At 30.2% G+C, this 57,671-nt stretch carries 57 protein-coding genes, 3 pseudogenes, 1 riboswitch and 1 other annotated feature (1 of these 62 running past the window's edge); of the genes and pseudogenes, 37 read left to right on the plus strand and 23 right to left on the minus strand.

Annotated features, from left to right (window positions below; translation table 11 throughout):
* Window positions 1-144 precede the first annotated feature (144 nt).
* From ACREVU_RS18065 to ACREVU_RS18085, 5 genes are all read left to right on the plus strand, one after another.
* Window positions 145-1,362 (plus strand): cofactor-independent phosphoglycerate mutase, encoded by a 1,218-nt coding sequence (locus ACREVU_RS18065; RefSeq protein WP_431552991.1) that lies wholly within the window; start codon window positions 145-147, stop codon window positions 1,360-1,362.
* Window positions 1,363-1,377: 15 nt separating this feature from the next.
* Window positions 1,378-2,868, plus strand: coding sequence for a threonine synthase (gene thrC, locus ACREVU_RS18070; RefSeq protein ID WP_431552992.1), 1,491 nt, complete (start codon window positions 1,378-1,380; stop codon window positions 2,866-2,868).
* Between the two features lie 35 nt (window positions 2,869-2,903).
* A complete protein-coding gene (locus ACREVU_RS18075; protein ID WP_431552993.1) occupies window positions 2,904-4,217 on the plus strand; it encodes an aspartate kinase in 1,314 nt (437 codons plus the stop codon).
* A gap of 45 nt (window positions 4,218-4,262) precedes the next feature.
* The gene (locus ACREVU_RS18080) at window positions 4,263-5,552 is read left to right on the plus strand and encodes a homoserine dehydrogenase (RefSeq protein ID WP_431552994.1); all 1,290 of its coding nucleotides are present in this window, start codon (window positions 4,263-4,265) and stop codon (window positions 5,550-5,552) included.
* A gap of 144 nt (window positions 5,553-5,696) precedes the next feature.
* The gene (locus tag ACREVU_RS18085) at window positions 5,697-6,521 is read left to right on the plus strand and encodes an undecaprenyl-diphosphate phosphatase (RefSeq protein WP_431552995.1); all 825 of its coding nucleotides are present in this window, start codon (window positions 5,697-5,699) and stop codon (window positions 6,519-6,521) included.
* 96 nt (window positions 6,522-6,617) lie between these two features.
* Here the strand turns inward: ACREVU_RS18085 and ACREVU_RS18090 are convergent.
* A pseudogene (locus tag ACREVU_RS18090) lies at window positions 6,618-7,040 on the minus strand (chorismate-binding protein); the annotation flags it as partial.
* A 610-nt stretch (window positions 7,041-7,650) separates the two neighbouring features.
* Between ACREVU_RS18090 and ACREVU_RS18095 the strand changes: the two are divergent.
* On the plus strand, window positions 7,651-7,935 hold the full coding sequence (locus ACREVU_RS18095) for a hypothetical protein (RefSeq protein ID WP_431552996.1): 285 nt from the start codon (window positions 7,651-7,653) through the stop codon (window positions 7,933-7,935).
* A 116-nt stretch (window positions 7,936-8,051) separates the two neighbouring features.
* Here the strand turns inward: ACREVU_RS18095 and ACREVU_RS18100 are convergent, their stop codons facing one another.
* The 6 genes from ACREVU_RS18100 to ACREVU_RS18125 form a co-directional block, all read right to left on the minus strand.
* Window positions 8,052-8,705 (minus strand): DUF5412 family protein, encoded by a 654-nt coding sequence (locus ACREVU_RS18100; protein ID WP_431552997.1) that lies wholly within the window; start codon window positions 8,703-8,705, stop codon window positions 8,052-8,054.
* Window positions 8,706-8,867: 162 nt separating this feature from the next.
* Window positions 8,868-9,896, minus strand: a complete 1,029-nt coding sequence (locus tag ACREVU_RS18105) for a glycosyltransferase family 2 protein (protein WP_431552998.1) — start codon at window positions 9,894-9,896, stop codon at window positions 8,868-8,870.
* Between the two features lie 114 nt (window positions 9,897-10,010).
* Entirely contained in the window at window positions 10,011-10,337 is a 327-nt protein-coding gene (locus tag ACREVU_RS18110) for a hypothetical protein (protein WP_431552999.1), read from the minus strand.
* A 190-nt stretch (window positions 10,338-10,527) separates the two neighbouring features.
* Complete coding sequence (locus tag ACREVU_RS18115) at window positions 10,528-11,589, minus strand: ABC transporter permease subunit (RefSeq protein WP_431553000.1); 1,062 nt, start codon at window positions 11,587-11,589, stop codon at window positions 10,528-10,530.
* A complete protein-coding gene (locus ACREVU_RS18120) occupies window positions 11,582-12,472 on the minus strand; it encodes an ABC transporter ATP-binding protein (protein WP_431553001.1) in 891 nt (296 codons plus the stop codon). The genes ACREVU_RS18115 and ACREVU_RS18120 overlap by 8 nt, the downstream gene beginning before the upstream one ends.
* Before the next feature lie 34 nt (window positions 12,473-12,506).
* Window positions 12,507-12,878 carry a GntR family transcriptional regulator gene (locus ACREVU_RS18125; RefSeq protein ID WP_431553002.1) on the minus strand — a complete coding sequence of 124 codons (372 nt, stop codon included), beginning with the start codon at window positions 12,876-12,878 and terminating at the stop codon, window positions 12,507-12,509.
* A gap of 268 nt (window positions 12,879-13,146) precedes the next feature.
* Between ACREVU_RS18125 and ACREVU_RS18130 the strand changes: the two genes are divergently transcribed.
* Window positions 13,147-13,602 (plus strand): DUF441 domain-containing protein, encoded by a 456-nt coding sequence (locus ACREVU_RS18130; RefSeq protein WP_431553003.1) that lies wholly within the window; start codon window positions 13,147-13,149, stop codon window positions 13,600-13,602.
* 275 nt (window positions 13,603-13,877) lie between these two features.
* Here the strand turns inward: ACREVU_RS18130 and ACREVU_RS18135 are convergent, their stop codons facing one another.
* The 3 genes from ACREVU_RS18135 to ACREVU_RS18145 form a co-directional block, all read right to left on the minus strand.
* Window positions 13,878-15,035, minus strand: coding sequence for a putative hexosyltransferase (locus tag ACREVU_RS18135; protein ID WP_431553004.1), 1,158 nt, complete (start codon window positions 15,033-15,035; stop codon window positions 13,878-13,880).
* Window positions 15,036-15,049: 14 nt separating this feature from the next.
* Window positions 15,050-15,280: a hypothetical protein gene (locus ACREVU_RS18140; protein WP_431553005.1), complete on the minus strand. Its 231-nt coding sequence runs from the start codon at window positions 15,278-15,280 to the stop codon at window positions 15,050-15,052.
* Between the two features lie 116 nt (window positions 15,281-15,396).
* Window positions 15,397-17,586 (minus strand): glycosyltransferase family 39 protein, encoded by a 2,190-nt coding sequence (locus ACREVU_RS18145; RefSeq protein ID WP_431553006.1) that lies wholly within the window; start codon window positions 17,584-17,586, stop codon window positions 15,397-15,399.
* 305 nt (window positions 17,587-17,891) lie between these two features.
* On the opposite strand from ACREVU_RS18145, the gene ACREVU_RS18150 reads away from it, so the two are divergent.
* Window positions 17,892-18,647, plus strand: coding sequence for a sulfite exporter TauE/SafE family protein (locus tag ACREVU_RS18150; RefSeq protein ID WP_431553007.1), 756 nt, complete (start codon window positions 17,892-17,894; stop codon window positions 18,645-18,647).
* A 50-nt stretch (window positions 18,648-18,697) separates the two neighbouring features.
* On the opposite strand, the gene ACREVU_RS18155 is transcribed toward ACREVU_RS18150, so the two are convergent.
* Together ACREVU_RS18155 and ACREVU_RS18160 are read right to left on the minus strand one after the other, a co-directional pair.
* Entirely contained in the window at window positions 18,698-20,116 is a 1,419-nt protein-coding gene (locus tag ACREVU_RS18155) for a sensor histidine kinase (RefSeq protein WP_431553008.1), read from the minus strand.
* On the minus strand, window positions 20,113-20,799 hold the full coding sequence (locus ACREVU_RS18160; protein WP_431553009.1) for a response regulator transcription factor: 687 nt from the start codon (window positions 20,797-20,799) through the stop codon (window positions 20,113-20,115). Before ACREVU_RS18160 ends, ACREVU_RS18155 begins: the two co-directional genes overlap by 4 nt.
* 255 nt (window positions 20,800-21,054) lie before the next feature.
* Here ACREVU_RS18160 and ACREVU_RS18165 point away from each other — a divergent pair, with 255 nt between their 5' ends.
* Entirely contained in the window at window positions 21,055-21,354 is a 300-nt protein-coding gene (locus ACREVU_RS18165) for a hypothetical protein (RefSeq protein WP_431553010.1), read from the plus strand.
* Window positions 21,355-21,411: 57 nt separating this feature from the next.
* Window positions 21,412-21,515, plus strand: a riboswitch (guanidine-I (ykkC/yxkD leader).
* 58 nt (window positions 21,516-21,573) lie between these two features.
* Complete coding sequence (gene sugE / locus ACREVU_RS18170) at window positions 21,574-21,894, plus strand: quaternary ammonium compound efflux SMR transporter SugE (protein WP_431553011.1); 321 nt, start codon at window positions 21,574-21,576, stop codon at window positions 21,892-21,894.
* A gap of 51 nt (window positions 21,895-21,945) precedes the next feature.
* Here sugE and ACREVU_RS18175 read toward each other — a convergent pair whose 3' ends face one another.
* Window positions 21,946-22,524, minus strand: a complete 579-nt coding sequence (locus tag ACREVU_RS18175; protein WP_431553012.1) for an HDIG domain-containing metalloprotein — start codon at window positions 22,522-22,524, stop codon at window positions 21,946-21,948.
* Window positions 22,525-22,736: 212 nt separating this feature from the next.
* On the opposite strand from ACREVU_RS18175, the gene ACREVU_RS18180 reads away from it, so the two are divergent.
* Both ACREVU_RS18180 and ACREVU_RS18185 read left to right on the plus strand, forming a co-directional pair.
* Window positions 22,737-23,633, plus strand: a complete 897-nt coding sequence (locus tag ACREVU_RS18180; RefSeq protein ID WP_431553013.1) for a DUF4392 domain-containing protein — start codon at window positions 22,737-22,739, stop codon at window positions 23,631-23,633.
* A gap of 40 nt (window positions 23,634-23,673) precedes the next feature.
* On the plus strand, window positions 23,674-23,997 hold the full coding sequence (locus ACREVU_RS18185) for a hypothetical protein (RefSeq protein WP_431553014.1): 324 nt from the start codon (window positions 23,674-23,676) through the stop codon (window positions 23,995-23,997).
* A gap of 229 nt (window positions 23,998-24,226) precedes the next feature.
* On the opposite strand, the gene ACREVU_RS18190 is transcribed toward ACREVU_RS18185, so the two are convergent.
* A complete protein-coding gene (locus ACREVU_RS18190; protein ID WP_431553015.1) occupies window positions 24,227-24,742 on the minus strand; it encodes a hypothetical protein in 516 nt (171 codons plus the stop codon).
* Window positions 24,743-25,035: 293 nt separating this feature from the next.
* Here ACREVU_RS18190 and ACREVU_RS18195 point away from each other — a divergent pair, with 293 nt between their 5' ends.
* Entirely contained in the window at window positions 25,036-25,527 is a 492-nt protein-coding gene (locus ACREVU_RS18195; RefSeq protein ID WP_431553016.1) for a prolyl-tRNA synthetase associated domain-containing protein, read from the plus strand.
* A gap of 68 nt (window positions 25,528-25,595) precedes the next feature.
* On the opposite strand, the gene ACREVU_RS18200 is transcribed toward ACREVU_RS18195, so the two are convergent.
* A complete protein-coding gene (locus ACREVU_RS18200) occupies window positions 25,596-25,808 on the minus strand; it encodes a hypothetical protein (RefSeq protein ID WP_431553017.1) in 213 nt (70 codons plus the stop codon).
* A gap of 791 nt (window positions 25,809-26,599) precedes the next feature.
* Between ACREVU_RS18200 and ACREVU_RS18205 the strand changes: the two genes are divergently transcribed.
* Window positions 26,600-28,318, plus strand: a complete 1,719-nt coding sequence (locus tag ACREVU_RS18205) for a methyl-accepting chemotaxis protein (RefSeq protein WP_431553018.1) — start codon at window positions 26,600-26,602, stop codon at window positions 28,316-28,318.
* Between the two features lie 169 nt (window positions 28,319-28,487).
* Here ACREVU_RS18205 and ACREVU_RS18210 read toward each other — a convergent pair whose 3' ends face one another.
* From ACREVU_RS18210 to ACREVU_RS18220, 3 genes and pseudogenes are all read right to left on the minus strand, one after another.
* Window positions 28,488-28,928, minus strand: a complete 441-nt coding sequence (locus tag ACREVU_RS18210; RefSeq protein WP_431553019.1) for a GNAT family N-acetyltransferase — start codon at window positions 28,926-28,928, stop codon at window positions 28,488-28,490.
* Between the two features lie 148 nt (window positions 28,929-29,076).
* A pseudogene (locus ACREVU_RS18215) lies at window positions 29,077-29,385 on the minus strand (sugar phosphate nucleotidyltransferase); the annotation flags it as partial.
* A gap of 59 nt (window positions 29,386-29,444) precedes the next feature.
* Window positions 29,445-29,906 carry a GtrA family protein gene (locus ACREVU_RS18220; protein ID WP_431553020.1) on the minus strand — a complete coding sequence of 154 codons (462 nt, stop codon included), beginning with the start codon at window positions 29,904-29,906 and terminating at the stop codon, window positions 29,445-29,447.
* Window positions 29,907-30,094: 188 nt separating this feature from the next.
* Here ACREVU_RS18220 and ACREVU_RS18225 point away from each other — a divergent pair, with 188 nt between their 5' ends.
* The 3 genes from ACREVU_RS18225 to ACREVU_RS18235 all read left to right on the plus strand — a co-directional run bounded on the left by ACREVU_RS18225 (window position 30,095) and on the right by ACREVU_RS18235 (window position 31,508).
* On the plus strand, window positions 30,095-30,556 hold the full coding sequence (locus ACREVU_RS18225) for a hypothetical protein (RefSeq protein WP_431553021.1): 462 nt from the start codon (window positions 30,095-30,097) through the stop codon (window positions 30,554-30,556).
* Window positions 30,557-30,602: 46 nt separating this feature from the next.
* Window positions 30,603-30,980 carry an HIT family protein gene (locus ACREVU_RS18230; RefSeq protein ID WP_431553022.1) on the plus strand — a complete coding sequence of 126 codons (378 nt, stop codon included), beginning with the start codon at window positions 30,603-30,605 and terminating at the stop codon, window positions 30,978-30,980.
* Window positions 30,981-31,187: 207 nt separating this feature from the next.
* On the plus strand, window positions 31,188-31,508 hold the full coding sequence (locus ACREVU_RS18235; RefSeq protein ID WP_431553023.1) for a hypothetical protein: 321 nt from the start codon (window positions 31,188-31,190) through the stop codon (window positions 31,506-31,508).
* 190 nt (window positions 31,509-31,698) lie between these two features.
* On the opposite strand, the gene ACREVU_RS18240 is transcribed toward ACREVU_RS18235, so the two are convergent.
* Window positions 31,699-32,136, minus strand: a complete 438-nt coding sequence (locus ACREVU_RS18240; protein ID WP_431553024.1) for a putative immunity protein — start codon at window positions 32,134-32,136, stop codon at window positions 31,699-31,701.
* 254 nt (window positions 32,137-32,390) lie between these two features.
* Here ACREVU_RS18240 and ACREVU_RS18245 point away from each other — a divergent pair, with 254 nt between their 5' ends.
* Window positions 32,391-33,836 carry a PH domain-containing protein gene (locus ACREVU_RS18245; protein ID WP_431553025.1) on the plus strand — a complete coding sequence of 482 codons (1,446 nt, stop codon included), beginning with the start codon at window positions 32,391-32,393 and terminating at the stop codon, window positions 33,834-33,836.
* A gap of 171 nt (window positions 33,837-34,007) precedes the next feature.
* Complete coding sequence (locus tag ACREVU_RS18250; RefSeq protein WP_431553026.1) at window positions 34,008-34,511, plus strand: CD3073 family putative ECF transporter S component; 504 nt, start codon at window positions 34,008-34,010, stop codon at window positions 34,509-34,511.
* A 199-nt stretch (window positions 34,512-34,710) separates the two neighbouring features.
* Here the strand turns inward: ACREVU_RS18250 and ACREVU_RS18255 are convergent, their stop codons facing one another.
* The gene (locus ACREVU_RS18255; protein ID WP_431553027.1) at window positions 34,711-35,289 is read right to left on the minus strand and encodes a C40 family peptidase; all 579 of its coding nucleotides are present in this window, start codon (window positions 35,287-35,289) and stop codon (window positions 34,711-34,713) included.
* 156 nt (window positions 35,290-35,445) lie between these two features.
* Window positions 35,446-36,030 carry a nitroreductase family protein gene (locus ACREVU_RS18260; protein WP_431553028.1) on the minus strand — a complete coding sequence of 195 codons (585 nt, stop codon included), beginning with the start codon at window positions 36,028-36,030 and terminating at the stop codon, window positions 35,446-35,448.
* Window positions 36,031-36,272: 242 nt separating this feature from the next.
* Between ACREVU_RS18260 and ACREVU_RS18265 the strand changes: the two genes are divergently transcribed.
* The 16 genes and pseudogenes from ACREVU_RS18265 (at window position 36,273) to ACREVU_RS18340 (ending at window position 55,312) form a co-directional block, all read left to right on the plus strand.
* Window positions 36,273-36,950, plus strand: coding sequence for a VTT domain-containing protein (locus tag ACREVU_RS18265; RefSeq protein WP_431553029.1), 678 nt, complete (start codon window positions 36,273-36,275; stop codon window positions 36,948-36,950).
* Entirely contained in the window at window positions 36,925-37,470 is a 546-nt protein-coding gene (locus ACREVU_RS18270) for a phosphatase PAP2 family protein (RefSeq protein ID WP_431553030.1), read from the plus strand. Before ACREVU_RS18265 ends, ACREVU_RS18270 begins: the two co-directional genes overlap by 26 nt.
* Before the next feature lie 156 nt (window positions 37,471-37,626).
* Window positions 37,627-38,646, plus strand: coding sequence for a phosphodiester glycosidase family protein (locus ACREVU_RS18275; protein ID WP_431553031.1), 1,020 nt, complete (start codon window positions 37,627-37,629; stop codon window positions 38,644-38,646).
* Window positions 38,647-38,689: 43 nt separating this feature from the next.
* Window positions 38,690-39,718, plus strand: a complete 1,029-nt coding sequence (locus ACREVU_RS18280) for a hypothetical protein (protein WP_431553032.1) — start codon at window positions 38,690-38,692, stop codon at window positions 39,716-39,718.
* Window positions 39,719-39,834: 116 nt separating this feature from the next.
* Window positions 39,835-40,842 (plus strand): helix-turn-helix transcriptional regulator, encoded by a 1,008-nt coding sequence (locus ACREVU_RS18285; RefSeq protein ID WP_431553033.1) that lies wholly within the window; start codon window positions 39,835-39,837, stop codon window positions 40,840-40,842.
* A gap of 267 nt (window positions 40,843-41,109) precedes the next feature.
* Window positions 41,110-41,685: a GGDEF domain-containing protein gene (locus tag ACREVU_RS18290; RefSeq protein ID WP_431553034.1), complete on the plus strand. Its 576-nt coding sequence runs from the start codon at window positions 41,110-41,112 to the stop codon at window positions 41,683-41,685.
* A gap of 380 nt (window positions 41,686-42,065) precedes the next feature.
* Entirely contained in the window at window positions 42,066-42,248 is a 183-nt protein-coding gene (locus ACREVU_RS18295; protein ID WP_216160605.1) for a hypothetical protein, read from the plus strand.
* Between the two features lie 157 nt (window positions 42,249-42,405).
* Window positions 42,406-42,552, plus strand: a complete 147-nt coding sequence (locus ACREVU_RS18300) for a hypothetical protein (protein WP_431553035.1) — start codon at window positions 42,406-42,408, stop codon at window positions 42,550-42,552.
* 215 nt (window positions 42,553-42,767) lie between these two features.
* Entirely contained in the window at window positions 42,768-45,848 is a 3,081-nt protein-coding gene (locus ACREVU_RS18305) for a PD-(D/E)XK nuclease family protein (protein WP_431553036.1), read from the plus strand.
* Entirely contained in the window at window positions 45,733-49,350 is a 3,618-nt protein-coding gene (locus ACREVU_RS18310; RefSeq protein WP_431553058.1) for a UvrD-helicase domain-containing protein, read from the plus strand. The genes ACREVU_RS18305 and ACREVU_RS18310 overlap by 116 nt, the downstream gene beginning before the upstream one ends.
* A 98-nt stretch (window positions 49,351-49,448) precedes the next feature.
* Window positions 49,449-49,652, plus strand: coding sequence for a hypothetical protein (locus ACREVU_RS18315; RefSeq protein ID WP_216160593.1), 204 nt, complete (start codon window positions 49,449-49,451; stop codon window positions 49,650-49,652).
* 131 nt (window positions 49,653-49,783) lie between these two features.
* Complete coding sequence (locus ACREVU_RS18320) at window positions 49,784-50,902, plus strand: HipA domain-containing protein (protein ID WP_431553037.1); 1,119 nt, start codon at window positions 49,784-49,786, stop codon at window positions 50,900-50,902.
* Between the two features lie 302 nt (window positions 50,903-51,204).
* Entirely contained in the window at window positions 51,205-52,650 is a 1,446-nt protein-coding gene (pknB, locus tag ACREVU_RS18325; protein ID WP_431553038.1) for a Stk1 family PASTA domain-containing Ser/Thr kinase, read from the plus strand.
* Window positions 52,651-53,065: 415 nt separating this feature from the next.
* Entirely contained in the window at window positions 53,066-53,263 is a 198-nt protein-coding gene (locus tag ACREVU_RS18330) for a hypothetical protein (protein ID WP_431553039.1), read from the plus strand.
* A gap of 127 nt (window positions 53,264-53,390) precedes the next feature.
* Window positions 53,391-53,651: a binding site (T-box leader), on the plus strand.
* A 51-nt stretch (window positions 53,652-53,702) separates the two neighbouring features.
* Window positions 53,703-54,560, plus strand: a pseudogene (gene tyrS / locus ACREVU_RS18335) (tyrosine--tRNA ligase); the annotation flags it as partial.
* 50 nt (window positions 54,561-54,610) lie between these two features.
* Window positions 54,611-55,312, plus strand: coding sequence for a B3/B4 domain-containing protein (locus ACREVU_RS18340; protein WP_431553040.1), 702 nt, complete (start codon window positions 54,611-54,613; stop codon window positions 55,310-55,312).
* A 132-nt stretch (window positions 55,313-55,444) separates the two neighbouring features.
* Here ACREVU_RS18340 and ACREVU_RS18345 read toward each other — a convergent pair whose 3' ends face one another.
* On the minus strand, window positions 55,445-55,639 hold the full coding sequence (locus tag ACREVU_RS18345) for a YgaP family membrane protein (protein WP_431553041.1): 195 nt from the start codon (window positions 55,637-55,639) through the stop codon (window positions 55,445-55,447).
* A gap of 471 nt (window positions 55,640-56,110) precedes the next feature.
* On the opposite strand from ACREVU_RS18345, the gene ACREVU_RS18350 reads away from it, so the two are divergent.
* Window positions 56,111-56,566 carry a hypothetical protein gene (locus ACREVU_RS18350; RefSeq protein WP_431553042.1) on the plus strand — a complete coding sequence of 152 codons (456 nt, stop codon included), beginning with the start codon at window positions 56,111-56,113 and terminating at the stop codon, window positions 56,564-56,566.
* A 202-nt stretch (window positions 56,567-56,768) separates the two neighbouring features.
* Window positions 56,769-57,278, plus strand: coding sequence for a hypothetical protein (locus ACREVU_RS18355; protein WP_431553043.1), 510 nt, complete (start codon window positions 56,769-56,771; stop codon window positions 57,276-57,278).
* Window positions 57,279-57,628: 350 nt separating this feature from the next.
* On the opposite strand, the gene ACREVU_RS18360 is transcribed toward ACREVU_RS18355, so the two are convergent.
* Window positions 57,629-57,671: the 3' portion of a BRcat domain-containing protein gene (locus ACREVU_RS18360; protein ID WP_431553044.1), read on the minus strand. Its footprint extends 368 nt past the window's final position; only the last 43 of its 411 coding nucleotides appear in the window; its start codon lies beyond the right edge, outside the window; its stop codon occupies window positions 57,629-57,631.

Here is a 57,671-nt window from a genome sequence, read left to right on the forward strand (position 1 = left end):
CTGAACAAGATGTTTTTGAACAAATAAGAAAATGTTTTAGGTAAGATTATAGACTACATAGATTATATGTAGTCTATGTGTAAAACGAGTAAAATCAATCAGTGTACAAGTAGGTACACTAGATATATGGAGGAGTGTTAATATATGAAATATATTGTAGTGCTAGGAGACGGGATGGCAGATTATCCTGTAAAAGAGTTAAATAACAAAACCCCTATTCAATATGCTAATACCCCTACAATTGATTATATGGCAAAGCACGGTACCTTAGGTATGGTTAAAACTGTACCAGAGGGAATGCCAGCAGGAAGCGATACAGCAAACATGGGAGTCTTCGGATACAATCCATCTGTTTATTATAGTGGACGTTCACCCTTTGAAGCAGCAAGCATGAGAGTAGCTATGACAGATACAGATATTACCTTTAGATGTAATTTGGTAACTGTATCAGAAGACGAGCCCTACGAGGAAAAAATAATGTTAGATCATAGTGCTGGTGAAATAACAACTGAGGAATCCGCGGAATTAATAAGTGCATTAAATGAATATTTAAGCACAGAGGCAATAAAATTTTATCCAGGTATTAGCTATAGACATCTTATGATATGGGATAATGGTCCCTACCAGTGGAAGCTTACACCACCCCATGATATTCTGGGGCAAAAGGTAAAAAACTATATGCCTGGAGGTTTGAAAAGTGAAGTAATTGATGAAATGATAAGAAAAAGCAACAAATTTTTATCTCAGCATGATATAAATAAAAAAAGAGTTGCTAAAGGATTAAACCCAGCTAATTCAATATGGATTTGGGGTGAAGGAAAGAAACCACTTTTATCTAACTTTTATGAAAAATATAAATTAAAAGGCTCAGTAGTTTCCGCTGTTGATTTAATTAAAGGAATAGGTTTATGTGCGGGACTGGACGTTATTGATGTGGAAGGAGCAACTGGAAATATTGATACTAATTATATAGGCAAAGCAAAGGCAGCACTTATAGAACTTGCAAAGGGTAATGATTTTGTGTATATTCACGTGGAAGCTCCAGATGAATGTGGGCATAGACACGAAGTAGAAAATAAATATAAGGCTATAGAATATATAGATAACCAGATAGTAAAGGTTGTTAAAGAGGAATTGGAGAGAATAGGTGAAGATTATAAAATGATAATACTTCCCGATCATCCAACGCCGTTGGCTCTTAGGACACATACTAGTGAGCCAGTTCCATTTTTAATATATCAAAGCAATAATGAGATGGACAACCCTAATGGATGTTATGACGAATTTTTGGCAAAAGACACAGATTTATATTTTCCAGAAGGATATAAGTTAATGGATTACTTTTTGAAAGACATAAAGTAGGAGGGGATGAATAATATGAAACAAATATATTATAAGAGTACTAGAGGAAATGGAGTGGAAGTAACATCTGCAGAAGCTATTGCGCGAGGACTATGCAGCGATGGTGGCCTTTTTGTACCAACATCAATACCAAAGTTAGCTATAGAACTTAAAGAATTGATGAATATGAATTATAAACAGTTAGCATTAACTATAATGAAGGAATTTCTAACGGATTATGAGGAAGATGACTTAAAGGCATGTATACATAAGGCATATGATAAAAAATTTGATACACCTATTATTGCTCCACTAGTAAAGCATGGTCAATCATATTTTTTAGAGCTATACCATGGACCTACTTTAGCTTTTAAGGATATGGCATTATCTATACTACCATACTTATTAAAAAGTGCAGTGAAAAAGTTAAACAATGATAAAGAAATGATTATTCTTACGGCTACCTCTGGTGATACAGGGAAAGCGGCTTTGGAAGGTTTTGCAAATGTAGATGGTACAAAAATAATAGTTTTTTTTCCAGAGCAAGGTGTAAGTGAGATTCAAAAGAGGCAGATGGTAACACAAACTGGAGATAATACCTTTGTTATAGGTATTAATGGAAACTTTGATGATGCACAAGATGGAGTTAAGCAGATGCTTACAAATAAGGACCTTCTGAAACAATTGGATGATAAGGGTAGTATGTTTTCATCAGCTAATTCAATAAATATAGGAAGGCTAATACCTCAGGTTGTATATTATTTTTACGCATATACTCAGCTATGTAATAGAGGGGACATAAAAATAGGGGAAGAGATAAATTTTTCTGTTCCTACTGGAAACTTTGGTGACATATTGGCAGGATATTATGCAAAGAAAATGGGACTTCCAATTAAAAAGTTGATATGTGCTTCAAATGAAAATAAGGTTTTATTTGATTTTATAAATACAGGAACTTATGATAAAGTAAGGGATTTTGTAATTACCATGTCTCCTTCAATGGATATATTGATTTCAAGCAACCTTGAAAGATTGTTATATGCTATTAGTGGACAAGATTCAGTGGTTATAAAAAATCTTATGGAGCAGCTTAATAAAAATGGTAAATATAAAATTAATAGTACAATGAAAAGTGACCTAGGTGACTTTTTTGGAGGTTATGCAACTGAAGTGGAAACTTCTAATGCTATAACTGAAGTTTACAAAAATACTAATTATGTAATTGATACACATACAGCAGTTTCCTATGTGGTTTACAAAAAATATTTAGAGGCAACAAAAGATGCTACAAAGACAGTAATAGTTTCTACTGCAAGCCCCTACAAATTTACTCCAGAAGTAATGAAATCAATAGATACAAAATATACAGGACTAAATGATTTTGAATTAATAAGTGAACTTAGCAAAATAACAAACATTGATATTCCAGCAGGTATAGTGGACTTAGAAAAGAGACCGGTGCTTCACAAAACTGTATGCGCAAAGAATGAAATGCAAAAGCAAATCGAAAAGATACTTAAATTATAAAATTATAAAATTATAAATAGTAAGGGGCAGAAATTATGGAAATTATAGTTGCAAAATTTGGTGGAAGTTCATTATGTGATAGTCATCAATTTAAGAAAGTAAAAGATATTGTAATGTCGGATGATAGGCGGGCCTACGTTGTGCCATCAGCTCCAGGTAAGAGAAAAAAGGGCGATTATAAAATCACAGATCTTTTATATTTATGTCATGAACATGTGGAAAAATCGCTACCCTTTGATGAATTATTCAAATTAATTGAGGAAAGATATACTACTCTGTGTAGCGAATTAGAGCTTTCATTAGACATTTTCAAGTATTTAAGTGATCTTAAGGAAAGAATAATTAATGGGGCTTCAGAAGAATATGTAGCAAGCCGAGGGGAATATCTAAACGGCTTAATACTAGCTGAGTATTTAGGATATGAATTTATTGATGCTGCTGAGATTATTGTTTTTAAGAAAAGTGGGAGGTTGGATGAAAAAGCAACCTATGATCTTATTAATAGTAGATTACCTAAGGAGGGAAAAGCTGTAATACCAGGGTTTTATGGTGCCTCTATAGATGGTAAAATAAGAACCTTTTCAAGGGGTGGTTCGGATATTACAGGAGCAATAATTGCCAGGGGTGTAGGGGCAATAGTTTATGAAAATTGGACAGATGTGGCAGGTTTCTTAATGGCAGATCCCAGTATTGTTGTGGAACCTAAACATATTGAAGAGGTAACATATAAAGAACTTAGAGAACTTTCATATATGGGGGCAAATGTTTTTCATGAAGAGGCAATTTTTCCTGTTAAAAATAATGGAATTCCAATAAATATAAGAAATACCAATAACCCAATGGAAAAGGGAACCACTATTTTAAATAATAAATTAGATGTTAAAGTGGGAAATATTACAGGAATTGCAGGAAAAAAAGATTTTACAGTAATAGCAATTGAAAAAACACTTATGAATAGACATATAGGATATTGCCGTAGGATTCTCTCAATCCTTGAAAATAATAATGTAGCCTTTGAGCATATACCATCGGGGATAGATTCAGTTTCATTGGTAATTGATGATTTGCAGCTGGACAATAAGCTTGATATAATATTAGAAGAAATTGAAAATCAATGTAAACCAGATTCTTTAGTAGCCTATCCTAATATGGCATTAATAGCAGTAGTGGGGGAAGGAATGATAAGAACTAAGGGGATTTCAGCTAAATTATTTAGTGCCCTATCGAAAAATAATATTAATATTAGAATGATAAATCAGGGCTCAAGTGAATTAAGCATCTTTGTTGGTGTAGAAAATGAGGACTTTGAAAATGCAATTAGAGCAGTTTACAAAGCCTTCGAAGATTAAGAATCACTTTCGGTGCTGTTAGTATATAGGAAAGGAGAGATCAATATGGAAAAAGTAAAAATAGCAATTTTAGGTTTTGGAAATGTTGGCACAGGTGTATGGAAGATACTTAAGGAAAATAAAAAAGAAATAATGAAACGTTCAAACTATGAAATAGAGGTAGCTAAAATACTAGTAAAAGATATAAATAAAAAAAGAGATATTATTATATCTGAGGGAATATTGACAGATAATATTGATGATATTATAAATGATGAAAGTATAAAAATTGTAGTTGAACTTATAGGTGGAAGAGGTGTTGCTAAGCAGTACATGATACGTGCAATGAAAGCTAAAAAGCACATTGTAACTGCTAATAAATTAGTTATTGCAAATTGGGGCGAAGAGCTATTTAAAATAGCAGATGAAGAAAAGGTACTATTTTATTATGAAGCAAGTGTGGCTGGCGGAATTCCAATAATAAGGGAAATTAAGGAGAGTCTCACAGCCAATAGAATTCAGCAGATAGTTGGAATTATAAATGGAACAACAAATTATATATTAAGTAAAATGACTAATGATGGAATTAGTTTTGATGAATCATTAAAAGAGGCTCAAGCAAAGGGTTTTGCAGAAGCAGATCCAACTTCTGATGTGGATGGTTATGATGCGGTGTATAAACTAGCTATAATGGCTTCACTGTCCTTTGGGACAAAGGTTGATCATGATGCTATTTATAGGGAAGGAATAAGAAATATTAGTTCCTTGGATATAGAGTATGCTAAAAAATTCGGTTATACAATAAAATTACTTGCCATAGCAAAAGAAGAAAATAACAAATTAGAGCTAAGAGTACATCCAACCCTAGTACCCTCTAGCCACCCCATGGCAAATGTAAATGATGTCTTTAATGCCATTATGATAAAGGGAAATGCGGTGGGAGAACTAATGCTATATGGTAAGGGTGCAGGGGATTTACCAACTGGAAGTGCAGTTGTAGGTGATATAATATCTATATTAAGAAATAATGTAAAGCCAGCCGATCTAAGTGATATTAATGAGGAAGTTGAATTTAAAGAAATAAAAAAACCGGAAGAAAATGAATCAGAATTTTATATAAGACTTAATGTTAAAGATAGAGCAGGAGTTTTAGGAGATACAGCGAAAATATTTGGTGAAAATAATGTTAGCATTATATCCATGACCCAAGATGTAAGGGATGAAGATGATGTGCCATTAGCATTTATTATCCATAAAAGTGTTGAAAGGGATGTAAGAAATTCTCTTAAAAAAATAAAATTATTGGAAAATGTTAACACGGTAGAAAGTATAATAAGAATAGAATCCTTTAATTAGTAAATATTTTATGTTGAATTTATGAAAAATGTGTTATTATCATATGTGTCTATCTTATCTTGCAATTATTGGTGTTTCCATAATGGGATTTATAGCAAGTATATTTTAGAAAAAAACGATATGTTGAATAGGAGAGATTGATAAATGCAATTTATTGAGATAATCAAGGCAATTATTCTTGGTATTGTTGAGGGTATAACTGAATGGTTACCTATTAGCAGTACGGGGCATATGATTTTGGTTGATGAATTTTTACAGCTCAGCATGAGCAGCGCTTTTAAAGAAATGTTTTATGTAGTTATTCAGCTTGGAGCAATCATGGCGGTTGTGGTTTTGTATTGGAAAATGCTGATTCCATTTTCATTTAAAGAAAAGTTAAGTATAAAAAAGGATATAATGTCGCTATGGTTTAAAATTCTAGTAGCATGTGTTCCGGCAGCAATCATTGGTCTGGTGTTTGATAATAAAATCAATGCACTGTTTTATAATTATCAGACCGTTGCAGTTACTCTAATTCTGTATGGTGTTCTGTTTATTATTATTGAGAGAAGAAACATAAACAAAATACCAAATATTAATGAATTATCACAAATTTCATATAAAACTGCAATGATGATAGGAGTATTTCAAGCATTGGCATTAATTCCTGGCACATCACGTTCGGGAGCAACAATAGTGGGTGCCATACTAATAGGTACATCAAGAACAGTTGCAGCAGAATTTACATTTTTCCTTGCTATTCCTGTTATGTTCGGAGCAAGCCTTTTGAAAATTCTTAAATTCGGTTTAATATTTACTAGTACTGAACTTAGTATTTTATTTACAGGGATGATAGTTGCTTTTCTAGTGTCAATATTGTCTATTAAATTTTTAATGGTGTATATCAAGAAGCATGATTTTACTGCATTCGGTTGGTATAGGATTGTGCTTGGAATTATAGTTATTATATATTTTGGACTTATAGCTTAAAGTTATTATATGTGCTAGCAAAAAAAAGGTACTTACTACGTAATATTATTATGTGGTAAGTACCTTTTTTATTTTATAGGAAACAGCTTGCGGAATGCCTGCTTGAACATAAGCAAAATCATCCTTGAATACTATTGTTCTTATTGCTATGCAAGTATCCATATCATCATCATATGAAAAATAACCAACGGCACCGGAATATATACCGCGCCTCACATTTTCCAGCTTATCAATAATTTCCATGGCCCTTATCTTTGGCGCTCCAGACACGGTACCTACAGGTAAACAAGACTTAAGCGCATCAAAGCAATTTAATTCGGACTTTAGTGTGCCTGACACCTTTGAACATATGTGCATTACATGGGAGAATAATTCTACCTCCATAAATTTATCTAGCTTAACAGATCCAAATTCACTAATTTTACCTATATCATTTCTACCCAAATCCACTAGCATTAGATGCTCTGCCAGCTCCTTTTCATCCTTTAACAATTCTTCTTTAAGTTGCTGGTCTTCTTTTGTATTTTATCCTCAAATTCACTTTGGGTTAAATTAACCATTTTATTACCACCTCTTTATTTTTTTGTAAAACAAAAAACACTTCATCCCTATAATGGGACGAAGTGACCGCGGTGCCACCCATATTGTTATTTAGGTGCAAAAAAAATAAAAACACTCCATCCTATAAAAGGACGAAATGTAAAATTTCGTTTACCACCTAAATAACTATCTTTGTCAGGCACGGATTTCTCGATTGCCCTGTCCCTGTAACTGTGGACTATCCGGTTAATGCTACTACTAGTTCGCATCACATCTCACAGAACCATTCAATAACGGCTACAGTACCCAGCTTTCACTATTCCGGATTCGCTTAAACTAAATTCCCTTATCTACTATTTCTGCTCATTGATATTGTTTAACATGATACATCTTTAATTAATAATTGTCAACTATTATAATTGCATGTATCTAAAATATATAATTGAAAGTATGTAAAACATTTGAAATGCATATTAATATTCTATATAATTAAATAAGGACATAATTGTGAGGTGATGATAAACAGCAACAAGAACAACTTACAATAAAAATTGATGGTAGTTACGGAAAGAGAATTTTAAAGAAGGATTTGTTTGTAGGTTCTATTACCGTCGGCAACTTGCGTTGTGATGGAGTTGAAATATCTGTTGGTGATAGTTCGAGTTTTCTGACATATATTAATAAAAATACAGAACGTGGTAAGACCTACTATGGAGAAATGTTCACAGATAACAAACTTACCCAATTAACCATTTCTGTACTTGGTGAAGAGGGCATTATGATTTCTGCCCCTGCGAAGGATAGGGTAGATGCTGTCAAAATATCTAATGAGTTAATGAAAAATGTTTTAGAAGAAAATTTTAAATTTAAATAAATTTTTATAATCAACCTTCAGGTACGATGTTATTGTAAAGTTTATGAATTATAAAAAAATATATGGTATTTTATGAGCCAACATATATAAAAATGCTAGTTGTATAGTATATTTAGTTATTTTGATGTAATATCAATAGTTTTACTATCAATTTGAACATGATTACTGTCTATCCACTTAACAATATCATTACCATCTCCATAATTACCAGAGTAAATAAACGTATTTTTCTTAAATAAATAAAAATATTTTTCTGCTATATATACACGAGTAGATCCACCTACAGCACCATTGTCTATAGAATATACTTCAATCATCTGTTTGTTACTTGGTGAATCTACCGTCTTAACTAATTTTACAGATGTAAAAATTAATCTCACAACCAAGAAAAATAACATTGCAATTAAAAGTAGGCTATATGAAAGAGTAGAAAAAAATTTAGAAATGGTATGGGACTTTTCCGAAGAAAATAATGGGAATAACAACAATGATGGAAATATAAAGAATAATGGGACAACAATAAAAGTTACATATGTTATATATATAAGTAACAAATTGAATAGTATAAAGAAGCCATGATGAATTCTTAAAGAATAATTCTTACGAATAATTACAATAGTTATAATTGACAAAATAACATATATACCATAGTAAATATTTTGTGCAATATTAGATATAAAATAAAAACTATTTAAAGACAATACACTAGAAATTAATAGAGCTATTCCTATAATCCAGATTTTTTCACTAATTAAATTTTTGAAATTCATTTAGTCCTCCTAATATACAATTATATACATTTTAATTATATTCTAATATTTAGAAAATATCAATTATTAAGATATAGTGTTTTATGTGATGTCAAAATATAAGTAGTATTTTCAGTGTTGAAAATAAAAACCCCACGCCTTAAGACGTGGGATTGTTTTATGCTAATTATTCAGAGCTGAGATTTTTGAAGTAGATTTTAAGTGATATATTTCAGAAGCTCTAGATGTTTTTAAATTATCACTTTTGTTAAGTTCCTCATGGCTTATAGTACTTTCTACTATATATAGTGGCCTGTTTTTACCTTCATCAGAAATTCTTGCAATATACTCACCCATAATAGCAAAAAAGCAAGATATTATTCCAAACATCATTAAGTTAATGCCTAGGATTAGTCCTAGACTTAGTAGGCTAGTGTGGTTAACCATGGAGGTTATGATATTACTAATTAATGTGACAGTACCTATAAAACCAGTAAATCCACCAAAGTAGCCAGCTAGAACTAATGGTTTATAAGAGAAAGAAGTTATGCCATCAAAAGCTAATTTCATCATTTTCTTTAGTGAATATTTAGTTTCACCAGCAAATCTTTCCTTACGTGAAAATTCTACAAAGGTTTGTTTATATCCAACCCAACTAACTAAACCTCGTATATATCTATTTTTTTCTGGTAATGAATTTAGCGCATCACATACTTTTCTATCTATAAGTCTAAAATCTCCGGTATCAACAGGTATATCGATTGTTGTCATGCTTTTTAGTAATCTATAATAAGATTTAGCAGTGAATTTTTTGAAGAAGGTTTCACCTTCTCGCTTAATTCTTTTTCCATAAACAACATCATAGCCTTGTTTCCATTTTTTAGCCATTTCTAAAATAGCTTCTGGAGGATCTTGAAGGTCTGCATCTATTACAATAATAGCATCACCCAAAGCCACGTTCATTCCTGCAGTTATTGCAGCTTGATGCCCAAAGTTTCTTGAAAAATTTATAAGCTTTATACTCTTATCTTTTCTACATATATCTTCTATCATTTCCCTTGTTCTGTCTGAACTTCCATCATTAACAAATAGAATTTCATATGCTTCAATTGTGCGATCCATTACGGATTTTAATCTACAATAGCTTTCATTTATTACAAGTTCTTCATTATACAAAGGTACCACTAAAGAATAAACAATTCCATTGGTCATATTTATCATTCCCTCCACATTAATTTGTTACTGCAACTCTATAATTAAAATTATAGGGTCAAATTGTATCAGTAGTATCAAATTAATATGTGAACTTTATGTGAGACTATTATTTTAGTTGTTTAAAACAATAGACCATTTTCCATTCTTATCTTTTAAAACATTTATATTTACAATCCCATCCTTATTAAAATCAGAAGTAAATTCACTGCTAAGAGTACTTTGGTTATTTTTATCTTCGAATTCTACTTTATAAGTACAATTTTCTTGTACACCCATATCAAAATATGAATGCTGGTTAGACTTTAGATAACTATCAATAAAGTCAGCTTTATCAACTCTTTGAATGGCTATATTGGTAATAATCTCAGAACTTTTATTTGCTATAATCAAATTAGTCTGCATGTGTTTTTCAGAACAGGAAGATAATAAAAGTGTCATAATTATGCAACCTAATATGGTTAGATATGATATGCTTTTCATTTTCATCCATTCCTTTCAAATATTATAATATAGTATTGAAGTTAAATTTTGAATATATGAATTTTTCTTATTTTCTCAATGATCTTTGATATTTAATAAAAGTAATACTAAAATGAATAGTACGTTTGTTGCTAAAAGTTATTTATAATTATTTTGTTGATGAGAGAAACTTAAGTAAGAGCTTGGATATAAAATAGCCTATAATAGTGAAAAGAGAGGCCCAAATCGCAAATAATCCTAACCTTTCGCTTTCCAAAGTTAAACCAGCTAAAAGCCCTGAGCATATTGAAACACCACAGATAAATACAGGTTTTAAATTTTTAAAGACTATTAGTCTTAAATTATATTCTAAATTTCTCTTTTTATAGGATACATAGGATAAGTACAAAAATAAACAAGTTAATATAAAAAGTACTAATAGCTTTAACTTATAATTTGTATAATAGAAAGTCCTATACATATCTTTATTACTATTTTCTTCTGTATTAATCCAGATCTGCCCAGGTGAATTATAAATATAAATATTTAGCCACTTATGTAGCCAATCTCCGATTTTATTAAAAGCAAAATACCCTAAATTCATAATATGGTATTTTATAATTATGCGCAGTGATGCCAGTGTTATAAGGTAGGGCACTATAAGTATAATTGCACCAACTACACCGGATACAATGCTATTTCCCATAACTGTCTGTACTAGCATCATAAAAGTAAAAATGCAAATGTACTGAAATGTATCCATAAAAAACCATTTAACTATATCAGAGTATGGATTTAAAGTTGTATCAAGGCCATTAATATTTGCAAAATAAAACAAGCTTAAAATTATATATGTTACTACAAAACTTATAAGTAGACTTAGTACCCCAATAATCCATTTATTAAGTATTATATCTTTTCTTGTAAAGGGCATAGAAGCTATAAAACCTTGAGTTTCGCTGGTTTTCTCTCCTATAAATAAAATTATGGCGAGCATTACTACAGCAAATATCATTACGTTAGAATAAGTAGTCCGAACATAAAGTCCATTATTGAACCATCTATCAGTCCATACTTTACCATTTTGTTGCAAACATATTTTATTCTGATTTAATACTAATATAACCCCATAAACCTTATAATATAAAAGTATGAAAATAGTTAAAAGGGTTACCCACCTTACATTTATCCATTCCTTATAGAAAAGTGCCTTATTTATTATTTTATTCATTTTTACCCTCCTCTTCTACGAAATATATAAACATATCCTCAAGGCTCATATCTAAAATTTCTATAAAGTCAGCCCCCAGGTCATAAAGCTTTTGTTCAAAGTCACTTGTGTAATTTTTAGTAACTATGTAATTTACTCTACCTATAGTTTCAACCTTAATTACACCATCAAGAGAAGAGAGAGTTTTATTTATATCAGCTGCATCTTTAAATACTACTTGAATTTTTTTTAGACTATTTTTAGCTTCTTCTATAGAACCCATAAGTTTTATTTCACCATTTTTAATTATTGCTATATTATCACATATTCTCTCGATATGATCTAAATGATGTGAGGAAATAAATACAGTTACATCTCTTGATGCGACTTCATCTACAATGATGGACATTATTTCTTTTTTAATTACAGGATCAAGACCGGATGTGGGTTCGTCAAGTATTAGAATGTCAGGTTTTATGCTCAGGTTTAAAAGTATAGAAACTCTCATTTTCATGCCTTTGGAAAGTTCCCTTATTCTTCTATTTACAGGAATTTTAAATTTTATATTAAGTTCATTAAATCTCTCCTGTGAAAAATCATTATAGGCTTTCTTATAAAATTTTAAGAGCTCTTTTACTTTGAAAGATGAAAAATATTGATTTTCATCGGATACATAACCTATCCTCTGTTTAACACTATTATTATCAAAAACCTCTTCACCACCTATTAAAATACTGCCTTCATCAATTCTGTAAATACCTGTTAGGCATTTTATAAGTGTAGTCTTACCCGCACCGTTTTCACCGATTATTCCAAATATACTCCCCTTATTTACATTAAGATTAACATTTTTTAGAATATACCTATCGTCTATCCTCATGCTCACATTTTTTATATCTATCAAGATGACACCCCCCCATTCTATAAATTTCTAATAGTTAAAACTCGTTATAAATTTCATTCATTATATTAATTAACTTATCCTTATCAACTCCTATATAATGTGCTTCTATAATTATTTTCTTCATATGTTCTCTAATTTCTTTCAACTTTTCTTCATCCATTACAGGTTGAAAATTTTCTACTACAAAGGTTCCTTTTCCTCGTATAACTTCAATTGCTTTCATTCGCTCTAACTCATTATAGGCTTTGCTTATAGTATTAGGATTGATTGTTATAAGTGAAGCAAGTTCACGTACAGAAGGCAGTTTATCTCCCGGTTTTAATATTCCTTTTAATATATTTTCCTTTATCTTCTCAATAATCTGCTCATAAATAGGTTTACTGCTTCTGCTATCGATATTTATCAAGGGGTTCACCTTCTTTCAAACAATTAATTTTCTTTTTTATTTGAGATATGTGTATTATGTGTACTACTTCATGTAGTACACATATAAATATAGTACAATAGATTTACATTGTCAAGTGTGATTTGTGAAATATTACAATATTTATAATGGAATAATTAATTAAGATGCTCCTTTTTAGGATTAAAAACAGTTGAGTAGAATAGAATATTTTAAGTGGATAATTTTTTCGAAAGCATATTGAATAATATATCTCAGGAGATGATTAGTTTTGAGTTCTAATATTATTTTATTGATAATTCTCGCTGCTGCCATATTTGGAAAGGCTAATTCAGTTGCTATCGCTACATGTTTATTGCTTATGCTAAAACTCTTAGGACTAGACAGATATGTATATCCGGTTATAGAAAAAAATGGAATTACAGGGGGACTTATATTTCTTATAGCCGCTATAATGATACCTATTGCAAGTGGACGCATTACAACAGATAATATAAAAAACGTATTTACATCCTGGATAGGTATAACAGCCCTAGTTCTTTCGTTCTTAACAACATATTTAAGTGGACAAGGATTGAACTATCTTACTGTTCAGGGACATAGCGATATTATGCCTGCTATGATAATAGGTGCAGTTGCTGCGGCAGCTTTTTTAGGAGGGGTACCTGTGGGACCACTTATTACATCAGGGATGGTAGCTTTATTTGCAAAGATGATCCATAAATAAAAGCCTTGGTTTTAAAAAAACCAAGGCTTTTATTTCTTACATATGCTTAAGCATAGACATCTATTTTATTTTTAGTAGAATTTGTAATAGCTTTTAATTTTTATGATCTTTATTTTCTAAAGTTTTCCTATAATTTAAATTATAATTGTCAATTGTTGCATTAATATAAAATAAATATGTAAACATTATGTGATAACACAAAGCAAAAACAACCGATGAGTTGTTGGCTGTTTTAAAGGGAGATAATCTTATATTATATCTTGTAGCTAGAATAATTACTTTGAAGGTAGTTCCTTCTTTTCGTTAATAAGGTGAAGTCTAAATGAGTACAGTAAATCAATTATAACTATAAACAACACTATAGAAAGATCAATTATAGAATCCGTTCCTGTATTATATAAAAATGGGAGATAACACAAAAGGGATACTAGAGGTATTATTATAGCTATATAAAATTTCTTTGGAAAACAAAATGCATATAATAGTGAAATTACATCGGCCATGAAGAAATATCTCTCATGCATTCTTGGTAATAAAAAGGGTACTATAACAGCTAACAATAATGATAGTTCTATAACATTTTCATACTTAATAACTTTTATATATTTAACACTTACAAAAAGGATAATAAGTACAACTGCAAAGGTAAATAATATTCCAATATAACCTACGAGAGTTGTATCGCTAAACAATTTACTAGGAATCCATTGATATATTGAGGGTGCGTTATAAGTTAAATTTTTATATTCGCCAGATTGAGTAGCATAAGTTAGCAAAATATCTTTAAGTGGTTTACCTACAATTAAGCTAGGTATATTTATAACCAAATAAGATATGGGTATAAGCAATAGATGATATATTTTAATTTTTTTCTTGAACAATAAAATTCCAAACAATGGCAGTAAAAAAATTGCTTGTAGTTTGAAGGATAGTGCAATTCCATAAAATATTATTGATGTAACTGGTTTTTCACATAGAATATAATAGATAGAACCAATAACAAAGGCAGTAAATATTATATCGCATTGCGCCCATACAGAGCCGTTAAATATAACCGTTGGAATTATAAGTACAAGTCCAAAAGATAGATAGTCTAATTTTTCATTTTTATATTTTATATTAACAATTTTCATAATATAAAGTGCAGTTATTAATTCAAAAACAAAAGATAACATTTTTACATAGAATAAGGTGTTTATATTTGTATAAGTGCCTATTGTTAATAAATATAGATAGGGCTGTGTGTAATCACCCATTGCATTTTTTAAAGCAATAAAGCCACCATCTGCTTTTATAGTATCAAACCATTTACTTACAAAGGAATTATAGTCTCCACTCATAAAAGGTAAACCTGGAATTCTAATAAGTATGGCAACCCATATAATAAAAGCTAATATAACAAATTTTTTAAAGAATCTTTTATTGTTATTCATAAATTTCCTCCAACTTAGTTCTCTGGTTTCTTGAAATCTCCATTTGAAGAACCTCCTTCAGGTTTATTACCATCATTTTTTTGGAATCCATGATGAGACATTGTACCATTTCCCTTTCGAGATGAATTATTATTTACGGCATGGGATGTGGTATATTTGTATGCAAACAAAAGGGTTCCTATCATAACTGAGAGAGTTAACATAACTGCTAAGGTTGAGGTTAATATATTTTTACTTATTTTCATGGTTTTATCCTCATCTTTCTTACTGTATTAAATTTTTCTATGGTTGTAGATTCTACATTAGTTATAGAATCGGCAACCATAGATTATTCATTTATATAAAATTGTGGTAATTGTTATTATTTTGTCGTAGTATCAGCGCCTTTTAAATCATATAAGGCTTGAGAATTTCCACCACCAAATTGCTGTGTTTTTGAATTTGCAGCTTTTGTGGTATCGCTAGTTTCGGCTGTTGTTGTTGCTTTTTTACTAGTTGTTGTTGCAGGTGAAGTTATTTCTTTATTAGTTGCAGTTGTAGAATCTTTCCATTTACTCTCTGCAACAAGTTTACCAGCTGATTGAGCCCAGGTAATGATATCATCAGTAGATCCGCCACCCTGGCCGCTCACCATTACATATCTTACTTCGCCCTTATTAACTAATTCCTTAAATTCTGCTAAGGTAAGTACTTTATCAGTTCCAAAGAATCCCCAAGTCATTACAGATTCATTGGTTTTAAGTATTATATCTGTTGCAACACCATTAGTAGATGAAGTTACAAGGATATATTTCTCAGTTGTTTTATTAGTCTGTAAGAATTTTATTAATTTAGTATTATCAGAAGTACCTGAACCTCCCATATCTGAAGTTCCTTTTGTTCCACTAGTTATTAAACTTAAACCAGCAGATGGCATGCTTCCAGACATAGCATTAAACATTGTAGTAGCAGACCAAAACATAGGGGTTATTAAGAGCCCTATTAAGGCAGTAGATACTAATATTTTCGATAGTTTTTCATTTTTATTTTTTAATAGTTTAAGGATGATCATTGTAATTGAAGAAACAAAACATAAAACAGCTAGTACAATCATTAAAATCTTAGGGATACTTGAAGTCTTATAATAATAAGATAAAATCAGTATCTGAACTAATCCATCTACAATAAGTGCTACTGGTAAAATCCAAGATTTAATTCCTTTCCCTTTATGAAGTTCCCACATCGACACAATCCCAATTCCAGCAAGAGCTGCTATTGGTGGGGCAAGCATTGTTAAATAATAAGGATGAAATAAACCTGTGGTGAAGCTGAAATATATAAATTCAGGTATTAACCACATTGACCATAAAATTAAAGCCAATTTTTTTCTGTTATCAAAAGCAGGCTTAAGTTTTTCTTTTAATGCAGCTGCTATTAATCCGAATAGTGCAAGAGGGAAAAACCAAATTATCTGATCTGACAAACTATTACTTGAAAATAATCTTGTAATACTAGATTTTTCTTGACCACCCATGTTACCACCGCCGCCGCCGTTAGATTTTCCACCTTGAGCTTGCCCACGTTGACCACCTCCTGCAGGTGGTGTGCCACGTTGTCCAGTTCCAGTAGGAGGGGTACCTCCTTGTGTTGCGCTTTGAGTGATATTATCATTGGCAGTACTTTCTGAGGATGATGTTGCTGCATTGTTTCCAGTAGGAGGAGTTCCACCAGGCATTCCTTGAGTGTTACCACTGCTTGTGCCTTTAGTGCTACTACTACTTCCAATTCCAAGTCGCTCTAGGCCGTTATGTCCAAATATAAGTTCTAGTTCTGAGTTATAAGTCGTACTGCTTCCTACGTAAGGCCTATTTGAAGCAGGTATTAAATCTACCACTACTGCCCAAGAAAAAGAAACAACCAGCAGAACCAATGTTCCTGCAATAAGATGGATTATTCTCTTTTTAAGTGAAACTACACTCGAAAGAATATAAGTTAAATATATAGCAGGAATTACCATGTATGCTTGAAGCATTTTTATATTGAAACCAATACCCACAATAGCTAAACTTATTAAAAGATATTTAAATTTTCCTTTATCAGCTGCTATGGAAATAGCCCAGCATGCAAGTAGAAGAGTTAGAACAAGTAAATTATCGCAAGTGTTATTTCTGCTTACAGCAACAAAAACTGGGGTCACTGCAAGAAATAATGCTGAAAGAAGACCAGCAACAGTTCCAAAGGATCTCTTAACAATAATGTATATTATTGCAACGGAGATTACTCCTGCAAGAGCCTGAGGAAGAAGAATGCTCCAGCCGCTAAATCCAAAGATTTTAGCGGAAATCGCTTGAAGCCAAAAACCTAGAGGGGGTTTATCAATAGTTATAAAACTAGTTGGGTCAAAAGCTACAAAAAAGAAATTTTTCCAGCTCATAGTCATGCTTTTTACACCAGCAGCATAATACAGATTTGAATACCCCTGTATGCTTAAATTAGTAAAATTTAAGATTCCTGACAATAACAAGATTAATGATAATAATAGCTTATCTTTTGAAAGTTTTAATTTTTTCATTTTAATTAGCTCCTTTTTAAAATGAGTAATGAGAGGAATAACAGTCATTCTCATAAGTATTTAAATATAGTTTTAATATTAATCACAGGCACATTGTTTTAACTTTATAAATTAGATTATAAAGTTAAATTGTAGTAGTAGTATCAAATAATTGTGTGAGGATTGTGTGATGCTATTATGAGATGGCCTTATGTCAGGTCTTTTAATTTTTTAGAAAATAACTGTCCTATTAATATAAGTGTTATTATTACAGGAGATATTAAAAAATACAACGGTAATTAATTATACTAAAGGGAGCTAAAAAAATGCATATCATTAATTTATTTGATTTTTCAACATGGCAATGGGTAGGGGTAATAATATCAGCATTTTTAATTGGATTTTCAAAAACTGGGATTAGTGCTTTTATGCTACCCGCTATACCTATAATTGCGAGTGTGTTTGGGGGAAAAGAATCTACAGGAGTTATTCTTCCACTATTAATAATGGGAGATATTTTTGCATTATACTATTATAATAGGCATGCAAAATGGAATAATATAAAAAAATTATTACCTTGGACATTCCTAGGATTGTTATTTGGTGTCATAGTTGGAAACTATATTAACGACAAACAATTTAAAACGGTTATATCAATTTCAGTTTTACTTTGTTTGATTATTTTACTTTATAGTGAAAAAAAGGGAGAAAATTTTAAAGTCCCAGAAAATAAATGGTTTTATGCTTTTGCGGGTATTCTTACTGGTTTTACATCCATGATTGGAAATGCTGCTGGGCCTATATTTAGTGTATATTTGTTAAGTATGAACCTCAAGAAAAACGATTTTATGGGTACACTAGCTTGGTTTTTCTTTCTTATTAATGTATCGAAAGTTCCATTGCAAATTTTATTTTGGCATAATATGTCCGGTAAAACAATTTTACTTACCGTGGGCATGATACCTGCAATTGCTATAGGAGCATTTTTGGGCATGTTGATGATCAAAAAAATAAAAGAGAAGAATTTTCGATATATTATTATAGGTATGACAGCTATAGCAGCAATAAAGCTATTAATATAGAAATAGATATAACTAAAAAAGCAATCAACAATAAAGTTGATTGCTTTTTTTTATAGCCTATATTTAATTAAAAAACTAACACCCACATCTTTATTTATAGCTTCTATTTCACCATTGTAAAAACTTACAATTTTTTTACAAATAGCAAGGCCAAGACCAAAATTTCCAGTCTTATCTTTGTAGAAATTATCAAATATATTACATATATGTTCCTGTGGAATGTTAGGTCCATCATTATATATCTCTATTACTGCAAAAGAACCTTCTTTTTTTAACGTTACGCAAATGTTCTTTTTAGCATATCTAAGGCTATTATCTAAGATGTTTTCAATAGAGACCTGTATTTTATCTGCGTTTCCTATTATAAGAGCCTCTTCAATGGATAAGTCCCACACAATATTAGGATTAATTACTTTAAATCTATTTATTATATGGAAGAGTAGACGATGCAAGTTAATTTCAATATCATAAATGTTATTTTCTAAAACATAATCAAGGGTATTTAAATATAACATCTGTTTAACTTTTTTTTCTAAGCTTAAAGCCTCATCCTTTATTATTTCTGCATTTTTTTCCACTGACTCAACATACACACCATCAATAATTGCTGCAGCATGACTCATAATTACCATGATGGGTGTTTTTAAATCGTGGGATATACTTTGTAAAAACATTTTCTCTTCTTCATCCGCACGTTTTAATTCCCTTTGCATCATATTCATTGAGTCTGCTAGTCGTCCAATCTCATCTGTATTTTTAATATTTATAGGTTCTTTCCAATCTTTATGTGCTATTCTAACAGTATAATTTTCTAGTTCTTTAAGTGGTTTTGAAATATAGTTTGCAACTAATTTGGAGGTTAAAAAACCAATAGCTATAAAAACTAGGCCAATAATAAGCATAATATAAAGCATAGTATTATTTTGCATTTCAGGCATATAAGTTATTAAATATGATTTTCCAGTATCTCCATATTCGACTGAACTTATTAAAAAAATAAATTTCATGTTATTGTAGGATTCTTTAAATTGTTTTTCAACAAGAGTACCTGGTGTAATGAAACTTGACATCCACAATTTTACATTTCTATCATTTATACCAAAAGTGGGATTAGGGACATCGGGAGTATTAAGTGCATTAGTAGAATTACTAGTATTTGGTGGTAATCCGTGCCCTTTATTTATATTTATGATTTCAGTTCTATTATTTTCGTCCACATTTACAATATAATAATCGCTTCCTCTTAGATTTTTTATCTCGTCAAATCTATTTTGACCTGTAAAATCTTTAGCTTTTATTAAATAATTATGAGATACTTTGAGATCTTCAATTTTAGCTTTCTCATCTATGGTCTTAAAAGCAACTAGGTAAAAAAATGAAATGCTGAAAATTATTATAAGTATTATGATGGTAAAAGTAGTCCATATTCTCATGGTCAGTGATTTGAATTTGAAATTTACACTCTTCATAACTTGTATACCAACTTATAACCATAACCATATACCGTCTCTATAGTGAATTTATCTACTTTTTTTCTGATTCGTCTAATGGTATCATCGACTACTCTATCTGAACCGAAGTAATCATCACCCCATACCATATCTAATATTTGTTCTCTAGACACTAAATTATTTTTATTTTCAATAAAATAATAGAGAAGTTCAAATTCTTTGTTAGTTAGTATAACCTCTTCTTTCCCCAGAAAAACTGTTCTTTGTTTCTTGCTAATGCAATATCCTCCCAAATTCAAGTCATCCAAAGGCGCGTGGGTATTTTCTTTAGCACTTACAGAAACTCTTTCTAAAAGTTTATTTGTTCTAATAATTAGCTCTCTAGGTAAAAAAGGTTTTGATAAATAATCATCGCTACCAAGTTCGAGTCCAACCACACGATCAAGTTCTTCATTTCTCGCAGACATAAAAATTACCGGTGTATTTTTATTATGAGCTTTAACAGCTTTTATAATTTGATAACCATCAATATCTGGAAGCATTATGTCTAGTATCCAAAGATCAGGCAAATCTTTAATTCTTTCTAATGCGGAATTACCATTTGAAAAAGTAGTCACATCATAACCTTCACGTTGTAGGTATTTTTCTAATAATAGATTTAAACTTATTTCATCTTCAACAAGATATATTTTCTTTGACAAGTGAATCACCCCTATATGTTAATTACTGTGTTTTATTGTTTATAAAAATCATTTAATCAATAAAGAACTATAAATATCTGTTAAGTATATTTTATCACATAATTTTCAAAACATTTCAGAAAATTTATGTGAAGATTGTGTGTTATTTAAATATAGAAGGGTAATGGTCCTATAGCAAGTAACATGCCTTTAGAATAGTATGATATATATAAATATCTATATTTTAATAAAATATAAAGTGGGGTGATTCTAATAATGGCTGACTATGTAATATTTTGTATTTTGATTTTAACAACATTTCTTATTATTTCTTTCCCCATAATATTAGATATAATCAATATGAGGAAGACTCATGAGACTAGAGATACAAAAGGTTTAACTAGAAGAAGTATTACATTAGGATTAATATTTATTTATATATCCATCCAAATTTATTTAATTATTTTTAATAAGGAGACCACAATTTCAGATGAGTTTAAGACTATTATAGTTTCTGTTGTTTCATTTTATTTTGGTAAAAGCACAGCATTGGATGATCCCAATAAAAAAAGTTGAATATATGTGAATATTGACAACCTTAATAATTTTTGTTAATATTTTAAGTGAATATGCATTAAAGTTTTATAGGGTTCCGCAGTTTAAATTAATAACTGGTCTGGTCCAAGATAAAACGCACAGGTTAACTGTGTTCACGGAAGGATAAAAGCCTGGGAGATATTATTACAATATCATCTTTGGCTTTTTTTATTTTGTATATTGAAAGGAGAGAAAATTATGCAATGGTTATTTTTAGTTATAGCAGGATTTTTTGAAATGGGGTGGGCTATAGGATTAAAATATTCACAAGGATTTACAAAACCTATACCCAGTGTGTTTACCGTATTAGGAATGATAGCAAGTTTTTATTTTCTGTCGTTAGCATTGAAAAGTCTTCCAATAGGAACTGCATATGCAATTTGGACAGGAATTGGTACAGTTGGTACTGTGATTTTAGGAATAATATTATTTAAAGAACCTATGAATATAATGCGATTAGTATGTATTGGATTTATAATAATAGGAATTGCAGGCTTGAAATTGGCATCACCTAATTAATTGATCTAATAAATACAAAATCCTCTGGAGTTTTCCAGAGGATTTTGTATTCTAAATTTCTCCTTTTAATCCGATTTCTTCAGCAACACTTTGCATACCTTTTATGGTTTCACTAAGTATGTCACCAATATCCATTCCCATTCTTTCTGACCCCGAAAGAATAACATCTCTGTTCACACCAGCTGCAAAACTTCTTTGCTTGAATTTCTTTTTAACTGACTTTACTTCTAAATCAAGCACACTCTTACTTGGCCTCATAAGTGCAGTTGCTGTAATAAGCCCAGTAAGTTCATCAATAGTAAACAAAACATTTTCCATTTTATGTGTTGGTTCTATATCTATGCAAAGACCAAAGCCATGGCTCTGAACAGCATGTATGTAATCCTCAGGATAGCCCTCAGCTTCTAATATATCCCTTGCTTTAACACAATGCTCCTGGGGATACATTTCATAATCAACATCATGAAGAAGCCCAACTATGCCCCACTTATCTACATCTTCATTGTTTAACTCAGCAAAATGCCTCATAACAGCCTCAACAGATAGACCATGTTTTATCAGACTGTCACTTTTATTATATTTTTTTAATAACTCAAAAGCCTGCTTCCTTGTAGGAGATATTTTTTCCATATGTAAAACCTTCTTTCACTTAGTTAATTATATTATTTTTATGATAAATTATAGTTCAATATGAAGATTAAGTCAATTTTTACTTGTATTTATGTTTGTATTTTTTTACTCGTATTTATGTTTGTATCCAATTTACGTTAATAATAGTATACTTAAGTAAGTACGTTATTTCAAACTTGTATTACCCAATAAAATTCTAAGGAGATAAATAAATGGAATATTATTTTAATAGAATAGAAAATGTAATGCGTGGTCTTATTGAACGTAGAAGGCTTGAAAAAGTATGTTTAAACGGAACATTACCAGATGCATGTAAAGAACTGTATGATAGCTCAACAGTAATAATTTTAACAGGGTTTTATATTAGTAATGCTAGCGCAGCAGAAAATGATGGACCCTTAGGAACAGCATCCTTGGCAAATGCTCTAGAAAAGATAGGTAAAAAAGTTGTGATTTTAACCGACAATAATTGTAAAGAAGTTGTTGACATATGTATGAAGTTAATGAAAGTTAAAGCGAAACTAGAAGTAGTTCCAGGTATAGGTGAAGATAGTTTTTATTCTGAACTATTAAATAAATATAAACCAACACATATTGTTTCGATTGAGCGACCAGGAAGAGCAGTGGATAATGAATGCTATAGTATGAACGGTATAAAACTAACGAAATATGTTGCTGATTGTGATAAATTATTTTTAAGGGCACAAGAATTGGGTATAGTTACAATTGCAGTTGGTGATGGTGGAAATGAAATAGGCATGGGGAATATAGAAAATGATATAAAAAGGTATGTTAAAAATGGGGAAAAAATATGTGCAAAGAGTACTTGTGACTATCTTATTGTAGCTGGTACTTCTAACTGGGGAGCTTATGCGCTTGTCTCAGGGTTATCATTGCTTTCAAATAAAAATGTTTTTCATAATTATTATACAGAAATTAAAATGCTTGAAAAAGTAATGTCAGTAGGTGGGGTGGATGGATATACAGGCAAACCAAGTATGACGGTAGATGGTATAAAACTTAGCTACAATATAGGGCAGGTGGTTAACTTCAATTCAATTGTTGAAAGTTATCTTTCTTTAAATAGAATTAATGTAATAGAATTATAAAAGAGGGGATTTTTAGCTGAATTAATGAGAGGAAGTTATAATGATGAGTTTTTTATTTAAAGACAAAAATAAAAATAATGGAGTAGAAAAAATTGGGTTTGAAGAAGTTTTACAGGAAGATAAACTAATTAGAAGAGAAATAACCTATAGAATATTAAATACAGCAATTATATATAATGCTGAAGAGGAATACTATGATACATTGGCTACCTGTGTTAACGAAAACAATACAATAGAAACAATAAGCATAGAAGGTTTTGAAATACATGAAAATGTTATAGAGCTTAAAGGCGCATATCTTGACTATGAAGAATATGAAGAAGATTCAGAAGTTAAATATACTGGGACAATTTATTATTTATAATTAATACATAGCAAACAAAAAAACTGTGACTATTACTCACAGTTTATTATATTAAAGTAAAGGGGGACTTCGCTTTAATCGATATTTAATTTATATTTAAATAATAACATAGAATTGTGACAATAAAATGAACAAAATGTGTAGTATTTGTTAATTATTAAGAAATATAAGTTTTTATGGAAAATTAATAGAAGTATTGTAAAAAAAATGAGTACTCATTAATGAGTACCTATTTTTTTACATTAAATAATTTTTCGAAAATACCTTTTTTCCTATTTAAAATTACTTCAGCGGCGGCTTTAGCTCTTTGTCTTTCGAGGGTTTCAGTTAGAGTATTAAGTAATTGGATATCATGCTCTTTAATAGTTTCAGGTAATGATAATATGGCTTTATGTTTTTCTTGATCTTGTCTAAAAAGCACTTGTGTATTTTCTAGTAATTTATTAATATCGTAGAGCTGTCCGTCTTTTACAGTTAATTGTTCTTTAAGAAACTCGATATTATTTTTAAGTATATCAATCATATTTTCTTTTAATTGGGTTACTTCAGTAGCTGCAACTTCATCCTCGGCAGTTTGGTTATATTTTAGACATTGTTTAATTGCTTCTAAGCCTTCGTCATCTACACATGTTTTTCCATTATGGAATATTAAAAAAACTTTTATTTCAGGTAACTTCATCTTAGCATAAACAGTGACTGTACTTATTTTTAACTTTTTAGAGATTCTTAATGCATCATAGATCATGGTAATCGCCTCCTAATTTTATATAGAGTATATTCTCCATATATTTCCAAATACCTTTTTTTTGGAGTAAAATTTAATTGGATTTTGTTAAATTTAATAAGAAATAACTCAACAATTAACCAAATTAGCTAGCAATGCACTGGTCTTAGTACTGGTCTTCCCATATTAGAATATTCATTTGCTTGTTCCAATATCTCTCCTGTAACATCTAATTCATTTAAAATAGTATTACAGGTTGCAACTGTTTAAGAAATATTTTTACTGTAAATAATAAGATAATAGGAGATGTTAAAATGTCAGATAATGAAAACAAGGTATATGAAGTCCTTAAAGAATTAAATATTAATTTTGAAAAAAGAGAACATCCAGCTGTATTCACATGTGAAGAGGCGGAAGTGTTTACTGGGGATATGAAAGGCGCACATACTAAAAATTTATTTCTTAGAAATTATAAAGGCAACCATCATTATCTAATTGTGACAAAGGCTAGTAAAACATTGAATATTAAAGAATTTGAGAAAAAAATAGGCGAAAAAAATATGGGCTTTGCATCTAAAGAACGCTTAATGAAATATCTTGGATTGACGCCAGGAGGAGTTAGCATCTTTGGGTTAATTAATGATGAAGCAAATGCTGTAAAATTAATTGTTGATAAAAATATTTTGGAAAATGAATTCATTAATTCTCATCCTAACGTTAATACAGCCACATTGAATTTATCCGTTGTTGATTTAAAAAAATTTATAAAATGGAGTGGAAATGAAGTTGAATTTATGGAAATCTAATAAATAGTGTATTAAAAAAGTAGTTAAGATAGATATCTTAACTACTTTTTACTTGGGGAATATCAATTTTAAATTGATTGTGCAAAATGGCATTTAATAATATTGTTATCTTTGGAAGCTAATGTTCTAAAATGTTCTTTTAATCTTTCTTTAAAATTATCATCCATTTCAATTTTTTTTTCGTTTTTATAATGTAGACTTTTATATATTATTTTATCCTCATTCTCTTTCATATATCTATATAAAATTGTACTTAATTTTTCACCTTTGTTGTTATTCATATATCACATCTCCATAAAAGTAATTAGTGCATCAAATTTAACTTATGCACTTATTATACACTATATTACACAAAACGACAAAGTATTTATTTTTTTATGATTATCATAGTATATTATATGATTTTATTGAATAAAACCATAAAATAGTATAAAATTGCAAGAAATTTAGGCTGAATATTCCTATAATATTAAAATAAGGCAGGGATTGTCCCTGCCTTTAACTATTATGACAATAATAGTTAACTAATCTATGACTTTCTAAATGATAATGCTAATGATGAATTAAATAATACTTGTAATAATAACTTCAATGCCATAACTTAACATTCCATATCCAATCATCATTAGAAAGGCGATACCAACTCCACCCCAACTTCCGTTACCGGCTTTTATTATTTCTTGATTAATGTTTTCAGAACATTGATTATTCCTTTTAATTTTAGTTGCTACATTTTTATTTGCATATTCTATTATTATACACCATTTGTTGGATTAAAACTAAATATGAGCTGCTTGTAGTAGTGAAGAGTATTTTTAGAAACTATTAGTAATGTGGATGTAGCAAAAGTTTATTTAACACATGATTGTCGAAAAAAAAGATATTGTGTCTATAAGTTTGTTAAAAAAAATACAAAAAAAGTTGAATTATGTTATAAATGGGGTTAAAATTAGGAAATGGTTCGAAATTGTAAATGATTCAAATAATTACAGATTCAAGTTATTAATATAGCAAACCACTTTCCATAAAAGATTTCGAAACATACATTATGAAAAAAAAGGGGAGCGTTAACATGAATTTTTTTAAAAATTTAAGCGTGAGGAAAAAACTTGTATCAATATTTTCAGTAGTCTGTATTTTTATTGTTTTAATAGGAGTAGAGGGGATAGTAAGTTCAGCAAAGATAAATGAGGGCTCCAAGACTATATACAGTAATAATTTAATATCTATTAAGGATTTGGAAGAAATTAAAGGACATCTAAATGAAATTAGCGCAAACATGCTTAGAATTGTTTTTGAAAGAGATAAATCAAAATTAGATGAGCAACTAAAGGATATAGATAAATTAATAAATGACAATGTAAAATATGATAAGGAATATAGCAATCTAGCGACAACATCCATAGAAGAAGATAAGATTTATGAGGATTTCAATGATGATTTAGTAAAATATAATGAAGTAGGTACTAAAGTCATTGAGCTTGTAAAATCTAATAACTATGCGGACACAGTTAAAATTTCCAATTCAGAACTTGAGGTAATAAGAATTTCTATGATTGAGAAATTAGAGAAATGTATTACTATAAATAATCAATCAGCACAGCAGGCAAATTCAAATAATATAGCTCAATTTAATAAGGCTAAGAATTTAATTGTAATTTATACAGGAATAGCATTTTTAATTATAATCCTTCTGGCTTACATATTAACTAAAAATATAATATATCCATTAAATAAAATAAAGAACTTCGCAGTTCGATTATCCAACTATGATCTTTCTGGAACAATGACTGTTGAGAGAAAAGATGAATTTGGACAAACAGGCATTGCATTAAATATTGCTCAGGAAAATATTAAAAAATTAATAAAAGATATAATCAGCAATTCTTCTGATATGAGTGCTTCTTCTGAAGAACTTTCAGCTACGGTTGAGGAAATAACAGCTAAAATAGAAATTATAGATAGTTCAACAATGGAAATAAATAGTGCTGCTCAAGAAGCTAGTGCGACGTCAGAGGAAATAACTGCATCCATTGAAGAAGTTAATGCAAGTATGGAAGAGTTATCTTCGAAGGCTATGGAGGGTGGCGATAATGCTTCTCAAATTAAAGATAAAGCTAGGAAGGTTCAAATTTATACTAAAAATTCATTAGAGCAAAGTAATAGTATTTATGAAGAAAAAGAAAAAAATATTTTAAGAGCTATAGAACAGGGAAAGGTTGTAGATGAAATAAAAATTATGGCGGATGGAATTGAAGCAATAGCAACACAGACTAATCTACTTGCCTTAAATGCAGCTATTGAAGCTGCTAGAGCCGGAGAGCAGGGAAAAGGGTTTGCAGTAGTTGCAGATGAAGTAAGAAAGCTTGCAGAAAAATCTTCGGAAACTGTAAATAGCATTCAAGGTACTATAGCAAAAGTACAAGATGCATTTAAGAATTTATCGGAAAACAGCAATGATATACTTAAATTCATTGTAGAGAATATTAAACCTATATTAGAACAATACTCAAAATCCGGAGTGATGTATGGCGAGGATGGAGAATTTGTTAGTGCTATGTCGGAAGAAATTGCATCAATGTCAGAGGAAGTGGAAGCCACAGTAAATCAGATTAGTACGGCAGTTCAAACTCTTGCACAAAATTCACAACTTTCTGCAGAGCACACAGGAGATATTCAAATTAGTGTTGATGAAACCACAGAAGCTATGGAACAAGTATCACAAACTTCGCAAATTCAAGCAGAGCTTGCACAAAAACTTAATGAATTGGCACTAAAATTTAAGATTTAAAGGGGCTTAGGCCTCTTTTTTTTAGTTGGAAATTAGGTGTGGGAGACAATTATCCCCATTTTTATTGACTACTATCATGAAAATGAAAATTAGGGTTTCAAAAAAACAAAATAATCGATAGGGCATATGATGCCATATCGATTAAAGTGAATTTTAAAATATACTTGTCTTACTTAATTTTAAAAACCATAACCTCTTCTTCTTCTTCAATTTTACCTGTAAATTCAAAGCCAAAACTATTGTATAGATTTTTAGCTCTTGAATTTTCAGGTACTTCACTAAGATATACTTCCTGGTAATCATAATTATTAACAATGTATTCAATTATTTTTACCAAGGCTCCCTTTCCATATCCTTTTCCTTGGAACTTTTCATCAATCATAAACCTGCAAATCCAAATTTCTTTATCATCCACTTCTTCGTTAAGCATAACAAAGCCAACCATAGTTTTATCATTATAAATACACAGGGGTATGCATTTAGGTTCATATTTTGATTGTGCCAAAGAAAACGAATTAGTTGCTACAAAATTCTTTTGCGTCTTTGCAACCTTTAAACTCACACATTCCATCCAGTTATCAGAGTTTACATCCACTAAAAAAACATTCATATAAAATTCCTCCATTAAATATCTAGTGTACTTACTTGTACACTGATTGATTTTTTATAGAAAAACAAGTTATTATCGTAATATTCTGTATATATACATTTTACCTCATTAGCTATATAAAATCTACAATTAAATTGATAAGTTAGACACGTCTTACAAAAAATATATTTACCATATTTGATATATCTTTAACCTGCTTTAGTAGACTAGCTTTATGTTTGCTTTCTAGTTCTAGCTCTAGTTCTACGGACTTATCAAAGTGATCTTCAATAGACTTTTTATTTCTTCCTGTAATAATCAGTATTTCTTCTATACCTGAAGCCACAGCCTCTTCTATAATGTATTGCATTGTCGGCTTATCAACTATAGGTAGCATTTCTTTAGGTAGTGCTTTTGTAGCAGGTAAGAACCTTGTTCCAAGTCCTGCTGCCGGTATAATAGCTTTTTTAATTTTCATATAAAAAATCCCCTTTTTTCGGTGTGTTATTTTTATTGACTTAAAAAACTAGGTGAGGGTTATGCTACTTTTTTAGTATAAGGTACTGATTTTCCAATTGTACCAAAAACCCAAAATCTGTATCCTAAAAAATTAACTACTTGTGCGAGTATCATAGAGATGATTTTTGCAAAAAAAGGACTCATAGAACCATAAACCATAAATATACTTAAGCCTATTAAGCTTACACCTAAAGATGCTGAATTAACTACAATAAATTGAACGATTTCTTTTGTTGTTTTCTTACTAGTTTTTGTATCATTAAATGTCCAAAATTTATTTAGAGTGTAACTATTTAATGTTCCAGCTGAATATGATAATATCTGACTTATAACAAAGTTAACACCAAATAAACTATTTAGTAGAGAAAACATTCCAAAATCAATTATAGTATTTAAGCCACCTACACAGCTAAATCTTAAAATATGTTTAAACTTTTCATTATTCATAAAGGTATTATAAAGACTTTTAACAGTATTCATATGTTCAGCTCCTTTTAAATTACTATATTTAAATGGTAACAGAAGAATGTATAAGAATTATCAAATGATTATGTGAGAAATATGGTAAAATAAAATAACAATGTAAGTTAATATACAAATTGACTTTAAAAGCTAATATAAAGGAAAAATTAATCATAAAAAGTACGAAAGTTAAATGGGGGCTAATTATGAAAATTAAAGTTGGTTTATCGAAACAAATATCTTATATTTTACTGCTTGCCATTGGTTCAATGCTCATAAATGGTTGCGATGTGCAATCCAAGCAAGAAATGAAAAGTATTATTAGCAATATTAAGGAATCGCCTGAAGTTATAGCCGTAAGGAAGTCTAAAATGGAAGATGGTGTAATCTTAGGTGACCTTATTGATGCAGGTATATCGGATACAGTTTGGAAAATTTATGACCCTGCTGAAGATGGAAATAAGTATGTTACCATCACGGGCAATGTTTTGTATCTTGACAAACCGGTAGTTGTAAAAATTCAGTATCGGATGTATGATAATGGAAAAATAAAATTTAATGCTATGGAATATAATGATGTTCCACAAAATGATATTATCACCGCAGCTATGTTTAATTATCTTAATGATGAGTACAAGGCTAAACTTAAACCTAAAAATAAAGATTAAAGACCAGGGACTCATATCTTAATACAAAATAAAGGGGACAAGAATAATGTCAGAATGTATTTTTTGTGATTACAGTAAATCAGAAATAATAGTAGAGAATAGATTGACCTATGCTATACTTGATCATTTCTCAGTAAATAATGGTCATTGTTTAATTATACCCAAGAGGCATTTTGCTGATTTTTTTGAGGCAACTGAGGAAGAAATCAAATCAATATATAGCTTAATGCATGAAGTAAGAGAAATGTTTGATATTCAATATGAACCAGCAGGATATAATATAGGCATAAATGTTGGAACTTATGCTGGACAAACTATAAATCACTTACATGTGCATTTGATTCCTAGATATATAGGAGATGTAACTGATCCAAGGGGTGGGGTTAGGAATTTAAAAGGAAATTTGGTGGAATATAATGGATAGGCAATTGATGCTTATCCATTTTCTTTTGTTCCTTGGATTTTACTTACCTATTTTAAATTGTGTAAATCAACTCATAAAGCTTAACTTAAAAATATATAGTAAATTAATTCGTGGTTTATATATCCATTTTATGTATATTATAGTACAATTAAATAAATGTTTTGTACAAGTAAGCACATTAGATGTAATTGGGGGGAAGTAATAAAAATGAGTTTTTTATTTAAGGAACAAAAAGCAAATAACCCAGTGGAAAGAAATGAATTTGAAAATATTGTAAATGTAGATAAATTAATTAGAAAGGAAGCAACCTTTAGAATATTAAATACCACAATAATATATAATGCGGAAGAAGAATATTATTATACATTGGCAACCTGCGTTAATGAAAATAGTGTAATAGAAACAATAAGTATAGAAGGTTTTGATATACACGAAAACGTTATAGAACTTAAAGGTGCATATATAGACTATGCAGAGTATGAAGAAGACTCAGAAATAAACTATACTGGAACAATATATTATCTGTGATTTCATGAAGGATAGGCACTTAGTGTTTATCTTTTTTGCTGAATTAAATTCTAATTAAAATATTGTTAAATTTAATTAGAATCTAATTAATACTTAACTCCAGTATCCAGCCATAAGCTGGATACATTGCCTTTGCAGAGTTAAGGTACAGTTAAAGCCCTTGTCAAATTTAAGTAGAAAACCAATGCTTCTAGGAATTTCCTTTAAGGTCAAGCAAGTGTTGGTATTGCCAAGTACGTTCCTTGGATATGCTGGTGGCGGCATAATTAGCGGCATGAACAGCATGGCCAGCAACGTGGACGGTGGCAGCTGCATGACCAGCAGCACGAGCAACAGCAACAGCGACACTTCCCTCATCAGCATCTCTAGCAGCGGCATGAGCAGCAAATGCAGCAAAACGAGCTTCGCTTACAGATACCTTTCCATGCACCCATGCACGACCTGCTTCTATAGCTTTTCTTGGCCTATTATCTTCAGGATATTCCTCCTCAAAATGTGATAGTACATGCTCTGCACAATCAGTAGCCCAGGTTACTAAAGTTATTTGGTCCATCGTGCCTGTAAGTTCTTCTATCTTATTCTTTAGGTCCTTATCTTCTTTTTTATCTAAAAAAGTCATTTTTCCCATGTTAATCCTCCTAAAATTAGAGTAAAACTAATATAATCTTTATTTTGTTCTACTAATATTGTAACACCCATAAGTGGTTACATCAACATTTCTTCTTAATTCACAGTATTGGCCTAATTTTCTAAATACTATGATAGAATAGGTTAATAAGATTTAGAATTTAGGATTTTATTATTGGGTTGATATTATTAGTAAATAAATACTTATGTAATAGAATCAGTTAAATATTGAAAATATCGTTTAGGAGAGAGTATATGAGACAACTAAAAAATTCGCATAAATTTACAATAATTTCAGAAGCATTTAAATTTATAACAAATATAGTAGTTCCATTTATTATATTTTCCGTATCAATGGCATTAATAGGTTATAAAGTTCCTGGAAAGTATGGAGGCGATTATACAGTAGTATTAGTAATAATCGCTGCTGTGGTCCTAGTTATTATTTTAGCTACAGTAAAATGGAAGAAAAACGTGTATTACTTAGATGATGATGTTTTGTCTATTAAACATGGAGTTTTTATGACTCATGAGAGAATAGTATCTTTTGCACAAGTGCAAAGTGCAGATATAACATCTTCGGTAGTACAAAGGTTATTTAATGCGTGCAAACTTGAAATTGATACTGCTAGGGGAGAAGAAAGAACTGACATATCTATTTTTTTATCCAAGAAAGAAGCATTGAGAGTGAGAAATATAATATTTAAAGAAACTATAAATAGTGAGGACATTGAAATTATGGAAGTTGAAAACATAAAAAAAATCAATTGTTCAATAAAAGATTTATTAATGATCGGATCAATATCTAGTGGTATTTTAGCAGGAATTTTTATAATTATAGGCATTTATTTTAAGATTGAGGATATAGCACCTAAAGGGTTTATGAGAAAGGTTCAAGTATTTAGTGAAGATACGATTAAAGGCCTTAATAAAACAAGCATAATAAAATATAAAGTAGCACTTATTTTCATTATGTTGTTTATTTTATGGATGATATCTGTTATTGCAACTATAATAAAATATTACAAATTTACAGTTATAAGAAATGAAGATAATATTAAACTATCTTACGGATTATTTAATAAAAAAGAAGTAACTATTCCAGTAAAGCAAATTCAAAGTCTAACACTAGTAGAGGGAGTTATTAAAAAGTCATTAGGTTACTTTTCTTTAAAAATTGACACTGCAGGTTATGGAGAAGTTGGAGAAGGTAGAGGAAGCACTGTGATTTGTCCTAGTGGAAAAAGAGAGGTGATCAATAAAATTTTCCAGGATATTCTACCAGAAATGAATATAACTTATGACTTAATGAAGTCTCCTAGGGAAGCTTTAATGGGATTTCTTTTATTTAGATTATCAATTGAATGTATAGTAATGTGCTTAGTAGCTAGTTATGTTCCTTATGGATATTATATATTTCTATTAGGACCTATTTTAGGGATTTGGCACTATATAAGTTTTATGGACAATGGTTTATATTTGGATAAAAATTTTGCTATTTTGAGATACAGAAATTTAGCAAGAAAAACTGTTATAATAAAAAGAGATTGTATTAAGTCAATTCAAAAAGAACAAAACACTTTCCAAAAGAAAAAGGCTATTGCTAGATATAATGTAATTATACATGGAGATGGTTTTGGTAAATTATACAGTGTTGGTTATATGGATGAAAATTATGGAGGTACCTATGAAAGTAGGTAATTTAGTTGTAGAAGGAGAAAACATCAGAAAAATAAGTGATATTTTATAAATCACTTAAGTATATGGTTTATCTATAGGTAAAGGTAAATCCATTTGAATTGTGAATTAGATTTAATGAAAATTTTCTTATATAATATTACATGTTAAAAGTAAAAAAACAGGAGGTATTATATGAGAAATAAAAAAATCGTTATCACAATTTTTTGTGCACTATGTATTGCATTAAACATTGTACTTGGAATAGTTACTTCAAGTTTAAAATTGCCATTATACTTAGATACAATAGGAACAATACTAATAGCAGTGTATTTTGGACCATGGTATGGTGCTGCAGTAGGTGCATTAACTAATATAATCACTGGAATAATATTTAACCCAAAAGATATACCTTTTTTTATTGTAAGTGTAGCAGTAGGATTAATAGTGGGGTTTATAGCTAAGAAATTCAAATTTAATTTAGTCACGGCTATAATTACAGGACTAATTTTAAGCGTGATTTGTCCATTAATAGGAACACCTATTGGGATTTGGGTGTATGGAGGATTAACTGGAACAGGCACAGATTTCTTATTTGTATGGCTTAAAGAGAGTGGGAATAACATATTTGTATCTTCCTTTATAGCTAAAATTACAAGTAATTTTTTAGATAAAATTGCTTCTTGTATTCTAGTATGAGGATTAATAGAGGGAATGCCAAGAAAATTTAAAAAAGATAGGCTTTTTAATGAAGGCTTTTAATTAATATTACTGAAAAATAAACTCCGCATATGACCATGCGGAGTTTATTTTTAATTTAAAATACAGATAAAGATTATATTTTAAAATATGAGGCAAACGAATTTATTAACCAATTAAACTAGAAATGGTTAGGCGTTTAGGGGGTACTAAGTCTTTTCCCTGTTACAAATTTATCTTTATAATACCCTGACAATTTAGATATTTTTATAACATCGTTTTCCTTAGGAGAGTGAATAAACTTATTATTTCCAATATATATACCCACATGAGATACTTCATTGGGCAGAACGGGATCCGTCGTAAAAAAAACTAAATCACCTATTTGAAGATTATTTATATTAACAGATACACCCTTATTTACTTGATCCATTGTTGTTCTAGGCAAAGTTATGCCAAAATTTTTATAAATATATTGCACAAATCCTGAACAATCAAAACCGCCACTTATATATTTCCCGGTAATATCCGATAGGGCTGGTGTTGTTCCACCCCATAAATAATGCATTCCTAAAAATGTGGATGAATAGGAAACTAAATCATCTTTATTTATTAATATATCGTATTGGGGGCCATGTGAAACATATTGGGGCTTTTTTAATGGAGTTTCAAAGCTGGAGAAAATAGTAAAAATCATATATATTAGTATTAGTACGGCAAAAACAAAGGTTACAAACCAAAGATTTATTGAATATCTTTTCTTAAAGGATGTTCTCATAATTTATCCCCCTGTAGTGGTCAAAAATATCCTATAATAAATTACTAGAAAAGTTCTAATAATATTCTATAATCTTTAGAAAAATTCATTTAAGTTTAATTATATACTAGATATTAAAGGGAGAAATTTTAATGAGTGATTGTATGATATATTTTTTTATCTTTCTTTGTTGTTGTCTAAAATTATTTCATCTAATGATTTTTTAGGTACATGGTGAATCGCTTTTTCATCTCGCCAGTACTTAATACCTGTAGACAAACTAACTTCGTCAATAACAACGGTTTCTTTAGGTTTTCCTAAAGCTATAACTAAATTAATTTCGAAATTTTCATCTAAGTTAAGTACAGAAGACAGTTCAACTTTATTAATATTAGCAATCATGCAACCACCTAAAGATTTTTCTACAGCTCCTAGTAGGATGCTTTGAGCTGATATACCTGTATCTAAAGATGGTTTTTTACTAATAGATAAATCGTTGAGTATAACTATATATGCACTGGGTTTTTCGCCTTCTATAGGGCCATTCCAATCTTTTAGGTAACCAGCCCATCCTAAGGTTTTAAATATGCTCTCATTTTTAACAAGGTCATTTGATATAATATACTTCAGTGGTTGAAGGTTTGCAGCTGAAGCTGATAACCTTGCAAGGTCAATTAATTCTTTTAAAGTACTAAGTTCTATTTCTTCATTCTGATAAAATCTTCTGTACGATCTATTTTTTAAAACCAAATCTTTAATCATTTTACACCTCCATAAATTTAAAATTATTGTATACATTATAGTCAAAATAAAAATATATATCAACTAAAGTATCCATATATAATAGCAAATGTATAATAGCAAATTCAAACTTTTATATTGTAAGTTATCATAATTCTTAAGCTTTATTTAAGTGTTTTTTAATCTGTTTTTAATCTTACCAATATATAATATGAATTGTGGGAAAATATATATAAGAATCCTAAAACGAAAGGGGAAAAAACATGGATATTCCAATCAACTTTATAAATGGAATAATGCATATTGATAAGTATTTAACTTTACTAATACAGCAGTATGGGTTACTAACTTATATTATAATTTTTTTAATCATATTTATTGAAACAGGATTGGTTGTTATGCCATTTTTGCCAGGAGACTCAATGTTATTTGCAGCAGGAGCATTGGCAGGAATTGGATCGATGAATATATTCACTCTTTTTGTAGTAGTGTATATTGCAGCAGTACTTGGAGATAGTACTAATTATCATATTGGTAAAAAAATAGGTAAAAAAATATTGGAGAAAAAAGAATTAAAGTATATTAACAAAGAGCATTTGGAAAAAGCTCAGGATTTCTATGAAAAGCACGGTTCAATGACAATAGTAATCGGACGATTTATTCCTATAATTAGAACCTTCGTACCTTTTGTAGCTGGTATCGGAGAAATGAATTACTCGAAATTTATACCTTACAATATAATTGGTGGGGGACTATGGGTAAGTTTATTTTTAGGCGGGGGTTATTTCTTTGGTAACCTATCATTTATAAAAGAGCATTTTTCTTATATGTTAATAGCGATAATAATAATTTCTTTACTACCTGCAGTTATAATGTTTATAAAAGAAAAAAGAAAAAAAGGTGAAAATGATGATAATGATATCTATAATACAGAGATTTGATAGTTTAATATTATTGTATATAAAAGATAATATGCATGGAACTATTATGGACAAAGTTATGGTTGCATCGTCATACTTAGGTGATAATGGAATGATATGGATTATAATATCAACAATCCTTATAATAAGCAAAAGATATAGAAAAATAGGGTTTATGGCTTTAGGAGCTTTAATATTAAGTTCAATTTTAGGAGAAGAAATATTAAAAAATGTATTTAAACGTATAAGGCCAGAAGCAGGTGACCTTTTGATTGCAAAGCCGTTGTCCTATTCATTTCCATCAGGGCACACTACTTCTTCGTTTGCAGTTGCAGGAGTACTAGCAAAATATTTTAAAAAGTATGCATTTGGGTTTTTAGGTCTGGCATTTTTGATAGCTTTTTCAAGATTATATTTATATGTACATTATCCTACAGATATTTTAGCGGGCATAGTTTTAGGACTTATGTGCAGTAAAATAGTAATTTACTGCTTTAATAAAGCAAATGTTAATAATGGTAATGACAGGGCCGGTATTTAAGAGAAAGAGTCAACGGATGTTTTAGCTGGAGCTATAATTGGGGTGTTATGTTCAAAAATAGTTTTTAGTATTTTGCAACAAGGATATATCCAAAAGTTCGTTGAGTTTAAAATTTCAGGTTGAGTTAGTTATTTATTAAGAAAAAGGATGGTATTTATGAAAGAAATAAAGAAAAGCAGAAAAACTAACACAGGTACAAGCATACTTGTTTTATTATTTATAATATTTGAATTAGGTTTTACCGCTGTTACAGGCCCATTTATGCTTTATTATGGACCGTTTGAAAAGGTGAAGAGCACAGTGGTAGGTGCAGCGATGACTACTTATACATTACAATGGCTAGCAACATCATTTATATCAGATGAAAAAATAAAACAAATCATGAGTGAACAAACAGTAGCCGTTATAGCTCAAGATAATTTGAATGGTGTAGATTCCGGTGTAAATGTAAAAAGTAAAAATGATAATACTATTGAAAGATATGATGTAACAGGGAAAAAATTTAAAGGGTATTTATTAGTAGTTAATGATCCAACTAGATTAAAAGTTGGTTACAGTAATAAGCTCGGCAATGAAGGGGAGCTTACTAGTGATATTGCAAAAGATAATAATGCCATTGCAGCAATTAATGGTGGCGCGTTTACCGGTAAAGCTTCTGAATCGATGCAGACTGGAGTGGGGGCAAATCCTTCTGGAGTTATAATCTACAATGGAAAAATTGTTTATGACGGTATGAATAATGAAGATCAAAAGAGACAAGCTGTAGCAATAACTAAATTCGGAAAGCTGTTGGTTGGTGCTTATTCCCTTAAAGAAATGAAAAAATTTGGAGTAACTGAAGCAGTATCATTTGGACCAGCCATGATAGTTAATGGTGAAAAAACTATAACTAAGGGTGATGGGGGCTGGGGTATTGCACCCAGAACATGTATTGCACAAAGGAAAGATGGAGCAATATTATTATTAGTTATTGATGGAAGAGAACTAGGAAGTATAGGGGTTACTTTAAGAGAGGCACAAGACATATTGTATGACTATGGTGCGTATAATGCTACTAACTTAGATGGAGGCTCTTCTTCTACATTATTTTATAATGATGAGGTTATAAATAATCCTTGCGGCAAATCCGGTGAGAGAACTGTACCTTCAATTATCTATGTGGAAAAGAGAAAATAATAAAATTTTATCAGGAATATCTAACATTAAAGGAGAAGGCATTATGAAATGGAAGAAAAGAATAGGTATATGGATAGTATTATCTTTATCTCTGCAATTTTTAGGCCTCTTTTATATAAATCACTATTTTTTAGCTACTGATTCTAAAGTGGTTACTAAAAAGTTTGTTTACGATAAAAGTAAAATAGTTAAAAATAAGGATATTATTGTACCAGCAAATGCAAAAACTATATCAGTATCTTATGATGCTAAATATTTATCGTATTTTGAAAATGAGGAATTAAAAATTATTAATTGTAGCGATGGAAAAATTGAAAATATAAAGGCGGAAGATGGAACTAAAATTTCTTTTTTCAAATGGCTTCCTGATAGGAATAGAATGCTATTAGTAGAGAAAAAAAGTGATGCTAAATCTAGTGACTTGGTATTATATTCTTATGATGTATTAAAAAGTGAAAAAGTGAAAATAAAAGAATTAGCATTGGGCGGTATAAATTCTGAAGTGAAAGATATTAAATTATCACCTTTAACAGGAGTTACTTATGTATTGGTGATAAGTGGAGATAAGAGTAGTAGTATATATAGAATCGACAGAATGGGTGAAATGACAAAAACGAGCACAATACCTAGTTCTGTGGGTAATATGGCAGCAGTGCGCCATGAAGATAAATTGGTGTATGAAGGGTTAGTTTACAATAAAATATATGCTACAAGTGGTGACCAACCCATAAGTATTAAAGGTGTAGAAAAGCTTACGTTAATTGGTACTGACTTTGAGGATAACATGTATCTTGGAGAAGTGAAAAATAATTTAGTGACCAAAATTTATTACGGTAAAATATTAGAGGACACCGGGAAATGGAAAGTTTTAAATTTACCAATACCTTGTACAAAGGATGATTTATTTATTTCATCTGATGGTAAAGTTTATCAAAATGATGCACCAAAAAGTGTAATAAAAGAAGTTGATTCTGGAGCTCAAACTAGCTATGAGGGAAAAATATTACAACTATATACTAAAGGAATTGTAATTTTATTAAATAGTAAAATATCTTTTGTTGCTTTTAAGTAGTATTAAATGAATAAGAATAAATTAATGCTATATTGTAATTATTATGTATAGACTATAAAATAGCCTGAAAATTATATGCAATATCAAAGCTTTTCTGATATAATCTATTGAGATAGATGTATTGGAAAGGACTTGATATTATGGTACCTTATAGTGATTATGGGAAAAGCAGAAGGCTACTGGAAACTTTTAGATTAATAAAAGCTGGAATAGCCACAACACCAAAAGAAATAGCAGATATATTTGAAACTTCGCCGGATAACATTCATAATTATGTGAAAGAATTAAATGAGGAATGGGAAACGGATATTATATATGATAAGTCAGAAAAAAGTTATAGAGTAAATGATGACGTGGATGTAAATGGGGATGGAATACTAGAGGCCAATAAATATGTACAACCTGTTACAGCAGAGGATGTAAATTTGATATTAGCCTCTCTGGTTCAATCACAAACCTTTATGGAAACAAAAATATCAGTAATAAAAAGTAGTTTACTCGGATTACTCCCTAAAAAAGAAGCTAAAAAATTGACTGAGATGCTTCACTTTGAGAAGACTTCTAATGTTGATCATCAATATATTGAATTTAATATTAAAAACTTAAGCAGGGCAATATCTGATGAGAAAAAAGTAAGCTTTAGTTATAATTCTGCTGTGGGAAATCATAAGACCCACACAATAATACCCTATAGCTTTGCTTGTGAACTTGGGAAGTACTATATTATTGGATATTTAGAAAGAAAAGACTGTCTAATACACTTTAGAATAGACAGAATTTCAAATGTAACTATTTTAAATGAAGAAGGAAAGAGAGACAGCAAATTTAATGTGTATGACTACCTTAAAAGAACCTGGTATATGTATGGTGGAGATGAAACAAGAGTAAAGGTTAAATTTAATAAACGTTGCTATAAGGTAGTAACTGAAAAAAGTTTACTTGAAGGAAGTTTACTTGAGGAGAATGAGGATTATTTTATTTATGAATTTATCTGTAATGGTACATATGGAATAAAACTATGGATTATGGGCTTTGGTGCAGATGCTGAAGTTATAGAACCTGTAGTGCTTAGAGAAGAAATTATAGATAGTGTAAGGAATATGAATAAGGTTTATAGGCTATAAATAAAATTGTATTTAGTGACCCGGACCCAAGCTCTTCATTAAAAGATGAGAACTCTGCATCTTTTAATGAAGAGCTTATTTTTGTATAATGCCCAGAAAGGTATATAATGATTTAAAAAATATTATGGTAAGGAAAATTTTTCTGCCTGCTCCATTGTACAATTATATTATTAGATAGAAATATTAATTACGTAAGGCGCCCAAAAAATAATTCTATCAAGATTTAACTTATAATTTCTAAAATATCTAATAGTGGGGTGAAAGTATTTGGATTACAAAGAAATTGGAAAAGAAAGGCTTATCGAAATAATAGCGGAAAAAGATAAACTTATACTAGAACTTCAAAGCATGAAACTTGAATTGCAACATCAAGCAGGTATGGATTATGTAACTGGAGTATTAAACAGAAGGGCAGGTTTGAAAATTTTAGAGACAACAATTCAGGATGCAGAGGGGCAAGGAGAAAACTTTATAATATGTTTTGCTGATATTGATGATTTCAAAAAGATAAATGACACTTATGGTCATAATCAGGGGGACAAGATTCTAACAGAAATTGGTGATATACTGAGAGTAAATATTAGAAAAACTGATACTGTATTTAGAATAGGTGGTGATGAGTTCATAATTATATTCCCCAAAACAACATTAGAGGTGGCAAGGAGTATTTGTTCGAGGTTATGTATGAATATTTATGAATTGAAGGAAAAGGATAGCAGTAATTACGGCATGGGTCTAAGCTGTGGGTTGTCTGAATATAACCATAACAGCAAAATATCTGCTGGTGAATTAATAAGACGGGCAGATGAGGGGATGTATGCTAGTAAGAGAAGGAAAAAGTAATAGGAAAGAATATTTAAGAAAAGAATGAAAATAGAAATAAAATAATGGAATTACCGGATGAAACTATAGAGATAATAGGAAATGATAAGTCATCTCAGGGGTTTTTACACTTTTGTACAAATAGGAAGCATATCTGTAGGACAGGGGATATATAATTAAGGAAAATATTTATTCTAAATGAAGGAATTTGAAAGTTTGTGTAGAATGTTATTATTTATATAAATTTAACAAAAATATATGTCAGAATTTGAAACTTGTTTTTGGGGATTAGATTCAAAAGTATTGATTTTCTAATTACAAAGCTAAGGGTTTTAGCATGTTAATTTTGTATAATTATTTGAAGCCAATAAAACTAGAAGATGATAAGGAGGATGTTTAAAATGGGATTAATAAAGTTAATTACAAAAATAGGTATTGGAGCAGGTGCAGCAGTAATAGCAGTAACTGCACTACCAATTGCAGGTGCAGTAGGAGCAATTACTGCTACTGGGGCAGGCGTAGCAGCAGTAGTAGGTGGAGTTGCGGCTACCATTGATCATGTAAATGAAAAAAATAAGGATTGAATAAATTGTAGATTGTTATGAATTTAAGGTAAGGCCAAAGCTTGTTTTTACAAATTATGTACAAAAATAGAATATTAAGGTTTTTGGAAGAAGAAAATTAATAAAAAGTAAGTTTGAGAAGATTATAATATAAATTATTGAGATAGGAGGTCTACAAATGCCAAGTCCGAAGGATACGAATGGTCCTGTAGTTAAGACTGGTCCAACAGCAGGTCAAAACAGATCAAGAAATGGAGATGGTGAATGGAGAAAGAAAAGGGATGACGCGGGCAAGCCACGTCCTAAAACTGAGAGTAATAGATAGCATATTAAGAGCAGACGAGCTATATGATAAAACTAGAGATTAATATTTGATAATATTCCTATAATCGTTAATAGATATTGTACAGTTAAGACAAGCAAGCCGTAACCACAAGTTACTGTTTGCTTTATTTATTTTAACTAAACTTATGATACAATACAATTAGAAATAAAGTAAAAATTCCCAATAAAAGTCTATCCCCATAGGAGATGTACCCCATGAATAAGATAATCTATTTTGAAAAACTATTCACCAAAAGAAGAGAGAAACTTATAGAATACTGCTCAGAGCTTCAGAAAAGCGGTAAAAACTTTATTTATATATTACCCTCTAGAGAAGCTATAACAGACGTTAGATATTCACTTATAGAGAAAAACCAAGGAATTATTAATTCATATATTATTACTTTTGATGAACTTGAAGAGCTTATTATAGAACCTTATATAAGTAATGATAGAGTCATATATGAAGAGTTTGAACAGATTTTAATACAAGGTATTTGTAAAAAATCTATAGAAAATCTTACATATTACACGAAGATATGCACTAAGAAAGGCTTTATAGAAGAAATAAGAACTTTTATAAAATCACTAAAAAGGCAAACTGTAACTGAAGATGATTTGTTAAATATAACTAACAATGAAGAAAATGAAATTTTAAAGAGTAAACTAGAAGACATTTATATCATTTATAAAGCTTACAATAAAAGTTTAAGTGATAATAATGTCTATGATATAAATGATATATCGTTAAACGCAGTTAAATTTGCTAGTAGTAGCAGGATTTTTGATGAATTTGATGCAATCATAATAGATGGTTTTATTAACATAGATATGGTTAATTTGGAGCTTATAGATGAAATATCAAAGAGCAAAGATATAGATATCTACGTAAATAGTTCCTTTAGAAATCATCTTATTGAGCCCTTTATAAGAGGTGAGATAGTTAATAAACTTAAGATTATGGATTTTCATATAGTAGAGGATATAGAAGAAGAGTACGAAAGTAATGAAAATATAAAGCAGATATCAAAAATGTTGTACTCAGGAGAAAAGTTGAACATAGATGAAAATCCTAAACAAAATTGTAAGCACGATATAATGCAAAATTCTTGCGAAAAATTTAAATGTATAAAGATAAATAAGTATCCCTGCATAGAATCAGAGGTTAGAGAAATTTCTAGGCAAATTAAAAGATCCTTGATGCTTGGTGATAAGGCTTCAGAGATTGCTGTGTTTGTTAATAAAAGCACTCTTTATTCCTCAATCATTATAAAGATATTTAAGGAGTTTAAGATTCCAGTTGAGATGATATATAAAATCCCTCTTACTGATTCACTAGAGGTTAGAAAAATTATTATGAGTTTTGAAGAAAACAAAGAGGAAAATATAAAATCAGCTTCGCAGTGGCTTAATATACTAGAGGAAAAGTTTTCAGAATATAATGAAATAATTAAAGTTGTATTTTTAAATGGTATGAAGAGTAATTTGTGCTTTGAGGACAAGGTGTTATTAAAAGGCTATGAGGGTTTAAAAAGACTCCACAAGAATTTAAGAAATAATTTTGAACTTTGTAGCATGCTCCAAAATAACATGGAGAGTAGTATATTTGGGGGCTTCTTAAGGGATGCTGCACTAAATTCAACTATAACCATTGAAAATATGAATAGAGATGGTGTTAAAATTTTAAATACTGATCTAGCTAAGGGAGTATTTTATAAGCATGTATACATACTTGGGTTAAATGAAGGAGAAGTACCAAAGGTAGTTCGGAATGCAGGTTTATTCACAGATATGGAAGTAGATAAGCTATATAAACAAGGTATTAATTATAGAAATTATAGATATGAACTCCAGCGGGAAAAAATTAGATTTAATCTAACTCTAGCAGCTGCAAAAGAGAGAATAACACTATCTTATAGAGGCGCAAGTGAGGAGGGTGGGTTTGCAATAGCTTCTTCCTTTGTGGATGAAATTAAATTTTTAACGGGGATTAAAGAAGAAAGAGTTTTAACCATGAGAGATAGGTTCAATATAAATATAAACGAGGTTATGAGTGAATTAGAATTAAAAACAGTTGTTCTAAAGGATATATTCGAGAAATATTATAAAGGTTTTACTGATATGAATATAGAAAAGAAAATATCCTTTGCTGAGGAATTTGAAGTAAATATAGTGGATTATTATGCAAAGTGCTTTGTGGAATATCATAGAGAAGTGCAGGTGGACTATAATAATTACGAGGGATGGATTGGCAGTGAGTATGCTCAAGGCACGTGTGAATATTTTAAACCTTCAGCAGTAGGATCATATTTCAGATGCCCTTATCAATATTTTATGCAACAAATTTTTGAAATTAGGGATGTGGAAGAGAGTGAGGATGAGTTTAATAATCTTGAAATAGGGACCTTTTATCATGAAATTTTAAAAAGATATTATGAAAATTCAACAATAGAGGAACTTTACTTGTTGGATAATGGAAAAATAGATTTGGTATTTAATGAGGACAAGTTTAATAATATATTTGATGATGAAGCCCAAAATCTTAGAGTGTTAGACATAGAGGATGATGTGAAAGAAACCATCCTGGATCGTTTTAAAAATATATTGAAGAGTTTTCTAGAACTTGATGTTAAAAGAATGAAAAAATATTTGAAGGATACAAAAAATATTCTTGTCCCATTTTTAATAGAAGAAAAAATTAAAGAGAAAGAGGCCTTTGGAATACCTATTTCCTGCGTGGTGGATAGGGTTGATTTGGAATTTGAATATGTGGGTAATCAGTGGATGGCTACAGGTAAATATATGGTATATGATTACAAGAAGCGTTCAATTTCAGATATTGAAGCAATACTAGGAAGAGAGGATTGTCAAATTGTGATCTACTATTATATGGTGGAATACATTTTGAAAAACAGATTTGGTAAGCTATTTAAAAACAGACAATTAGACTGCATGGGGCTTATTTATTTGAGCATAGAAAATCAAAATAAGACAGGCCTAGTTAAAGAAGGCTTATATAGAACTGAGTACAAAGCTTCAACTGATTTTGGAAGAAAGCACTTTGATGTAAATAAAGATATGTTTAATATACTAACTAAGTATGTTAGAGATTTAGTAATAGAGGCAGCCAGTGATATAAAAGAGGGCAAATTTAACTACAAGTCTAATTGTAGTTGCTTTGATGGAAAAAGTTTTGGTGGCTATAGTTGCTCGTTTAAGAATGTATGCAGGTATAACAAGAATAAGCTATTATTACAAAATACAGCTTGCATGGGAGGTACCGCAGATGCACATTAAAGAAAAGTTTAGTTTTGCTAAGTTCTTTGGACTAAATAAGGAGCAAAGTGAGGCTGTGGATGTTGAAAAAAATATATCCCTTTCGGCAGGAGCAGGCTCTGGTAAAACAAGAGTTTTAACTAGCAGATTTTTAACACTACTAGATAGTGGTACTTCCATAGATGAAATTGTAGCTATAACCTTTACTGAAAAAGCTGCACTAGAGATGAAAAGTAGGATTCGGAGTGGAATACTGGATAAGATTGCAATAGAAAACAAACAAAATATGGCATTATGGCAGCAGCAGTTAGACAATTTAAACAGAGCTAATATTACTACTATACATAGCTTTGCTGCAACAATCGTTAGAGAAAATGCTGCATTTTTGGGTATTGATTTTAATTTTGGCATAATAAATCAAATTCAAAAGAGTGTATTTTTAAAAGATAAGCTTAATGAAATAATTGTCACCATGTTCTCAGATGAAAATTATAGTGAAGAAGTTAATAATCTTTATAATTCCTTTGGGCAAAAATATGTAGATGAACAATTAAACACTGATATATTAAAGCTCAGAGAAGATATAGCTGAATCCAGTGAGAATATTCATGAAATTTTGGAAAAAGCCAAAATGGATAAGCTATCTAGTTTTATTTTAGAAATAGTTAAAGAATTAGATGAGTGCTATTATCAGTACAAGCTCTCAAAAGATGTGCTGGATTTTGGAGATCTTCAGAAGAAGGCCTTTGAAATATTAGAAAGTAAGCTTATGTGTAATAATTATAAGCACAGGTACAAGAACTTTTTAGTGGATGAATTCCAGGATACCAATGAACTTCAGAGAAAAATATTATACAAACTTACTGCAGATGAGAACGGAAAATTAATTGCAAAAAAACTCTTTGTAGTTGGAGATTTTAAGCAGGCTATTTATGGTTTTAGGGGAACGGATTCTACTATATTTAAAAGAGTATCTGAGGATATGGGGAAAAGTGGATTAAAGTCTCTTAATATATGTTATAGAAGTGAGCCGGAGATTATAAAGGGTATAAACGAAATATTTCAGCATCTTATTGAGAATTATCAACCTCTTAAGCATAAAGATGAGGATAAAAATAAGGTAGAATTAGAAACTGCAATAACAACTATAAAATCAAATAAAACAGAAAAGAGAATAAGTATAGTTACCTATAGTGGTGAAAAATCTGGCGATACTGACCTAGTAAAAAAGGCAAAGGCAATTATAAAGGATAAAAGGGGAATAGAAGAATTTAGTGTAGTTCTAAATGAAATAAAAGAGAGCTTTGGAGTGATTACCGAAAAGCCATCTAGTGGAGCGGAAGCAGTAATAAAGTCAATAAAACACTTGAGAGATAAGGGGCTAAACTTTAAAGATATCTGTATACTTGTACGAAGTCGCGGGATAGTTCCAGATATTGAAGAGCAGCTTTGTAAATACAAAATACCATATTGTATAATAGGTGGAACTGGTTTTTTTGACAAGAGTGAGACAAAGAACATATTGAATTTATATGAGCTTGCTGTTAAGGGGTTTAATGAAAAACAGACAGACCAACAGCTAATTGTGCTATTATCAGTACTGAAAAGTCCAATGTTTGAGCTTCCAGACGATGTGCTTTTAAAAGTAAGACAAAAACAACTATCAATGGAGGATATATCTTATGTTGAGGCTATGAAAAGCGTAGCGCAGGAGCTTTCTGATGATTATCAAAAGACTAGTCTTATTAAGTCTTATGGGTATTTAAAAGAGTTGGAAGCTACAGCAAAAAAAATGAGCGTTGTAAGAATATTAGAGAGTATAATAGAAGGCCGCGGAATTAAAGAAATATATCTTGCAAAAAAGGATGGAGCGCAAAAGCTAAGAAATATAGAAAAACTTTTGAAACTTGCAGAGCAGTACGACAATGAAGAATTTTTTAGTAACCAGGAATTTATAGAATATATTGAGTATCTTAATGACAACAATAATAATGAAGCTGAGGCGGCACTTGATACAGAAGATTCAGAGGCGATAAAGATAATGACAATACATGCTTCAAAAGGACTTGAATTTGAGTCCATCATTGTGCCAAGTATTGAAAGAAATGTTATCAGTTTAAGCAAAAGTCAAAATAATAAAGTAGGTTTTATGCACTATAAAGATGCTATACTATCAAGATATAACATGAGTGGAGAAGTGTGCAGTGAATTTATTGATGCTCTAAATGAAAAATTAACAAAAGAAATCCATGAAGAAATAAGAATACTATATGTGGCTATGACCAGAGCCAAACAGTACATTGTACTCACAGGTAAAGAGGAGGAGTATGATGGAAACTTTAAATTAAGTGAGGAAAACCTAGTAGAGAATTTAAACACTTATGAAAAAATGATAAAATATGCAACACTAGCAGGTAGAGCAAATTTAGACACAATTGCATTTATGAGCTCAGAAGATCTTGTGCAAATTCAGGTGCAGGAACACAATATAGTGGAAGATGCTCTACTGGATGAAGCGGACATAAAAAATAGGATTTTATTTAAACCACAAATAAAGCCAAGAAACTATGCCAGTGCTTCTAAATACATGAGTTACAGTAGCTGCCCTAGAAAATATTATTATGAAAATATTTTAGGGGGAAGATACGAGGATTACACCAAAACACTTGAAATAAAATTACAAGAGAAAACAGTTGATGTAGCAAGTGGGATAGATGTAATAGAGCAGATTGAAAATAAATCTGAAACTAGCAATCTGGAAATTGAGAAAAGTACAGCAGATAGTTTAATAGTGGGAAATAGAGTAAAAGCAACAGATAAAGGAGTAATTGTTCATAAGGTTTTAGAACATATGGATAAGCAGGGTAGCAGAGATTATGAGACTTATATTCAGGATATTTTAGATAAGACTTATTTAGAAGATGAAGAGAAATTAGTTCAGGATGACGACCCAACGGAAGAAGTGGATATTAAGAAAAATTATAGAGCCGAGGTAGAAGTACTAAGAAACGAAATAAACACCTTCGTAAATAACTATTTGGAAATAGAAGAGAAAGAAAATAGTAAATGTAGCTATGGAGAACTGATAAAAAGCAGTAGCGAAGTATCCTATCTTCTTGCACCACTTTTAGATAAAAAAATGATGATAAATGGGTTTATTGACAGGTTAAAGCTATATAAAAAAGGTGACAAGCGAATTGCTGTAATAATTGACTATAAAACCAACAAAATAAGTGGCGAATATAACGCAGAGCATTTCAAAGAAGTATACTCTGATCAATTAATGATATATGGGAAAGCGGTAAAGGAACTACTACGAGTTGATGAGATAATTCTAAAACTATACCTGCTGCATTCAGGAGAAGTGGTTTCTATTGAATATGATGAAAACAAGGTAACTAAGCTTATGAAGACTATGGATGAAGGCTTCTATAAAATGAACACTGTAGTGGGATTGGAAGATTATGCGAAGGCTGAAAGTGAACAATGTGCTTGGTGTAAGTATAGAGAAGGTTGTTTGTAGGGGATTTTATTTAAAATGTTATAGAAGGAAAATTTTTTCCTTTGGCCAATGGTACTATGTAAATAGAATTACAGAAAAATATTTTAGGAGGAACTAAAATGAAATTTGGAATAAGAAAACCAAGCTTGAAGAAAATGATTAGCAGCAGGACGAGTCCCAAGAGAATAATAAAGAATAGCTTAGGTTTAAGAGCACCACGTGGATTTGGCTGGATTACAAATCCTAAAAAAGCTGCTTATAATCGTGTATATAATCGTACTAGTTTTAGTATTTTTGATATATTAAAGAAACTTTTCAAATAATAACAAAGGGTTATGAGAATATTGTAATGAGTTTAGAACGATGAGAAAATGGGTCGTTGTTTATAATGCAATGCTTGGTTATAATATATTATAAGAGAAGAAAAATACTGACTTAATTATGGAGGAGTTATATGGGAAAAATAGATTTGATAAACTTAGCAAATAAATATTTGAAAAATGAAGAATCTAATTTTACTGGGTATTTAATGTATAAGGACCAAAAAGTAGCTGAAATAAAAGACACAGAGTTTGTAAAATCTTTGGATGACAATTTATTACCAGTAATAATGATAAATAAGAATGCAGGATCCTTAGAAGTGTGGCTACAAACTAGAGTAATAGATACTCATAGGACTAATTCAAGGCAGGTAAGGCGTAGATTAAGTGTTAGGTCAGAGGTTCCTAAGGAAATAGTTATTAAAGCTAGAGCTATATGTATTACAGATAGCTATTGGTTAAAATGGATAAATGAAGATATAACTTATAAAGAAGTAAGAAGTAGGTTATCTGATGGGCTAAATACTGTTGCTTTATACGGCAATGCTTCAGAAATAAATTTTAAAGATCTAGATATAAGTCCTGAATTAACCAACATCGGGAGTTTTGAGAAGTGCTGGAAGCTTATTGAGGGATGTTGGTATATGATAAAAAAGGGTACTTATAAGGAAAATTTTGCGGAAGTATTAATAGCAAACATTGCTATTAATCTTGGATTTGATGCGGTTAAATATGAAGCTATTGAAGATGGTGTATTAGTTAAGTGTAAAGACTTTACTAATAATGGAGAAGTCGACTTCGAGCCAATGTTCAGCTTTGTTCGCGATTATTGGGAAATAGATGATTCTATAAGTATTATAAAAGAACTTGGTTACATAGAAGAGTTCTTGAACATTACATTTATGGATGCGCTGTGCTATAACATAGATAGACATACATTTAACTTTGGAATATTAAGAAAGGATGGAGAACCAGTAGGACTTGCACCAAATTTTGATAATAATTTAGGCTTATCAGGAGTTCTTAATAATAGTGGTTTAGAAAGTACATGGTATTCAACATCATTTACAAGAAATAATTATAAGCCAATATTAGATGAGTATAATTATAATGTACCTAAGATTGATTTAGAAGAGATAAAAGTAATTATAAATAATACATTAAAAGGATTTCCGTCGTTACAGTCGGAATCTGGATTTAGTGAAGTTGTATTTAAGATAATAAAAAATAATTATGAAGAACTATTGAAGTAAGAAAATTAGAAGAGCCTGAGTATTTTTATTTGAGAGAAGTGAATAAAGCATTGTCAAAAATAAAATAGTTGAAAAAGAAAAAAGAAACATCGTATGCGTGAGACTTATAAGAATAAGATTAAGGATGTATTCTTTCCCAAAAGTATGAAATATCTAGGAGCAGACATATATAATATGTCTGCTATGTTAATTTTAAACATATTTGTTAGCTGGGTATTGATAAACATGTAGGAAGAAAAGGGGAAAATTGGTTTGGATGTGATATAATATAAAAGCAATATTCTGCAAGGAGGAAAAAATGTATGATAGGTAAATTACTTTTAAATAGATATGAATTATTAGAGAAAATTGGCGAGGGTGGCATGGGGACTGTCTATAAAGCAAAGTGCCATTTATTAAATAGATTTGTTGCTGTAAAGATATTAAAAGCAGAGTTAAATGATGATGAAGAGTTTGTTGGTAGGTTTAAAAAGGAAGCTACATCTATTGCCAGATTGTCACATCCCAACATAGTGAATGTTCATGATGCCTCTGAAGAAGAACATATTAATTTTATAGTTATGGAATATATTGATGGTAAAACATTAAAGAGTGTAATAAAGGAAAATGGCAGACTTAGCTCAGTGGAGACAGTAGATATAGCTTTTCAAGTAGCAAAAGCACTTGAGTGTGCACATAAAAACAAGATAATTCATCGAGATATAAAACCCGATAATATTATGATAATGGAAGATAATATGGTTAAGGTTATGGATTTTGGAATAGCTAAAGTTGACGATTCAAAAACTGCAACCAATGCTAATGGTATTATGGGCACAGTACGTTATCTTTCTCCAGAACAAGCAAAAGGAAATATTGCAGATTGTAGAACAGATATATATTCCTTAGGTATTGTGATGTATGAAATGGTAACAGGGAAAGTACCTTATAATGCAGAAAGTGCTATTTCCATAGCTATGATGCATATCCAAGAACCTGTTATTCCACCAAAAGAAATTATTAGTGATATACCTGAAAATATAAACGCAGTAATTGTGAAATGCATGGAAAAAGAGCCCAATAAAAGATATCAAACAGCTAGGGAAGTGGCGGATGTTTTAGAGAAAATCAAGGAACATTCTAATTTTGAAACTGAAATGTATAGTGGTCAAGACGATGCTACAATGTTTATGGGCGCAGTAGTGGGCTTAGATATACCAAATGATTTTACAACACTTATGAGTGAACCTTCAGAAGACGAAATCACAATGATGAATACAGATAAAGAAGTATTATCTACAAAAAAGAAACTAAGTAAGAAAAAAAAGGCAATGATAATTATATCATCACTTATTTTGGTTATGATTGTTGGAGTTCTAGGGAAACTTCTATCTAATGGGAAGTCTACTAAAAATCAAACTCCTATTGTAAAGACTACAACCACAGCAGAACCAGTAATCGAAAAGAAAATGGTGCCATCACTTATTGGAAATACTCAAGATGTTGCAGAGCAAACTGTTGCTACTAATGGATTTATTCTTGGTAATATAACAAATAATTATAGCGACAGTATTGAAAAGGGATTAGTTATTAGTCAAACACCTGTGGTAAATACATCCTATGAAAAGGGTGGTAAAATAGCTTTAGTAATAAGCCAAGGTAAGAAAATTGTCCAGGCTACTAGTGTACAAGTAAAACCAGCACCAGCACCAAAAAAACCAGCACCACCAGCAAAGAAAGAAAAAGATGTGAAGAAGCATAAACACTAGTGCTTTCTGAAGAAATACCTGTAAGCAGTGAGGTCAGTGTAGTGTATAACACCATATTTTTATAAAAAAGATTAAATTAAGGGTATTCTAGGTATGATCTAAAGATTAGAATCTCTTGTTTATTGTTGGAATTTTAGGATTAACATTTGGTGTTAAAAAAAGGAATAGGACAATTATGATTATTTCTGTAGTTACTTTTATAATTATAATTGCATTTACATTGTTTTTAATATTTATCATAATACCTGCAATGTAGTTAAATATAAAGTTTATATTTTTTAATCTTCATATGTGGCATCATAATATAAGAAATCAAATTCCTTATACTTGAAATTTATGTTATAATTAGTATAAAAATAATCTGAAATTTAGTATATACTTGTAAAAGTTTATGAATTAAAATTATTTTAAGGAGATGGTTATATCAGTTAGTCAGGATTTTGATGCAAGAATAATTGAATCGAAGTTAACAGCTTTTGGTATACCCTCATTAAAAAAATGTAAAGGTATTGATGGTATTTATGGGTTTCCAGGTAATTCTGAATTTGATATATACGTACCTTCTAAGTTACTTGATAATGCAAGAGACATAATTGATAATCAGAATAAATAAATAAATTACGTGGCTAAAGTCGTAAATTACATTGGGCTAAGGCCATTTAATATTATGACACTTTTGCCTATAATTGTAATATAAATATTGACATTAAGCAATTTTGTTGATATAGTTTTACTCATATAATAATACTGTGAAGAGAAGAAGTAGAAATCATAGGTTTTCAACAGAAAGTTACCGGTTGATGAGAGGTGCAGAAAACAGATTTTGAATACGTCTCTGAGTAGCGAACTGAAAGGATTTTATATCTTAGTAGGCTTCTGACGGGTGCGACCGTTACATCGCTAAGGTATAAGTGCTTTAGCACCGTACCTTATGAGGTTTACACAGTGATGTGTAAACAAAACCGAGGTGGTAACACGCGAGCAAAGCTCATGTCCTCTGCATAATGCAGAGGACATGAGCTTTTTTATATTTTTTATATTCTTATTTATATGTTAAATTTAATAGTGAGTGGTTGCCAAAACTTAATTTTGAAGATGTACTAAAACTTGCAGGAAAGGTTACAGTTGCAAGAATACTTGAAAGAGATGATTTTGAAAAACGGTACAAAAACAACGAACCTATTGGTCTTCATGAATTTTTTTATCCCTTGATGCAAGCATATGATTCAGTACAATTAAAGGCAGATATTGAAATGGGAGGAACAGACCAAACTTTTAATATTCTTATGGGACGTACTATGCAAAAGGATTACGGCCTTGAGAGTCAAGTAGCCTTGTTTATGCCATTACTTGAGGGTACAGATGGATTTCAAAAAATGAGCAAGAGTTTAGGAAATTATATTGGTATATATGAGGATGCAGTTTCGATTTATCAAAAGACAATGTCTATTCCAGATAACCTTATTATTAAATACTTTGAACTTGCAACGGATATTCATCCAGATGAGATAGAAGTGCTCAAATTAGAACTTAAGAAACCCAAAACAAACCCGCGTGATGTTAAAATGCGTCTAGCTAAAGAAATAACAATATTATATTGTGGTATATTGGAAGCAGAAGCTGCAGAGGAACATTTTAAGACTGTGTTTCAAAAGAATCGTATTCCAAAGGATATAGATGAGCTTATTCTGACTCCAGATTGTTTTACACAAAAGGGTGAAATTGACCTAATAAAGGTTATTGTTAAAAGTGGAATTGCTAGTAGTAATAACGAAGCTAGACGACTTATTGCCCAAAATGCTGTGAAAATAGATGGTGAAAAACTTAATGATTCTGTAATGAAAAATCCAGATAATAGTTTTGTTATCCAAGTTGGAAAAGCGAAATTTATTAAAGTAAAAAGTGCTTAAGCAACTTTTACCATATAGAATATATTTTAAAAAATTTAGGAGGCGGTAAAATGAAATACACTATAAAACCAGAGGTGTTTGAACTTAATCCCAATCTTCGTTTTGGGATAATTATTGCAGAGGAACTCATGAATACAGAAACCTTACCAAAGGAAACCGAAAGGCTTAGAAATGCAGAGAAAAATGTGAGGGAAATAATAAAGCCGGAAGAACTTAAAACTCAACCCATAATTAAGGGGTATAGGCTTGTACTTCAAAATGCAGGCATAAATCCAAATAAATTTGTAAATTCCATGGAAGCTATGATGAAAAGGGTGCTTAAAGGTGGCCAGCTTCCTACAATAAACTCCTTAGTAGACCTGTGCAATGCAATATCAATAGAGAACCAGGTTTCATTAGGAGGACATGATTTAGCTGATATTGAGGATGACCTTTCCGTAGGTTTTACTAAGGGAACCGAGAAATTTCTTCCTTTTGGAGCAGAGGAATATGAACCAGTAGAGGCAGGAGAACTTGTTTTTACCAGCGGTGAAGTCGTACAAACAAGAAAATGGGTATGGCGTCAAAGTGAATTGGGAAAGATGACACTTAATACTCATAATGTATTTTTTCAGTTGGTAGGTTTTGACGATGCTCCAGATAGTCCGCTTATAAAATCATTGGATGCCTTAGAAGAGATTCTTAAGCAAAAATTCAAGGGCACCTATAAAAGATATATTGTTAAACCTGAGAACCCGGAGATAGAGTTTTAAAAAAATACCTTTTCACACTGGTTTAATTTATAAGCCACATTAAAGAATCATAGGAGTTATCTAAGATTTAGAATATTTTTACATTGTATTTCAATAAAATGGCCTTAGATTGTAAGGCCATAGGTGAGAGAACTATTGATTTTTTTTAACATCGCAAGTTGAAATCCCTAAGATGTCATAACTAGGGCAATAACGAATTGAGCCTGTTATTATCGGTACGAGGCCAATAATCCCCCACCAACTTTTGAAGTATAAACCTATAAGAACGATTAATATGCCGATCAAAATTCTAATAGTTTGATCGGTTTTACCAACATTACATTTCACTTAAATCACCTCAAAGATATTTTGTCCAATATCTTTGAATTTAATGTAAATAAGTAAATAAATTCAATATAAAATAGATAACGGGAGTTGATTATCGATGAACAGGAAGCTGCTAGTGGGATTCATTGAGGGAGTAAACTTGTTTTAAAGATTGCTAATCGCACATAAAAGAAAATTAGTTTTTATGGGATCAATTTCTGAAGCCAAGTCTATTTAAAGTGCGTCGCACTGGCATTTTTGACTACATAAATGATAAAAAAAATGAGGGATATTTATATTGAAATCTATAACATATGAATGCACATATGGTTATTAGTGTTTTAAATAGGAATAAGTGGTATGATTAAACAAATGGCTAGTGTAAAAATTGTAAAATATGGTGGTGCTAGAAAATGGAAAGCAATTTCTTCGTAAAAGAGTAAATTAATTAGAATATATCTATTGTTATTATAGGGGTGGGTGAAAAAAATCTTGAAAAAATTATCTAAAAGGACGTATATTATAATTGCAATTTGTACTATTACTATTATATATTTTATAGGAATTAATAATTATAGAAAACCAATTACATTACACAAAACATTTAGTAATGTAACCGTGTCAAAATCAAGTATTAAGAAAATAGAAAAAATTGAAATGAATTCTAAAATATATAAGGGTATATATAAAGGTTCTATAATTGACGTTAATCTTCATTTCACAAACCGTATAGAAGGTGAAATTATTATAGACGGTAAGGAGTATAGATTTAATGGGTATACAGGGAAATCCAAGCTTACCAATATACTTGGTGATGTATATGAAAAAAATCAAAATGATTCAGCTGTATTTTGGTTTAAAATGAAAGATTTAGATTCCATGGAACTAATACGAGTTGATGGTTCTGATAAGTCTGGTAAGTCTGATTATATAATAGAGGCGATTTAAATTTAGAGGTGACGGTATATTTTTATATAGTTTAGTAGTCATAAACTTACGATACTTTGTTTTATTTGTTTCGAGTTTATTGTAGGGGTGGCTACTGCAGGTATATATTATGCATTTGTAAAATAAGATGGTTGAACATAATTTTATAAAGCTGATACTTTGAAACTTTCATATAGAACTAAATCATAAAGGAGTTGGAATTATGAATAAAAAGAAAGGCTTTATTTTGGTAATTTGTTTACTTGTAACATCAGTATTAACATTCTTATTAATTAACGAAATTAAAATCTCTAATGAAAATAGTTCGCTTAAAAATGGAAAAGGTGCAATAATTCAAGCTAATGTGCGATATATTTCACTTGCTGTTTATGATTCAAAGAAGGATTTATCCAGTAATAGTATCTCTGACATGAATAGAGATTATTGGAAGTTCAATGAATTTACTATGTTTGATATGCCCCAAGGTGTAATAACATCCTATTTATTAAACATAAGAAATGACTTTTCAGAATTAATTAGATTAAATGAAACTAATTCTTCACAGCAAGAAATAAATCAAAGGAAAACTATATTAGAAAAGGAACTTTCAAGACTGGGTACTTCATTATCAATAATAAAGGAAGATTGCGAAACTGACAATAATAAGTATTTTCTATTAAATTCCGAAGGTAATATAACAATGCAAAATGTCTTAAAGATATTGCTTGAATAAGTTAATATTAAATGATTCTAAATTTTTATTTATATCCAATTTTTAAAAATCGAGAATTTATTGGGAGCGGATTGAAATGAGCATTGAAAAAATGTTGTTTAAAAAAATGAGCATTAAAAAGATTAGAATTTTAACAATCAGTAATATTATTATTCTATTATTGAATTGGTTCACTTATAGAAAGTTCACTTATGTCATTGGTGTACTATGTGTTGCTTTAATTGCAAATATATATGGTTGTATATTTTTTAATGAAAAAAATAGGGCTAATAGATAAACTATAGAAATGTATAACATTCTAAATAACAAAAAAATAACACTAACAGTTATGTCAGTGCTTAAATAAAAACTTAAAGTAGAATTCGCATTTCAAATTCCTTATTGCAACTAGGA

This window comes from Clostridium sp. (assembly GCF_050717535.1).
GTDB lineage: Bacteria > Bacillota > Clostridia > Clostridiales > Clostridiaceae > Clostridium_AD.

What these genes read in the sequence shown, in the direction of transcription:
- ACREVU_RS18355 (WP_431553043.1), top strand. Translation starts at nt 56,769, where the DNA reads ATGAATAAAAAGAAAGGCTTTATTTTGGTAATTTGTTTACTTGTAACA.
- ACREVU_RS18075 (WP_431552993.1), top strand. Translation starts at nt 2,904, where the DNA reads ATGGAAATTATAGTTGCAAAATTTGGTGGAAGTTCATTATGTGATAGT.
- ACREVU_RS18135 (WP_431553004.1), bottom strand. Translation starts at nt 15,035, where the DNA reads ATGAATAACAATAAAAGATTCTTTAAAAAATTTGTTATATTAGCTTTT.
- ACREVU_RS18195 (WP_431553016.1), top strand. Translation starts at nt 25,036, where the DNA reads ATGTCAGATAATGAAAACAAGGTATATGAAGTCCTTAAAGAATTAAAT.
- ACREVU_RS18270 (WP_431553030.1), top strand. Translation starts at nt 36,925, where the DNA reads ATGATATCTATAATACAGAGATTTGATAGTTTAATATTATTGTATATA.
- ACREVU_RS18105 (WP_431552998.1), bottom strand. Translation starts at nt 9,896, where the DNA reads ATGACCAATGGAATTGTTTATTCTTTAGTGGTACCTTTGTATAATGAA.
- ACREVU_RS18185 (WP_431553014.1), top strand. Translation starts at nt 23,674, where the DNA reads ATGATGAGTTTTTTATTTAAAGACAAAAATAAAAATAATGGAGTAGAA.
- ACREVU_RS18200 (WP_431553017.1), bottom strand. Translation starts at nt 25,808, where the DNA reads ATGAATAACAACAAAGGTGAAAAATTAAGTACAATTTTATATAGATAT.
- ACREVU_RS18110 (WP_431552999.1), bottom strand. Translation starts at nt 10,337, where the DNA reads ATGACACTTTTATTATCTTCCTGTTCTGAAAAACACATGCAGACTAAT.
- ACREVU_RS18255 (WP_431553027.1), bottom strand. Translation starts at nt 35,289, where the DNA reads ATGAGAACATCCTTTAAGAAAAGATATTCAATAAATCTTTGGTTTGTA.
- ACREVU_RS18245 (WP_431553025.1), top strand. Translation starts at nt 32,391, where the DNA reads ATGAGACAACTAAAAAATTCGCATAAATTTACAATAATTTCAGAAGCA.
- ACREVU_RS18340 (WP_431553040.1), top strand. Translation starts at nt 54,611, where the DNA reads ATGAAATACACTATAAAACCAGAGGTGTTTGAACTTAATCCCAATCTT.
- ACREVU_RS18310 (WP_431553058.1), top strand. Translation starts at nt 45,733, where the DNA reads ATGGAAAAAGTTTTGGTGGCTATAGTTGCTCGTTTAAGAATGTATGCA.
- ACREVU_RS18295 (WP_216160605.1), top strand. Translation starts at nt 42,066, where the DNA reads ATGGGATTAATAAAGTTAATTACAAAAATAGGTATTGGAGCAGGTGCA.
- ACREVU_RS18180 (WP_431553013.1), top strand. Translation starts at nt 22,737, where the DNA reads ATGGAATATTATTTTAATAGAATAGAAAATGTAATGCGTGGTCTTATT.
- ACREVU_RS18330 (WP_431553039.1), top strand. Translation starts at nt 53,066, where the DNA reads ATGGTTATATCAGTTAGTCAGGATTTTGATGCAAGAATAATTGAATCG.
- ACREVU_RS18315 (WP_216160593.1), top strand. Translation starts at nt 49,449, where the DNA reads ATGAAATTTGGAATAAGAAAACCAAGCTTGAAGAAAATGATTAGCAGC.
- ACREVU_RS18265 (WP_431553029.1), top strand. Translation starts at nt 36,273, where the DNA reads ATGGATATTCCAATCAACTTTATAAATGGAATAATGCATATTGATAAG.
- pknB (WP_431553038.1), top strand. Translation starts at nt 51,205, where the DNA reads ATGATAGGTAAATTACTTTTAAATAGATATGAATTATTAGAGAAAATT.
- ACREVU_RS18205 (WP_431553018.1), top strand. Translation starts at nt 26,600, where the DNA reads ATGAATTTTTTTAAAAATTTAAGCGTGAGGAAAAAACTTGTATCAATA.
- thrC (WP_431552992.1), top strand. Translation starts at nt 1,378, where the DNA reads ATGAAACAAATATATTATAAGAGTACTAGAGGAAATGGAGTGGAAGTA.
- ACREVU_RS18285 (WP_431553033.1), top strand. Translation starts at nt 39,835, where the DNA reads ATGTATTGGAAAGGACTTGATATTATGGTACCTTATAGTGATTATGGG.
- ACREVU_RS18145 (WP_431553006.1), bottom strand. Translation starts at nt 17,586, where the DNA reads ATGAAAAAATTAAAACTTTCAAAAGATAAGCTATTATTATCATTAATC.
- ACREVU_RS18100 (WP_431552997.1), bottom strand. Translation starts at nt 8,705, where the DNA reads ATGAATTTCAAAAATTTAATTAGTGAAAAAATCTGGATTATAGGAATA.
- ACREVU_RS18320 (WP_431553037.1), top strand. Translation starts at nt 49,784, where the DNA reads ATGGGAAAAATAGATTTGATAAACTTAGCAAATAAATATTTGAAAAAT.
- ACREVU_RS18065 (WP_431552991.1), top strand. Translation starts at nt 145, where the DNA reads ATGAAATATATTGTAGTGCTAGGAGACGGGATGGCAGATTATCCTGTA.
- ACREVU_RS18175 (WP_431553012.1), bottom strand. Translation starts at nt 22,524, where the DNA reads ATGGAAAAAATATCTCCTACAAGGAAGCAGGCTTTTGAGTTATTAAAA.
- ACREVU_RS18280 (WP_431553032.1), top strand. Translation starts at nt 38,690, where the DNA reads ATGAAATGGAAGAAAAGAATAGGTATATGGATAGTATTATCTTTATCT.
- ACREVU_RS18300 (WP_431553035.1), top strand. Translation starts at nt 42,406, where the DNA reads ATGCCAAGTCCGAAGGATACGAATGGTCCTGTAGTTAAGACTGGTCCA.
- ACREVU_RS18220 (WP_431553020.1), bottom strand. Translation starts at nt 29,906, where the DNA reads ATGAATACTGTTAAAAGTCTTTATAATACCTTTATGAATAATGAAAAG.
- sugE (WP_431553011.1), top strand. Translation starts at nt 21,574, where the DNA reads ATGCAATGGTTATTTTTAGTTATAGCAGGATTTTTTGAAATGGGGTGG.
- ACREVU_RS18235 (WP_431553023.1), top strand. Translation starts at nt 31,188, where the DNA reads ATGAGTTTTTTATTTAAGGAACAAAAAGCAAATAACCCAGTGGAAAGA.
- ACREVU_RS18085 (WP_431552995.1), top strand. Translation starts at nt 5,697, where the DNA reads ATGCAATTTATTGAGATAATCAAGGCAATTATTCTTGGTATTGTTGAG.
- ACREVU_RS18210 (WP_431553019.1), bottom strand. Translation starts at nt 28,928, where the DNA reads ATGAATGTTTTTTTAGTGGATGTAAACTCTGATAACTGGATGGAATGT.
- ACREVU_RS18275 (WP_431553031.1), top strand. Translation starts at nt 37,627, where the DNA reads ATGAAAGAAATAAAGAAAAGCAGAAAAACTAACACAGGTACAAGCATA.
- ACREVU_RS18115 (WP_431553000.1), bottom strand. Translation starts at nt 11,589, where the DNA reads ATGAATAAAATAATAAATAAGGCACTTTTCTATAAGGAATGGATAAAT.
- ACREVU_RS18250 (WP_431553026.1), top strand. Translation starts at nt 34,008, where the DNA reads ATGAGAAATAAAAAAATCGTTATCACAATTTTTTGTGCACTATGTATT.
- ACREVU_RS18155 (WP_431553008.1), bottom strand. Translation starts at nt 20,116, where the DNA reads ATGAAGAGTGTAAATTTCAAATTCAAATCACTGACCATGAGAATATGG.
- ACREVU_RS18305 (WP_431553036.1), top strand. Translation starts at nt 42,768, where the DNA reads ATGAATAAGATAATCTATTTTGAAAAACTATTCACCAAAAGAAGAGAG.
- ACREVU_RS18260 (WP_431553028.1), bottom strand. Translation starts at nt 36,030, where the DNA reads ATGATTAAAGATTTGGTTTTAAAAAATAGATCGTACAGAAGATTTTAT.
- ACREVU_RS18165 (WP_431553010.1), top strand. Translation starts at nt 21,055, where the DNA reads ATGGCTGACTATGTAATATTTTGTATTTTGATTTTAACAACATTTCTT.
- ACREVU_RS18240 (WP_431553024.1), bottom strand. Translation starts at nt 32,136, where the DNA reads ATGGGAAAAATGACTTTTTTAGATAAAAAAGAAGATAAGGACCTAAAG.
- ACREVU_RS18230 (WP_431553022.1), top strand. Translation starts at nt 30,603, where the DNA reads ATGTCAGAATGTATTTTTTGTGATTACAGTAAATCAGAAATAATAGTA.
- ACREVU_RS18150 (WP_431553007.1), top strand. Translation starts at nt 17,892, where the DNA reads ATGCATATCATTAATTTATTTGATTTTTCAACATGGCAATGGGTAGGG.
- ACREVU_RS18140 (WP_431553005.1), bottom strand. Translation starts at nt 15,280, where the DNA reads ATGAAAATAAGTAAAAATATATTAACCTCAACCTTAGCAGTTATGTTA.
- ACREVU_RS18080 (WP_431552994.1), top strand. Translation starts at nt 4,263, where the DNA reads ATGGAAAAAGTAAAAATAGCAATTTTAGGTTTTGGAAATGTTGGCACA.
- ACREVU_RS18225 (WP_431553021.1), top strand. Translation starts at nt 30,095, where the DNA reads ATGAAAATTAAAGTTGGTTTATCGAAACAAATATCTTATATTTTACTG.
- ACREVU_RS18190 (WP_431553015.1), bottom strand. Translation starts at nt 24,742, where the DNA reads ATGATCTATGATGCATTAAGAATCTCTAAAAAGTTAAAAATAAGTACA.